The 57,671-nt window shown below is 72.0% G+C and carries 46 protein-coding genes and 1 pseudogene (1 of these 47 running past the window's edge); 21 read left to right on the forward strand and 26 right to left on the reverse strand.

Annotation, left to right across the window (positions count from 1 at the left end; translation table 11 throughout):
- On the forward strand, positions 1 to 1,507 hold the 3' portion of the coding sequence (locus ACZ4IF_RS18655) for an N-acyl-D-amino-acid deacylase family protein (protein ID WP_467564126.1). It extends 224 nt beyond the left edge of the window; the window shows 1,507 of its 1,731 coding nt (coding positions 225-1,731); its start codon lies beyond the left edge, outside the window; its stop codon occupies positions 1,505 to 1,507.
- A 53-nt stretch (positions 1,508 to 1,560) separates the two neighbouring features.
- Entirely contained in the window at positions 1,561 to 3,012 is a 1,452-nt protein-coding gene (locus tag ACZ4IF_RS18660) for an aldehyde dehydrogenase family protein (protein WP_467564128.1), read from the forward strand.
- Between the two features lie 44 nt (positions 3,013 to 3,056).
- Here ACZ4IF_RS18660 and ACZ4IF_RS18665 read toward each other — a convergent pair whose 3' ends face one another.
- Complete coding sequence (locus ACZ4IF_RS18665) at positions 3,057 to 3,452, reverse strand: nitroreductase/quinone reductase family protein (protein ID WP_467564130.1); 396 nt, start codon at positions 3,450 to 3,452, stop codon at positions 3,057 to 3,059.
- Between the two features lie 283 nt (positions 3,453 to 3,735).
- Here ACZ4IF_RS18665 and ACZ4IF_RS18670 point away from each other — a divergent pair, with 283 nt between their 5' ends.
- The 4 genes from ACZ4IF_RS18670 to ACZ4IF_RS18685 all read left to right on the forward strand — a co-directional run bounded on the left by ACZ4IF_RS18670 (position 3,736) and on the right by ACZ4IF_RS18685 (position 6,672).
- Positions 3,736 to 4,494 carry an SDR family oxidoreductase gene (locus tag ACZ4IF_RS18670; RefSeq protein WP_467564132.1) on the forward strand — a complete coding sequence of 253 codons (759 nt, stop codon included), beginning with the start codon at positions 3,736 to 3,738 and terminating at the stop codon, positions 4,492 to 4,494.
- Positions 4,495 to 4,544: 50 nt separating this feature from the next.
- Complete coding sequence (locus tag ACZ4IF_RS18675) at positions 4,545 to 5,447, forward strand: SDR family NAD(P)-dependent oxidoreductase (protein WP_467564134.1); 903 nt, start codon at positions 4,545 to 4,547, stop codon at positions 5,445 to 5,447.
- Between the two features lie 44 nt (positions 5,448 to 5,491).
- A complete protein-coding gene (locus tag ACZ4IF_RS18680) occupies positions 5,492 to 6,223 on the forward strand; it encodes a TetR/AcrR family transcriptional regulator (protein ID WP_359488449.1) in 732 nt (243 codons plus the stop codon).
- A 98-nt stretch (positions 6,224 to 6,321) separates the two neighbouring features.
- Entirely contained in the window at positions 6,322 to 6,672 is a 351-nt protein-coding gene (locus ACZ4IF_RS18685; RefSeq protein WP_467564136.1) for a hypothetical protein, read from the forward strand.
- Positions 6,673 to 6,681: 9 nt separating this feature from the next.
- Here the strand turns inward: ACZ4IF_RS18685 and ACZ4IF_RS18690 are convergent, their stop codons facing one another.
- Positions 6,682 to 8,235 carry a CehA/McbA family metallohydrolase gene (locus ACZ4IF_RS18690; RefSeq protein WP_467564297.1) on the reverse strand — a complete coding sequence of 518 codons (1,554 nt, stop codon included), beginning with the start codon at positions 8,233 to 8,235 and terminating at the stop codon, positions 6,682 to 6,684.
- Between the two features lie 213 nt (positions 8,236 to 8,448).
- Here ACZ4IF_RS18690 and ACZ4IF_RS18695 point away from each other — a divergent pair, with 213 nt between their 5' ends.
- The 3 genes from ACZ4IF_RS18695 to ACZ4IF_RS18705 all read left to right on the forward strand — a co-directional run bounded on the left by ACZ4IF_RS18695 (position 8,449) and on the right by ACZ4IF_RS18705 (position 15,019).
- A complete protein-coding gene (locus ACZ4IF_RS18695; RefSeq protein WP_467564138.1) occupies positions 8,449 to 11,067 on the forward strand; it encodes a bifunctional FO biosynthesis protein CofGH in 2,619 nt (872 codons plus the stop codon).
- Between the two features lie 142 nt (positions 11,068 to 11,209).
- Positions 11,210 to 13,624, forward strand: a complete 2,415-nt coding sequence (locus ACZ4IF_RS18700; RefSeq protein WP_467564140.1) for a tetratricopeptide repeat protein — start codon at positions 11,210 to 11,212, stop codon at positions 13,622 to 13,624.
- A 279-nt stretch (positions 13,625 to 13,903) separates the two neighbouring features.
- Positions 13,904 to 15,019 (forward strand): ADP-ribosylglycohydrolase family protein, encoded by a 1,116-nt coding sequence (locus ACZ4IF_RS18705; RefSeq protein ID WP_359488441.1) that lies wholly within the window; start codon positions 13,904 to 13,906, stop codon positions 15,017 to 15,019.
- 8 nt (positions 15,020 to 15,027) lie between these two features.
- Here ACZ4IF_RS18705 and ACZ4IF_RS18710 read toward each other — a convergent pair whose 3' ends face one another.
- Both ACZ4IF_RS18710 and ACZ4IF_RS18715 read right to left on the reverse strand, forming a co-directional pair.
- A complete protein-coding gene (locus ACZ4IF_RS18710; protein WP_467564142.1) occupies positions 15,028 to 16,602 on the reverse strand; it encodes a sodium:solute symporter family protein in 1,575 nt (524 codons plus the stop codon).
- A 346-nt stretch (positions 16,603 to 16,948) separates the two neighbouring features.
- Positions 16,949 to 17,734, reverse strand: a complete 786-nt coding sequence (locus ACZ4IF_RS18715; protein ID WP_467564144.1) for an SDR family oxidoreductase — start codon at positions 17,732 to 17,734, stop codon at positions 16,949 to 16,951.
- Positions 17,735 to 17,886: 152 nt separating this feature from the next.
- Here ACZ4IF_RS18715 and ACZ4IF_RS18720 point away from each other — a divergent pair, with 152 nt between their 5' ends.
- Positions 17,887 to 18,750 carry a hypothetical protein gene (locus ACZ4IF_RS18720; RefSeq protein ID WP_467564146.1) on the forward strand — a complete coding sequence of 288 codons (864 nt, stop codon included), beginning with the start codon at positions 17,887 to 17,889 and terminating at the stop codon, positions 18,748 to 18,750.
- Between the two features lie 151 nt (positions 18,751 to 18,901).
- Here the strand turns inward: ACZ4IF_RS18720 and ACZ4IF_RS18725 are convergent, their stop codons facing one another.
- From ACZ4IF_RS18725 to ACZ4IF_RS18735, 3 genes are all read right to left on the reverse strand, one after another.
- Positions 18,902 to 19,111, reverse strand: a complete 210-nt coding sequence (locus ACZ4IF_RS18725; RefSeq protein WP_028802749.1) for a DUF397 domain-containing protein — start codon at positions 19,109 to 19,111, stop codon at positions 18,902 to 18,904.
- A gap of 293 nt (positions 19,112 to 19,404) precedes the next feature.
- Positions 19,405 to 20,262 carry a helix-turn-helix domain-containing protein gene (locus ACZ4IF_RS18730; RefSeq protein WP_028802748.1) on the reverse strand — a complete coding sequence of 286 codons (858 nt, stop codon included), beginning with the start codon at positions 20,260 to 20,262 and terminating at the stop codon, positions 19,405 to 19,407.
- A 335-nt stretch (positions 20,263 to 20,597) separates the two neighbouring features.
- The gene (locus ACZ4IF_RS18735) at positions 20,598 to 21,353 is read right to left on the reverse strand and encodes a GOLPH3/VPS74 family protein (protein WP_095934988.1); all 756 of its coding nucleotides are present in this window, start codon (positions 21,351 to 21,353) and stop codon (positions 20,598 to 20,600) included.
- A gap of 437 nt (positions 21,354 to 21,790) precedes the next feature.
- Between ACZ4IF_RS18735 and ACZ4IF_RS18740 the strand changes: the two genes are divergently transcribed.
- Both ACZ4IF_RS18740 and ACZ4IF_RS18745 read left to right on the forward strand, forming a co-directional pair.
- Positions 21,791 to 24,397, forward strand: a complete 2,607-nt coding sequence (locus ACZ4IF_RS18740; RefSeq protein ID WP_467564149.1) for a D-alanyl-D-alanine carboxypeptidase family protein — start codon at positions 21,791 to 21,793, stop codon at positions 24,395 to 24,397.
- 221 nt (positions 24,398 to 24,618) lie between these two features.
- A complete protein-coding gene (locus ACZ4IF_RS18745) occupies positions 24,619 to 26,460 on the forward strand; it encodes an MFS transporter (protein WP_467564151.1) in 1,842 nt (613 codons plus the stop codon).
- A 36-nt stretch (positions 26,461 to 26,496) separates the two neighbouring features.
- Here ACZ4IF_RS18745 and ACZ4IF_RS18750 read toward each other — a convergent pair whose 3' ends face one another.
- From ACZ4IF_RS18750 to ACZ4IF_RS18760, 3 genes are all read right to left on the reverse strand, one after another.
- The gene (locus tag ACZ4IF_RS18750) at positions 26,497 to 27,345 is read right to left on the reverse strand and encodes a MerR family transcriptional regulator (RefSeq protein WP_467564153.1); all 849 of its coding nucleotides are present in this window, start codon (positions 27,343 to 27,345) and stop codon (positions 26,497 to 26,499) included.
- A gap of 115 nt (positions 27,346 to 27,460) precedes the next feature.
- Positions 27,461 to 27,961: a glutathione peroxidase gene (locus ACZ4IF_RS18755; protein ID WP_467564155.1), complete on the reverse strand. Its 501-nt coding sequence runs from the start codon at positions 27,959 to 27,961 to the stop codon at positions 27,461 to 27,463.
- A gap of 34 nt (positions 27,962 to 27,995) precedes the next feature.
- On the reverse strand, positions 27,996 to 28,961 hold the full coding sequence (locus ACZ4IF_RS18760) for an ArsR/SmtB family transcription factor (RefSeq protein ID WP_467564157.1): 966 nt from the start codon (positions 28,959 to 28,961) through the stop codon (positions 27,996 to 27,998).
- A gap of 322 nt (positions 28,962 to 29,283) precedes the next feature.
- On the opposite strand from ACZ4IF_RS18760, the gene ACZ4IF_RS18765 reads away from it, so the two are divergent.
- The gene (locus tag ACZ4IF_RS18765; protein WP_467564159.1) at positions 29,284 to 30,540 is read left to right on the forward strand and encodes an MFS transporter; all 1,257 of its coding nucleotides are present in this window, start codon (positions 29,284 to 29,286) and stop codon (positions 30,538 to 30,540) included.
- A 92-nt stretch (positions 30,541 to 30,632) separates the two neighbouring features.
- Complete coding sequence (locus ACZ4IF_RS18770) at positions 30,633 to 32,138, forward strand: flavin-containing monooxygenase (RefSeq protein ID WP_467564161.1); 1,506 nt, start codon at positions 30,633 to 30,635, stop codon at positions 32,136 to 32,138.
- Positions 32,139 to 32,397: 259 nt separating this feature from the next.
- Here ACZ4IF_RS18770 and ACZ4IF_RS18775 read toward each other — a convergent pair whose 3' ends face one another.
- Positions 32,398 to 35,271, reverse strand: a complete 2,874-nt coding sequence (locus ACZ4IF_RS18775) for an AfsR/SARP family transcriptional regulator (RefSeq protein ID WP_467564163.1) — start codon at positions 35,269 to 35,271, stop codon at positions 32,398 to 32,400.
- 178 nt (positions 35,272 to 35,449) lie between these two features.
- Here ACZ4IF_RS18775 and ACZ4IF_RS18780 point away from each other — a divergent pair, with 178 nt between their 5' ends.
- The 6 genes from ACZ4IF_RS18780 (at position 35,450) to ACZ4IF_RS18805 (ending at position 41,009) form a co-directional block, all read left to right on the forward strand.
- Positions 35,450 to 36,001, forward strand: a complete 552-nt coding sequence (locus ACZ4IF_RS18780; protein WP_467564165.1) for a hypothetical protein — start codon at positions 35,450 to 35,452, stop codon at positions 35,999 to 36,001.
- Between the two features lie 82 nt (positions 36,002 to 36,083).
- Positions 36,084 to 36,563: an SLATT domain-containing protein gene (locus ACZ4IF_RS18785; RefSeq protein ID WP_467564167.1), complete on the forward strand. Its 480-nt coding sequence runs from the start codon at positions 36,084 to 36,086 to the stop codon at positions 36,561 to 36,563.
- Positions 36,564 to 36,856: 293 nt separating this feature from the next.
- Entirely contained in the window at positions 36,857 to 38,743 is a 1,887-nt protein-coding gene (locus ACZ4IF_RS18790; RefSeq protein WP_467564169.1) for a multicopper oxidase family protein, read from the forward strand.
- 377 nt (positions 38,744 to 39,120) lie between these two features.
- Positions 39,121 to 39,744 (forward strand): DUF6230 family protein, encoded by a 624-nt coding sequence (locus ACZ4IF_RS18795; protein ID WP_467564171.1) that lies wholly within the window; start codon positions 39,121 to 39,123, stop codon positions 39,742 to 39,744.
- 76 nt (positions 39,745 to 39,820) lie between these two features.
- Positions 39,821 to 40,303 (forward strand): DUF6114 domain-containing protein, encoded by a 483-nt coding sequence (locus tag ACZ4IF_RS18800; RefSeq protein WP_467564173.1) that lies wholly within the window; start codon positions 39,821 to 39,823, stop codon positions 40,301 to 40,303.
- A 61-nt stretch (positions 40,304 to 40,364) separates the two neighbouring features.
- The gene (locus ACZ4IF_RS18805) at positions 40,365 to 41,009 is read left to right on the forward strand and encodes a hypothetical protein (RefSeq protein WP_467564175.1); all 645 of its coding nucleotides are present in this window, start codon (positions 40,365 to 40,367) and stop codon (positions 41,007 to 41,009) included.
- 201 nt (positions 41,010 to 41,210) lie between these two features.
- Here the strand turns inward: ACZ4IF_RS18805 and ACZ4IF_RS18810 are convergent, their stop codons facing one another.
- The 14 genes from ACZ4IF_RS18810 to ACZ4IF_RS18875 all read right to left on the reverse strand — a co-directional run bounded on the left by ACZ4IF_RS18810 (position 41,211) and on the right by ACZ4IF_RS18875 (position 55,189).
- Positions 41,211 to 41,564 carry a hypothetical protein gene (locus ACZ4IF_RS18810; protein ID WP_467564177.1) on the reverse strand — a complete coding sequence of 118 codons (354 nt, stop codon included), beginning with the start codon at positions 41,562 to 41,564 and terminating at the stop codon, positions 41,211 to 41,213.
- 364 nt (positions 41,565 to 41,928) lie between these two features.
- On the reverse strand, positions 41,929 to 42,702 hold the full coding sequence (locus ACZ4IF_RS18815) for a hypothetical protein (RefSeq protein WP_467564179.1): 774 nt from the start codon (positions 42,700 to 42,702) through the stop codon (positions 41,929 to 41,931).
- A 19-nt stretch (positions 42,703 to 42,721) separates the two neighbouring features.
- Complete coding sequence (locus ACZ4IF_RS18820; RefSeq protein WP_467564181.1) at positions 42,722 to 43,195, reverse strand: hypothetical protein; 474 nt, start codon at positions 43,193 to 43,195, stop codon at positions 42,722 to 42,724.
- A gap of 11 nt (positions 43,196 to 43,206) precedes the next feature.
- Positions 43,207 to 44,520, reverse strand: a complete 1,314-nt coding sequence (locus tag ACZ4IF_RS18825) for an MCE family protein (RefSeq protein ID WP_467564183.1) — start codon at positions 44,518 to 44,520, stop codon at positions 43,207 to 43,209.
- Positions 44,517 to 45,791: an MCE family protein gene (locus tag ACZ4IF_RS18830; protein ID WP_467564185.1), complete on the reverse strand. Its 1,275-nt coding sequence runs from the start codon at positions 45,789 to 45,791 to the stop codon at positions 44,517 to 44,519. Before ACZ4IF_RS18830 ends, ACZ4IF_RS18825 begins: the two co-directional genes overlap by 4 nt.
- Positions 45,788 to 46,897, reverse strand: a complete 1,110-nt coding sequence (locus tag ACZ4IF_RS18835; RefSeq protein ID WP_467564187.1) for an MCE family protein — start codon at positions 46,895 to 46,897, stop codon at positions 45,788 to 45,790. Before ACZ4IF_RS18835 ends, ACZ4IF_RS18830 begins: the two co-directional genes overlap by 4 nt.
- Entirely contained in the window at positions 46,894 to 48,060 is a 1,167-nt protein-coding gene (locus tag ACZ4IF_RS18840; RefSeq protein WP_467564189.1) for an MCE family protein, read from the reverse strand. Before ACZ4IF_RS18840 ends, ACZ4IF_RS18835 begins: the two co-directional genes overlap by 4 nt.
- On the reverse strand, positions 48,057 to 49,097 hold the full coding sequence (locus ACZ4IF_RS18845; protein WP_467564191.1) for an MCE family protein: 1,041 nt from the start codon (positions 49,095 to 49,097) through the stop codon (positions 48,057 to 48,059). Before ACZ4IF_RS18845 ends, ACZ4IF_RS18840 begins: the two co-directional genes overlap by 4 nt.
- On the reverse strand, positions 49,094 to 50,350 hold the full coding sequence (locus ACZ4IF_RS18850) for an MCE family protein (RefSeq protein ID WP_467564193.1): 1,257 nt from the start codon (positions 50,348 to 50,350) through the stop codon (positions 49,094 to 49,096). The genes ACZ4IF_RS18845 and ACZ4IF_RS18850 overlap by 4 nt, the downstream gene beginning before the upstream one ends.
- An 11-nt stretch (positions 50,351 to 50,361) precedes the next feature.
- Complete coding sequence (locus ACZ4IF_RS18855) at positions 50,362 to 51,186, reverse strand: MlaE family ABC transporter permease (protein ID WP_467564195.1); 825 nt, start codon at positions 51,184 to 51,186, stop codon at positions 50,362 to 50,364.
- A 3-nt stretch (positions 51,187 to 51,189) separates the two neighbouring features.
- Positions 51,190 to 51,960: an MlaE family ABC transporter permease gene (locus tag ACZ4IF_RS18860; RefSeq protein WP_467564197.1), complete on the reverse strand. Its 771-nt coding sequence runs from the start codon at positions 51,958 to 51,960 to the stop codon at positions 51,190 to 51,192.
- Positions 51,957 to 52,886 (reverse strand): ABC transporter ATP-binding protein, encoded by a 930-nt coding sequence (locus ACZ4IF_RS18865; RefSeq protein WP_467564199.1) that lies wholly within the window; start codon positions 52,884 to 52,886, stop codon positions 51,957 to 51,959. The genes ACZ4IF_RS18860 and ACZ4IF_RS18865 overlap by 4 nt, the downstream gene beginning before the upstream one ends.
- Positions 52,887 to 52,994: 108 nt before the next feature.
- On the reverse strand, positions 52,995 to 54,047 hold the full coding sequence (locus tag ACZ4IF_RS18870; protein ID WP_467564201.1) for an RNA polymerase sigma factor: 1,053 nt from the start codon (positions 54,045 to 54,047) through the stop codon (positions 52,995 to 52,997).
- 53 nt (positions 54,048 to 54,100) lie between these two features.
- Positions 54,101 to 55,189: a lytic transglycosylase domain-containing protein gene (locus ACZ4IF_RS18875; protein ID WP_467564203.1), complete on the reverse strand. Its 1,089-nt coding sequence runs from the start codon at positions 55,187 to 55,189 to the stop codon at positions 54,101 to 54,103.
- A 220-nt stretch (positions 55,190 to 55,409) separates the two neighbouring features.
- On the opposite strand from ACZ4IF_RS18875, the pseudogene ACZ4IF_RS18880 reads away from it, so the two are divergent.
- Positions 55,410 to 55,708: pseudogene (locus tag ACZ4IF_RS18880) on the forward strand (THUMP-like domain-containing protein); the annotation flags it as partial.
- On the opposite strand, the gene ACZ4IF_RS18885 reads toward ACZ4IF_RS18880, so the two are convergent.
- Positions 55,603 to 57,648, reverse strand: a complete 2,046-nt coding sequence (locus ACZ4IF_RS18885; RefSeq protein ID WP_467564299.1) for a cell wall-binding repeat-containing protein — start codon at positions 57,646 to 57,648, stop codon at positions 55,603 to 55,605. The pseudogene ACZ4IF_RS18880 and the gene ACZ4IF_RS18885 sit on opposite strands and share 106 nt — an antisense overlap.
- Positions 57,649 to 57,671: the final 23 nt, after the last annotated feature.

Consider the following 57,671-nt stretch of genomic DNA (forward strand, 5'->3'; position numbering starts at 1 on the left):
GTCCCTCAACCACGGGGTCACCACGGTCGCCGGCGGCAACTGCGGCTTCACCCTGGCACCGCTGAACCCCGCCCGCCCGGCCGACGCCGACTACACCCGCCGCATGATGTCCAAGGTCGAGGGCATGTCCCTGGTCGCCCTGGAGGAGGGCGCGCCCTGGGACTGGCACACCTTCGGCGAGTACCTGGACGCCCTGGAGGGCCGCATCGCCGTCAACGCCGGCTTCATGGTCGGGCACTGCGCGCTGCGCCGTCATGTGATGGGACCCGACGCGGTGGGCGGCCGGCCCACCCCCGGCCAGCTGGAGGACATGCTGCGCCTGCTCCACGAGGCGATGGACGCGGGCGCCTGGGGCCTTTCCACCACGCAGTCCTCCACCCACTCCGACGGCGACGGCGAACCCGTCGCCTCACGGCACGCCCGGCCCGCGGAACTGCTGGCGCTCAGCAAGGCCGTCGGCGAGCACGAGGGCACACAGATCGAGGCGATCGTGGCGGGCTGCCTCGACCAGTTCAGCGACGCCGAGATCGACCTGTTCGTGGAGATGAGCGCGGCGGCGGGCCGCCCCCTGAACTGGAACGTCCTGACGATCGACGCGGCCGTGCCCGAACGCGTCCCGCGGCAGCTGGAGGCGAGCGAACGCGCCCGCAAGGCCGGTGGCCGCGTCGTCGCGCTCACCATGCCGATCCTCACCCCGATGAACATGTCGCTCGGCAGCTTCTGCGCGCTGAACCTGATCCCCGGCTGGGGTCCGGTCCTCGCACTGCCCGTCCCGGAACGCATCGCGAAACTCCGCGACCCGGACGTCCGCGCCGAGATGCTGCGGCGGGCCGAGAGCAAGGAGGCGGGGGTGTTCCGGCGGCTCGCCGACTTCGGGCGTTATGTCATCGGGGACACGTACAGCGCGGCCAACGAGGGCCTGACCGGCCGGGTCGTCCGGGACATCGCGGCCGAGCGGGGCCAGGAGCCCTTCGCGTGCCTGGTCGAGATCTGCGCCCACGACGACCTGCGGACCGTGCTGTGGCCGATGCCCACCGACAACGACCCCGGCTCGTGGGCGCTGCGCGCGGAGACCTGGCAGCACCAGGACGTGCTGCTCGGCGGCTCCGACGCGGGCGCCCATCTGGACCGCATGTGCGGAGCCCCGTACACCACGCGCTTCCTCGGCGACTGTCTGCGCGGGCGGAAGCTGGCGACGCTGGAGCAGGCCGTACGGATGCTGACGGACGATCCGGCGCAGCTGTTCGGGCTGCGCGAGCGCGGACGCATCGAGGTGGGGTTCCATGCCGACCTGGTCCTCTTCGACCCGGAACGGATCGACGCCGGCAAGGCCACCCTGGTGCACGACCTGCCGGGTGACAGCCCGCGCCTCGACTCCAAGGCGATCGGCGTGACCGCGGTGTGGGTCAACGGCGTCGAGGCGATCCGGCAGGACACGGTGACCGGCGCCGTGCCCGGCAAGGTGCTCCGCTCCGGGCGGGACACGCGGACGGTGAACACCAGGTGACGGGCGTCCGGGCCGCCGCGCGGCGGCCCGGACCGGTTCTTCGAGGGGGTCAGGTGAGCGGCGAGCAGCGGTTGTTCATCGGCGGGGCGTGGGTGGAGCCCGAGAACGGGCACTACGAGGTGATCGACCCGGCGACCGAGGAGGCTGTCGGGCTCGCGCCCGAGGCCTCGCGGAACCAGGTGCACGCGGCCGCGGCGGCGGCCCGTGAGGCCTTCGGCGTGTGGTCGCGCACACCCGCGGAGGAACGCGCCGCGGTGCTCGGCCGGGCGGCCGGGATCATCCAGCGCAACTTCCTCCCGTACGCCGAACTCGCCCAGGCCGAGAGCGGTGCCACGACGGGCACGGCGCGCGGCATGCAGGTGGGGGTCGCGGTGGCCCGCTTCCGGCGCTACGCGAAGGTCGAGCCCGTCGAGCAGCCGCTGCCGCCGCAGATCAACGAGGCCGGCCCGTTCGGCGGGGCCGCCGTGATGGGCGCGCTGGCCGTGCGCCACCCGGTCGGGGTGGTCACGTGCATCACCTCGTACAACAATCCCTGGGCCAACCCGGCCGGCAAAGTCGCCCCCGCCCTGGCCATGGGCAACACCGTGGTGGTCAAGCCCGCACCGCAGGACCCGCTGTCGGTGTACCGGATGGCGGAGGCACTGGAGGCGGCCGGCGCCCCGCCGGGCGTGGTGAACGTGGTGTCGGGTTCGCGCCCGGAGGCCGGGGAGGCCGCGGTCGACTGCCCCGACGTCGACATGGTCAGCTTCACCGGTTCGACCGCGGTCGGGCAGCGGATCGCCGAGGTGTGCGGCCGGGGGATGAAGCGGCAGCTGATGGAGCTGGGAGGGAAGGGCGCGGCGGTCGTCTTCGACGACGCAGACCTGGACTCGGCGGTGTCGGGGATCGGCACCACGTTCTCGTTCTACAGCGGGCAGATCTGCACGGCGCCGACCCGGGTGATCGTGCAGCGCGGTGTGTACGACCGGTTGGTCGAGCGCCTGGCCGCGTACGCACGGCACTTGACGGTGGGGGACCCGAGGGCGCAGGGCACGGTGGTCGGCCCGGTCATCTCCGCGGCCCATCGCGACCGTGTCGAGGCGTACGTCGAACTGGGTCGCAAGGAGGGCGCGCGTGTCGTCGCGGGCGGCGAACGGCCCGCCGCCGAACGGGGTTTCTACGTCGCACCCACCCTGCTCGCCGACTGCACGCCCGACATGCGGGTGGTGCGTGAGGAGATCTTCGGCCCGGTCGTCGCCGTCCTCCCCTTCGACGACGAGGAGGAGGCGGTCGCCCTCGCCAACGACAGCGACTACGGCCTGATCGACTACGTCTGGTCCGGCGACGTCGCCCGCGCCTTCCGCGTCGCCCGTCGGCTGCGGGCCGGCGGAGTGGGCGTGAACACGGTCGGCCGCAACATGGAGGCCCCGTTCGGCGGCTTCAAGAAGAGCGGTGTCGGGCGGGACGTGGGGTCCTACGCGCTGCACGCGTACAGCGAGACGCAGGCCATCGTCTGGCCGGGGTGAGGCGCGGCCGGACGACTGCCTGAGGGTCCGGCCGGCCCGGGTGGTCAGTCGGTCAGGTCGACCCGGACGGTCAGCAGCTGGGTGCCGAGGGCGCGGACGGCAGCGCTGTTCATGCGCGGCAGCAGTCCGAGGCGGGCCCGCGGGTCGTCGTCGGGGAGCGGATGGGCGGTGCCGTGGTACCAGCGGCCCCGGATGCGGACCCGGACCCGCGGGTCGGCCTGGATGTTCCGTACGTACTGGGACCTGTCGCCGAACTCCGAGACGAGCCAGAACGAGTCGCCGACGCGGCGCCCGCCGACCGGGGTCCGGCGCGGCAGCCCCGAGGTGCGCCCGGTGGTCTCCAGCAGGGTCTGCCAGGGCAGCCGCTTCAGCAGCGGGTTGCCGATCCGCCGCTGGAACGTCGTGACGGCCCGGTGCTTGGCGTCGAGGTAGCGCGACATGAGGGCTTCTCCCGTTCGGTCCGGTCGACCCTACCGGGGCGCCGGGACGACCGGGCGGGCCGTTCCCCGGCCACCGCCTCACGCCACTGTGAGCCGTCGTGCCGTCGTGCCGTCGTGCCGTCGTGCCGTCGTGTCGCCGTGCCACTGTGCGCCGCCCGGCCGCCGTAGCGGCGTTCCGTAGCGATGCTACGGAACGGGGGTAGCGCTGCTACCCCACAAGTGTTAGCGTTGCTTCTGTCGAGAGCGGAACACCGCTACCACCGTCACGCCAAGGAGCAACGCCATGAGCCAGCAGTACGAGTCGGCCGCACCCTTCCCCCGCGTCGCGATCGTCACCGGCGGATCACGCGGCATCGGCCGGGAGACCGCCGAGCGGCTCGCCGCCCAGGGACACGCCGTCGTCGTGAACTACGCGAGCAACGGCACGGAGGCGGACAAGACCGTCCTCGCGATCACCGAAGCGGGCGGGCGGGCGATCGCCGTCCGCGCCGACGTGGCCGACGAGGCCGCCGTGGCCGGCCTGTTCGACGCGGCCGAACTGGCATTCGGCGGCGTCGACGTCGTCGTGCACGCCGCCGGATCGATGAGCCTGGCCCCGCTCGAGGACCTCGACCTCGACGTCCTCGACCGGATGCACCGCACCAACATCCGCGGCACGTTCGTCGTCGACCAGCAGGCCGCGCGCCGGCTGCGCGCGGGCGGCGCGCTCGTCAACATCTCCAGCTCCGTGCTGGGCCTCGCCCTGCCCGGCTACACCGCGTACGCCGCCTCCAAGGGTGCCGTCGAGGCGATGACGCTGATCCTGGCCCGCGAACTGCGCGGCCGGGACATCACCGTCAACGCCGTGGCCCCCGGGCCGACCGCCACCGAGCTGTTCCTGGACGGCAAGGACGAGGAGACCATCGCGCGGATGGCCGCCCAGCCGCCGCTGGAGCGCCTCGGCACCCCCGGGGACATCGCCTCCCTCGTCGCCTTCATCGCCTCGCCCGCCGGGCACTGGGTCAACGGCCAGGTGGTCCGCGCCAACGGCGGCATCATCTGACGCACCGCCGCCCCTGCCGCCCGCCCGTCCCCCACCCCAGGAGTTCCGACATGAGCAAGAAGACGATCCTCATCACCGGCGCCGGCAGCGGCTTCGGCGCCCTGTCCGCCCGCGCGCTCGCCCGCGCCGGGCACACGGTCTACGCCGCGATGCGCGACACGCGGGGACGCAACGCGGACCGCGTCGCCCGGGCGGCGGCCCATGCCGCGGAGCACGGCGTGGACCTGCGCACGGTCGAACTCGACGTCCTCTCCCAGGAGTCGGCCGACGCCGCCGTGGCCACCGTCCTCGCCGAGGCGGGCGGCCTCGACGTGATCGTCCACAACGCGGGCCACATGGTGACCGGTCCCGCCGAGGCCTTCACCCCCGAGGAACTGGCCGCGGTCCACGACACGAACGTCCTCGGCACCCAGCGCGTCAACCGGGCCGCGCTGCCCCACCTGCGCGCCCGGGAACACGGCCTGCTGCTGTGGGTCGGCTCCACGTCCAGCAGGGGCGGCACCCCGCCGTACCTCGCGCCGTACTTCGCCGCCAAGGCCGCGATGGACGCGCTCGCCGTGTCCTACGCGGCCGAGCTGGCCCGCTTCGGCATCGAGACGACCATCGTGGTGCCGGGCGCCTTCACCTCGGGCACCGAGCACTTCGCGACGGGTGGTCACCCCGCCGAGCGGACCGTGCTGCCGGAGTACGAGAAGCGCTACGGCGCGCTGACGGAGCAGGTCGCGCGGCGGCTCGCCGAACTCGCCCCGGCCGACGCCGACGCGTCCCTGGTCGCCGACGCCGTCGTCGAGGTCGTCGACACCCCGCACGGCGAGCGGCCGTTCCGGGTCCATGTCGACCCCGCGGACGACGGGTCGGAGGAGGTCAGCCGGGTCGCGGACCGCATCCGCGTGGAGTTCCTGACCCGGATCGGCCTGGGCGACCTGCTCGCCCCGCGGGGGACGGCGGCGTGAGCACCCGCACCGCCGCCACCGCGGCCTCGGATAGCGTCCCTGGCGTGAGTACCAAAGCACGCATCCTCGAAGTGGCGGCCGCGCTGGTCGCCGAGTCGCCGGACGGGGACGTCTCGACCCGGGCGGTCTGCGAGGCCGCCGGGGTCGGCGCCCCGGCGCTCTACCGCCACTTCGGGGACAAGGAAGGCCTGCTGTCCGCGGTCGTCGACCACGGCTGGGACCAGTACCTGGCGACCAAACGCGATCGCCGCCCCGGCACGGACCCGCTCCAGGATCTGCGCGACGGCTGGGACACCCACACGGAATTCGCCCTGCGCAATCCGAACCTCTACCGGCTCATGAACTCCCCGGTCATGCGCACGCCCCCGGCCGCGGCCCTGGAGTCCCACGAGATCCTCACGTCGGACCTGCGGCGCGCCGCCGAACAGGGCAGGCTGCGTCTCGCCCCCGAGCTCGCCGCCCAGATGATCATGTCGGCCAACGTCGGTGTCGCGCTGATGCTGGTCTCCCGCCCGGCGAGCTTCACCGACGCGTCCCTGTCCCGACGGGTCCGGGACGCCGTGCACGCCGTGGTCTTCACCCCGGACGCGGCCGAGCCCCGTACGCCGGCCGCGGACGGTGCGGAAGGGCCGCAGGTCCCCGCGACCGCCGCCCGCCTCGGCGCGCTGCTGCGCCAGTCCCCGAGCCCGGCCTTCACCCCCGCCGAGACGGGCCTGCTCGGCGAGTGGCTCGACCGGCTCTCCAACACGCCCCCGGACGACACCGGCCCGGCGTGACGACCGGCGGGCGGACGGCGGTCCTGAGCCGGAGTACCGGGGCCGACTGAGTAGGCGCACGGATGTCCGGTCCGGGCCGGGCTCCATAGCGTCGGGGCATGGATCACACGAAAGGCTCCGGCACACCGGCGGAACCCGTCACCGCGGCACGGCGCGCCCCCGCCGCATGGGCCGGACTGACCGCGCTCGCGCTGCTGGTGCTGTTCACCGGCGGCCTCGTCGGCCTGTTCGGGCCGCTGCTCGCCATCGCCTGCGACGCCTGCCAGGACGGCGTCCGCACCCCGCGCCACGGCGACGCGCTGATCGCCGTCGCGCAGGGAGCCGTACCGCTCGTCACCCTCGGCACGGTCCTCGGGATCTTCCTGCCCCGGGGCGGTGCGAAGGTGGGCGGGGCCGGGCTGGGCGTGCTGGTGCTCCTCCTGGTCGTGATGCAGGCCCTCAGCGCCTGAGGGGCCGGCTCACCCGTCCGCGGCCCCGGACGCCCCCAGGAAGATGGGGTTGGTGAACGCGGCGAGGGCCCCCGGCAGTGGACCGGCCGCCACCTCGTGCCGTACCTCGGCCCGTACGTACGCCGCGTACGCGGCCGTGGTGCGCCACTCGACCGTGCCCGAGCCGGACACCGGCAGCGGGGCGCTGGTGAACAGGACGCCCTGGTCGGTGACGAAGCGGACCGTGCAGCGGGGGACGCCGGCGGCCTCCAGGCGCACGGTGACCGGGGTCTCCCGGTCCACGTGCAGCCGTTCTCCGATGCCCGCGTGCTCGCCCCGGCCGCCGGACGCCGTGAAGGACAGTGAGACCGTCTTCGACTCGGCCACGTACGAGCGGCCCGCGCGGATACCGTCCTGCACGGCCTCGCGCGTCAGGTCGTCGGCGAGGACGACGGTCTGCGGCGTGCCGACCGGGTCGGGGTCGCGGTGCGCGTCGCTGTTGCCCATCGCGGGGATCCAGTCGCGCCCGGAGCGCACGGAGGCGACCAGCATGCCGTCCCAGTCGGCCAGGGCCACCTCGTCGTCGGGCGTGTACGGACCGTTCCACACCTCGACCGCGTCCGCCTCCCCGAAGCCGAACTTCCAGGCGCAGCCGATGCAGGTGGCGTGCGGGTGGGCGGGCACGACGAGGCCTCCGGCGCCCCGGATCTGACGTGCGTACCGGCCGAAGCGGTTGTCCCGGGCGCGGTAGCGCCAGTCGACGAAGGTGCCGGGGTCGGTGCCGAGGGCCACCACGTGGCCGTTGCGGGTGGTGACCTCCTCACCCAGCATGATCAGCAGGTCGTCGCCCGCCTGGTCCGCCCAATGGGGGTGCGCGGAGTGGGTGTTGTGGTCCGAGGTGTTGATGAAGTCGAGACCTGCGGCGCGGGCCAGCGCGGCGATCTCGGCCGGTGTGCGGCGGCCGTCCGAGTACCAGGAGTGCAGATGGCAGTCGCCGCGGTACCAGTCCCGGCCGCGGCCCTTCGCGCGCTCCGGCGGGTAGACCGGCTCGGGGGTCGGGGCCTGCTCGCCGTAGGTGAGGGTGATGGTGACCTCGTACGCCAGTCCCTGCGGGGCCACCGTGTAGGGGCCGAGCGCGATGTGCCAGGTGCCGGCGCGGACCGGGCCGGGGACGTACCCGGGGGTGGCGTCGTCGCCGCGCAGGAAGAACTCGGTGCGCGCCCCGCCCGACCAGCCGCGGAAACCCCGGCCGCCCGGTGCGGTGCCGCGCTCGTCGAAGATGCCGATGTCCAGGGCGTTGCCCGCGGTGCCGGCCGGCACGGACGGCCTCTCGTAGGTGTACGCGACCCTGATCTCCCGCACACCGCGCGGCACTTCGACCGGCAGGTACACGAAGTCGGGCGAACCGGTGGGCAGAGTGCCGCGCACCGTGCGGGTCTCCGAACCGCCTGCCGGGGTCCCGGAGCCGTCGGCCGCGTCGGCGCCGCTCGCGAAGGTCACGCTTCCCAACGTAAGCGCCGCGGCGGCGCCCGTCACGAACAGGGCGCGTCTGCCCATCCCGTTTCCGTGGTCGTCCTCGCACATGCTGCTGCTCCCAGGGGTGTCGAGCATGACAGTGGCATGACATTGACTGCCATGGTGTGGCGCGGGGGTGGCAGGGGCAACCCTGCTGCCCGGCCGTGAACGCCGTTGCACGGGAAGGGGATCGGCGGTTTGCGCGCAGGCGACGCCCCCGGACGGACCGGGATTGCGCGCGGGCCCTGCTGGGCCTGATCACCGCGATCGTATGCTCGAAGGATGACGACTTCCGAGACTCCCGGAACCGGGCCCACGACTCCCGCGACATCCGGGACCGGGCCGACGGCGAACTCCATGCGGCGGGCGCTCAGGCGCGCCCGCGACGGCGTCGCGCTCGACGTCGGTGAGGCGGCGGTTCTCCTCCAGGCGCGCGGAGCCGACCTCGACGACCTGACCGCGTCCGCCGCGCGTGTGCGCGACGCGGGCCTTCAGGCGGCGGGCCGCCCGGGCGTCATCACGTACTCGAAGAGCGTCTTCATCCCGCTGACCCGCCTGTGCCGGGACAAATGCCACTACTGCACCTTCGTCACGGTCCCCGGCAAGCTGCGCCGCGCGGGCCACGGGATGTTCATGTCCCCCGACGAAGTCCTCGACGTCGCCCGCCGCGGCGCCGAACTCGGCTGCAAGGAAGCCCTGATCACCCTCGGCGACAAGCCCGAGGACCGCTGGCCCGAGGCCCGGGAATGGCTGGACGCCCACGGGTACGACGACACGATCGCCTACGTGCGGGCCATCTCCATCCGCATCCTGGAGGAGACCGGCCTGCTCCCGCACCTCAACCCGGGAGTGATGTCCTGGACGGACTTCCAGCGGCTCAAGCCGGTGGCCCCGTCGATGGGCATGATGCTGGAGACCACAGCGACCCGGCTGTGGAGCGAGCCCGGCGGCCCGCACCACGGCTCCCCCGACAAGGAACCCGCCGTCAGACTGCGCGTCCTGGAGGACGCCGGCCGCTCCTCCGTCCCCTTCACCAGCGGACTGCTCATCGGCATCGGCGAGACGTACGAGGAGCGCGCCGAGTCGCTGTTCGCGCTGCGCCGGGTGTCGAGGTCGTACCACGGCATCCAGGAGCTGATCATCCAGAACTTCCGCGCCAAGCCGGACACCGCGATGCGCGGCATGCCGGACGCGGAACTCGACGAACTGGTCGCCGCGGTCGCCGTGGCCCGGCACATCATGGGCCCGTCGGCCTGTCTCCAGGCCCCGCCGAACCTCGTCGACAGCGAGTACGGACGGCTCATCGGCGCGGGCATCGACGACTGGGGCGGCGTCTCGCCGCTGACCATCGACCACGTCAACCCGGAACGGCCCTGGCCGCGGATCGAGGAACTCGCCGCCCGCTCGGCCACCGAGGGCTTCGAACTGCGCGAACGCCTCTGCGTCTACCCGGAGTTCGTGCGCCGCGGCGAGCCCTGGCTGGACCCGCGGCTGCTGCCGCACGTCCGGGCGCTCGCCGACCCGGAGACCGGCCTCGCCCGCCCCGACGCGGTCGTCGAGGGCCACCCCTGGCAGGAGCCCGAGGAGGCCTTCGTCTCCTCCGGACGCACCGACCTGCACCACACCATCGACACCGAGGGCCGCACCGGCGACCGGCGCGACGACTTCGACGAGGTCTACGGCGACTGGGAGGCGCTGCGCGAGGCCGCCGCGCCCGGCATGGCCCCCGAGCGCATCGACACCGACGTACGGCAGGCGCTGGCCACCGCCGCCGACGACCCCACGAAACTCACCGACGCCGAGGCGCTCGCCCTGCTGCACGCCGACGGCGCCGCGCTCGACGCGCTCTGCCGGGTCGCCGACGACGTCCGCCGGTCCGCCGTCGGCGACGACGTCACCTACATCGTCACGCGGAACATCAACTTCACGAACGTCTGCTACACCGGCTGCCGCTTCTGCGCCTTCGCCCAGCGCCGCACGGACGCCGACGCGTACACCCTGTCGCTGGAACAGGTCGCGGACCGCGCCGCGCAGGCCTGGGACGTCGGCGCTGTCGAGGTCTGCATGCAGGGCGGCATCCACCCCGACCTGCCCGGCACCGCCTACTTCGACATCGCGAAGGCGGTCAAGGAACGGGTCCCCGGCATGCACGTCCACGCCTTCTCGCCGATGGAGGTGGTCAACGGCGCCACCCGCACCGGTCTGTCCGTCCGGGAGTGGCTCACGGCCGCCAAGGAGGCGGGCCTCGACTCGATCCCGGGCACCGCCGCGGAGATCCTCGACGACGAGGTCCGCTGGGTGCTGACGAAGGGCAAACTGCCGACGGCGACATGGATCGAGGTCGTCACGACGGCGCACGAGCTGGGTATCCGGTCGTCGTCGACGATGATGTACGGCCATGTCGACCAGCCCCGCCACTGGCTCGGCCACTTCCGCACGCTCGCCCGCATCCAGCAGGAGACCGGCGGCTTCACGGAGTTCGTGACGCTGCCCTTCATCCACACCAACGCCCCCGTCTACCTGGCCGGCATCGCCCGCCCCGGCCCGACCACCCGCGACAACCGGGCCGTGGTGGCGATGGCCCGTCTCCTGCTCCACCCGCACATCCCCAACATCCAGACCAGCTGGGTGAAACTCGGCGCCGAGGGAGCCGCGGAAATGCTGCGCTCCGGCGCCAACGACCTCGGCGGCACCCTCATGGAGGAGACCATCTCCCGCATGGCCGGGTCGTCCTACGGCTCGTACAAGTCGGTCAAGGACCTGATCGCGGTGGCGGACGCGGCGGGACGCCCGGCCAGGCCCCGGACGACGCTGTACGGCGAGGTGCCGGAGGAACGGCAGCGGGCCGCCGCCGCGTCGGACGGGCATCTGCCGGAGTTGTTGCCGGTGCTGGAACAGTGAGGGGGAAACACCCCACGGCGCCGGAACTCCGGTTCCGGCGGGCTCCCCTGCCCGGCCCACCGCCGGGCGCCCGCAGCTGAGTTGGGCCAGACTGGGGGCGGGGCCGGGGCGTGGTGCGCCGGGGGAGTCGGGAGGACGACGGATGCCTGGGGCGCGTTCGGTGCCGTCGATGCAGGAGCTGATCGAGGCGCGCAGACGGCTCGCGTTCGTGGGCCGCGGTGCCGAACGCGCGGCGTTCCTCGCGAACTTCGACGTGCCGCTGCGGGACCCGGGCCGTCGCTTCCTGTTCCATGTGCACGGCAACGCGGGAGTCGGGAAGACCTTTCTCGTCAGGGAGCTGCAGCAGCTCGCCCAGGAGGCTGGGGCGCTGACCGCGTACGTCGACGAGAGCACCGGCAGCGTGCCCGAGGCGCTGGAGACGATCTGCGCCCAGTTCGCCCGCCAAGGGCGCCGGTTCAAGGATCTGGAGCGGTTGCTCGTCCGGCACCGCGAGCGGCGTCACGAGGCCGACTCGGTGCTGCAGGGGTCCCCGCCGGCAGAGCTCTCCGCCGCCGGGACGACGCTGGCGCGGGCGGGTCTCGTGGGGATCGGCATGGTGCCCGGTGTCGGTCCCTTGGCCGGAGCCGTCGACCCGGCCCTCCTCGCGTCCGCGGCCGACCAGGTGCGGGCCGGACTCAGCGCGCACTTCCGCGGCCGGGACGACGTACGGCTCCTGCTGTCGCCCGAGGACGTGCTCACTCCGGTCCTGCTGGAGGAACTGACCAGGACTGCCGCCCGCACCCCGCGCCAGGTGCTGTTCTTCGACACCTACGAGCGGACCGGCCCGTTCCTCGACGCCTGGCTGCACGCGGCCATGGTCCTGGGGCACCACGGTGCGATGCCCGCGAACGTGGTGGTCGTGACCGCGGGACGCAACCCGCTGGACGCCGGGCGCTGGGGAGGCTGCGGCGGCTCCGTGGCCGAGATGCCGTTGTTGCCGTTCACGGAGCAGGAAGCGCGGGAAGTGCTCGCGGGCAGGGGCGTGGTGGCGGAGCCGGTCGTCGAGGAGATCCTCCGCGTCACCGGCCGGCTGCCGGTCCTCGTCTCGACCCTCGCCGAGACGCGCCCCGCCGAACCGGACGACGTGGGCGACCCGAGCGCGACGGCCGTGGACCGCTTCCTGAAGTGGGAACACGACCCGGTGCACCGGGCCGTCGCCCTGGACTGCGCGTTCCCCCGACGGCTGGACGCCGATGTCTTCCGCGCGGCGGCGGACTGCCCGGACGAGGAGGCCGACGGCCTGTTCGACTGGCTGCGCGGGCTGCCCTTCGTCACCGAACGCGGCGGCGGGATCCAGTACCACGACGTCGTACGGGCGCCGATGCTCCGCTCGCAGCGCCTGCGTGCGCCGCGCGGCTGGACCGAACGCCACAGCCGCCTCGCGGAGACCTTCGGCCGGTGGCGGCAGGAGGCCGAGGCGGGAGAGGACAGGGACCGGTTGTGGGCGCACGACGGGTGGCGGGAGCTGCGGCTCGCCGAGTCCTACCACCTGCTGTGCGCGAGTCCGCGGACCGCGCTCGCGGCGGTGCTCCGCGAGGTCGTGCACGCGTGCAACGAAGGCGACGTTCCTGCCCGGCAGTGGGCGCGGGTGCTGGCGGAGGCGGGACGTGACGCCGGTGCGGAGGAGCCGTCCCGCCTCGGGAGCGACCTGCTCCGGGCGCTGGACGAGGGCGGACCGGCCGCCGCCCTGGAACTGCTGCTGAACCGAGCCGGGTTCGACGCGCCCACCGAGGCGTTCGCGCGGGCGGTGCGCGGCAGCGTCCTGCGGCACGGCGGGGCGTACGAGCGGGCGATGACGGAGTTCGACCGGGCGATCGCCCTCGATCCCGAACTGGTGCGGGCCCATCGCAGCCGGGCCATGACCCGTGCCGAGTCGGGCGACTACGTGGCCGCGATCGCCGATCTGGACCGGGCGCTGGCCCTGTCGCCCGACGACGGACGGTCGTTCGCCGTCCGGGGCGAGTACCACCGGGTTCTCGGCGACTGGGACGCGGCGCTCGACGACCTGGACCGCGGGATCGCCCTCGATCCCACCCGGGACTTCGCCTGGGCCTCCCGGGGAGCCACCCGGCTGAGCCGCGGCGAACTCGACGAGGCCCTCGCAGATCTGGGACGGGCGCTCGAACTCAAACCGGACTACGGGTGGGCCCTGGCCCGCCGCGCCCGGGTGTGGCGCGCCCTCGGCGAGGAAGTCCGGCAGATGGCGGACCTCGACCGGGCCGTCGCCGTGCAACCCGACTGGGCGTGGGGCGTCTGCGAGCGGGGGGACGCCCTCCGCGTCGCGGGCAGGCACGCCGAGGCGCTGGCCGACTACGACCGCGCCGTGGAGCTCGACCCCGGGTACGCGTCGGCGTACGCGAGCCGGGCCGTCTCCCGCAGCGAACTGGGCCGCCACGAGGAGGCGCTCGCGGACCTGGACCGGGCGCTCGGCCTCAGGCCCGACTACGCGTGGGCGCAGAGCCACCGGGCGGAGATCCTTGCGCGCGCCTCGCGTGCACGGGAGGGCGGCACGGCGTAGCGCGGCCCGGGCGGCTGCACGGGCCGGCCGGTACAGGCGGCGCGGGCGGACGCGCGTGCGTCGGTGACCCGCTATCGCCGACGGGGACGGGGACGGGGAGGGGGACGGGGACGGGGACGGCGGAGCATCACGGGACATGCCCCCGAACGACGCCCATACTCGACCACTTGAGGTCACTCGGAGCACATCCCGTATATGGATCCGGAACCTCAACCGACCGTTCGCGTTCGATTACAGTGCTGAGCTGTCGGACGTGCGGACGGTGCCTGGGAGGTCTCGGTGGGTGCGACAGCCGGTGCCGTCTGGGGCCGTACCGAGCAGCAGGACTTTCGCAGCAGGGTGCGCGGCACGCTGCTGGGGGCGGCCGTGGGCGACGCGCTGGGCGCACCGCTCGACGGTCTCGGCCTGGAGGAGATCCGCGAGGCGTACGGCGCGGAGGGCCTCACCGATCTGGCGTCGGCGTACGGCAGGCGTGGCGCCGTCACCCACCTCACGCAGCTCACGCTGTTCGGCGTCGACGGGCTGATCCGCGCCCAGGTGCGGCGCGACACGGGCGCCTGGCATCCGCCCACGGACCTGCACCGGGCCTACCGACGGTGGGCCGCCACCCAGAGCGACTGGGGGCCCGACGAGCGCCGCAAGGACGACGGCTGGCTGGCCCGCGAGGAATGGCTGTACGCGCGCCGTGACCCGGCCAGGTCCTGCCTGCTCGGCTTCGGCGACGACATCATGGGCACGCTCGACGCGCCGAAGAACCCCGGTGAGGCCGGCCCTGAGGCCGCGGCCCGCTCGGCGCCCTTCGGGCTGCTCGTCGGCTGGGAGCCGCAGCTGGTGATGCAGCTGGCCGTGGAGTGCGCCGCGCAGACGCACGGGCATCCGGCGGCCTATCTGGCGGCGGGTGCGTACGCCGTGATCGTGCACGCGCTGGCCCGCGGCGAGAGCCTGGACGCCGGTGTGCAGCGGGCCCTCGGGCTGCTCGGCGCGCGGCCGGGACAGCAGCCCGTCACGGACGCGCTCCAGCACGCGCTGGGTGCCGTCCGGCAGGGGATGCCGACTCCGGGGCGGGTGGAGGAACTCGCCGGGAACGCCACCGCGGAGGGGCTGCTCGCGGTCGCCGTGTACTGCGCGCTGGTCGGCGAGGACATCCGCCACGGGCTGCGTCTCGCGGTCAACCACGGGGGCCCGTCCGGTGTCGCCGGGGCGCTCACCGGCGGGCTGCTCGGCGCCCTGCACGGCGAGACGGCCCTCCCCCCGGCCTGGCTGGCCGAGCTGGAGGGCCGTCCCACCGTGCTGGTCCTCGCGGACGACTTCGCGATGGAGATGACCCAGGGGCCCGCGCTGCACGGGCCGGGCGGGTCGTCCCCCGGGTGGCTCGCCCGCTATCCCCGGGGCTGAGCCGCCGCCTAGTCCTTCGTCGGGGTTCCCACCACGCCGTCGGCAGCCCCGGCGGGCGCCGGGATGGCCGCCGCCGCGCCGCCGGTGTCGTCGTCCGTGTTGATCTTCTCGATGATCGCGTCCCGCTCCGGGGTGTCCTCGGGCCTCAGGTGGCCGATGAGGATGTACAGGACCAGGGAGATGACCATCGGGACGGCGACCTGGTACTCCAGCTTCACATCCGTGCGCTGGGAGAAGTCCAGGTTGTAGTTGACGAAGAAGAACGCGAGCAGACCGCAGGCCCAGCTGGTCAGCGCCGCCGTCGGCCCGGACTTACGGAACGGGCGGAGCAGTCCGAGGATGAACGGGATCGCGATCGGACCCATCAGGCCGGCCACCCACTTGATGACGACCGTGATGATGTCCTTGAAGGTGGGGGAGTTGACCTGGGTGGCCACCGCCATCGAGAGGCCGAGGAAGGCGACGGTGGTGACGCGGCCCGCGATCAGCCCGGCCCGGGTGTCCCAGGCCCGCGCGGCCTTCGACAGCACCGGGACGACGTCCCGGGTGAACACGGCGGCGATCGCGTTGGCGTCCGAGGAGCACATGGCCATCGTGTGCGAGAAGAAGCCGACGACGACCAGGCCCAGCAGGCCGTGGGGCAGCAGCTGTTCGGTCATCAGGCCGTACGCGTCGGAGCCGTCGGGCTTCTTCGCGGTGACGAGCAGCGGCGACAGCCACATGGGGATGAACAGGATGACCGGCCACACGAACCACAGTCCGGCGGACAGGAACGCCGAGCGCGTGGCCTGCTTGGCGCTGCCGGTGGCCATGTAGCGCTGGGCCTGGTTCCACATGCCGCCGTTGTACTCGAACAGCTTGATGAACAGGTACGCGATGAAGAACACGGTGAGGTACGGGCCCGCGAAGCCGTCCGCGTGGCCGTCCAGCTTCGGCGAGTCCAGCGCCTTGGACAGGCCGCCCTGGTCGGAGATCTTGTTCAGCGCGATGACCAGCATGGCGAGGCCGGCCAGCAACTGGATGACGAACTGGCCGAGTTCGGTGAGCGCGTCGGCCCACAGGCCGCCGATCGTGCAGTACACCGCCGTGATGCCGCCGGTGATGATGATGCCCTGGGTGAGCGTGACGCCGGTGAAGACGCTGAGGAGGGTCGCGATGGCGGCCCACTTCGCACCGACGTCGACGATCTTCAGCAGGATGCCGGACCAGGCGAGTGCCTGCTGCGTCGGCACGTTGTAGCGGTCCTTGAGGTATTCGAGGGGCGAGGCGACGTGCAGGCGCGAGCGCAGCCGGTTGAGCCGGGGTGCGAAGGCCTTGGCGCCGATGGCGACGCCGATGGCGATGGGCAGGGCCCAGGTGACGTACGACGTGATGCCGTACGTGTACGCGATGCCGGCGTAACCGGTGAACATCACCGCGCTGTAGCCCGACATGTGGTGCGAGATGCCCGACAGCCACCACGGCATCTTGCCGCCCGCGGTGAAGAAGTCGCTGACATCGTCCACACGTTTGTGGGACCAGACGCCGATCGCTGTCATCACGCCGAAGTACGCGACCAGGACGGCCCAGTCGAGACCGTTCATGTGCCCCCTCCAGGGGTCCGCCTTGTGAACCTGCTGATACCGGACGGCACTTCGCCAGTACGCGCTGGGGCGGCGCCCCCGTGCGGGAGCGGGGACTTCGGGGATTGAACCGCTGGTCCGACCGGCCGGTCAAGACCTTTCGCGGTCACAAATATGAACGCAGATCAGAAAGCAGAACGATTTTACTTCTACTTTACCCGTCGGGCTGTTGTCGTGCTCGTGACGTGGACCACACGATGAGCGGGCACTTCGCCAGACCGGCAGACCCACGACGAAGGACGACCGGACGACAGCCGTACGGGATGCGGGTCCCGTACGCCTGGGAAGGGAGGGTCGACAGCAGTGACTACCGCATGAGTTCGCCGGCGTTCACGAGCAGCGACTGCCCCGTGATCGCCCGCGCCCGGCCGGACGCCAGGAACACCGCGGCGTCCGCCACGTCCCCGTCCGTGGCCAGCTCGGGCAGGGCCATCCGCTCGGTGAGCCGCCGCAGCACGTCCGCCTCGGGCACGCCCTCGGTGTGCGACGTGAACTGCACGTACGCCTCCACGGGCGGCCCCCACATCCAGCCGGGCAGCACGGTGTTGACCCGGATCCGGTGCGGTCCGAGCTCCCGCGCCAGCGAGTACATCGCACTCGTCAGCGCGCCCTTCGACGCCGCGTAGGCCGCCTGGCGCACCTGGCTCGGCGCGGCCACCGACGACTGCGTGCCGATGATGACGACCGAGCCGCCCCGCGCCTTCAGTGCGGGCAGACAGGCCCGGGTCATCCGCAGGGTGCCCAGCAGGTTCACGTCGATGACCGACTGCCAGGTCGCGAAGTCGGCGTCCTCCAGGCCGCCGAAGTAGCTGTCCCAGGCGGCGACATGGACGACCGCGTCGATCCTTCCGAACCGTTCCGTCGCCAGTGCGGCCAGTGCCTCGCACTGCCCCTCGTCCGTGATGTCCGTCGCCCGGTACGCCGTGTGCGAGCCGTCCGGGTCGAGCTCCGCCGCCGACTTGGCGAGGTTCGCCTCCGTGCGCGCCCCGAGCACCGCGTGGCCCCCGTCGCGCACCACCGCCGCCGCGACCTGATGGCCGAGTCCGGCCCCGACGCCCGACACGACGACGGTCCTGCCCGCGAGCAGTGACATCGCTGCCTCCCCTTCGTTCGGCTCGGTTCGCCTCCGGGGCGCCTGGGCCTGCGCCCGTTCGGCTCACTCGCCGTCGGGTGCCGTACCTCTGGCGCATTGTCTGACGGGGCGTCAGAGTATGTGCGTCCGGCGGAAGAAGGAAGGGGATCGTCGTGTCGGAGGAGACTCGCAGCGAGACGTACGCCGAACTGGCCGCCCTCGGCCCGTACGGCGTCCGTCCGGGCCATGCCCTGATCACCATGGTCGAACCGCACCCGGGCCACGAGTACGCGTACAACCGCTGGTACGAGGACGACCACTACTACGCCGGCGCGATGGCGATGCCCTGGATGTACGCGGGCCGCCGCTGGGTCGCCACCCGCGACCTCCAACTGCTGCGCTACCCGGAGAAGTCGGCGGTCGCCCGGCCGGTCACCGCGGGCTGCTACCTCTCCACGTACTGGGTCACCGAGGGCCGTTACGACGACCACATGAAGTGGACCGTCGGCATCAACAAGCGGCTCAACCGCGACGGCCGCGTCTACCAGGACCGCACGCACGTCTTCACGGCCTTCCAGGACCACGAGGCCACCGTGTACCGCGACGGTGCCGCGGGACCCCGCGACCATCACGCCCTGGACCACCCGTACGCGGGGCTGGTGCTGGAGGTCGTCGACGCGGAGTCCGCCGAGCGGCGCGCCGAACTGCTGGAGTGGCTGCGCTCCCGGCACCTGCCCAAGCGCCTCGCGGGCTCACCGGCCGCCATGGTCACCGTCTTCAGCCCGACCCCGCTGCCCGGCGACCGGATGACGTACGTCAAGCAGGTCGAGGGTGTGGACACACGGCTGACGCTGCTGTGGTTCCTGGAGGTGGACCCACGGGACTGCTGGGAGGAGTACTTCACCGGGCTCGACGCGGAGGTGGTCGCCACGTCCGCCGACGGCCCGGACTCGAGGGCGCTGGGCAGGGTGGAGCTGGTCGCGCCCTTCGTCCCCACGGTGCCGGGAACGGACAGATACGTGGACCGGCTGCGCTAGCCGACGGGCGGGGTCACCCCACCCGGCGCGGGTGCGGGAGAAAAGAGCCGAGCCCCCTCGGCCAGGACGGCGGGCCGGTCGAGAGGGCTCTGTCGGTGGATCGTATGAAGTTGTGTCGGGTCATGTGTCGGACGGGGCGTGGGGTCGCGCCTCAGACGAGGCCGGCGGCCCCACGGCTCACCTCGGCCACGAAGACGTTCCAGGCGTCCGCGGGAAAGGCCAGGGTGGGGCCTGCGGGGACCTTGGAGTCCCGTACCGCCATCGCCGCGGGGACCGGGGACTTGACCTCGACGCAGGCGCCGTTCCCGGTGGAGTAGGAAGACTTGGTCCACGTGTCGGTGGCGCCCTGCTGAATTGCCATGTTCGCTCCAGTAAGCCAGTCGTTCATCTGTGAGTACCCCCGACGACGCGGTCGACGCGGTGGCACCGCGCCACGGGTCCGCTCGGAACCCGCAGTGCGGTTTGCGCCAACGTTGTTGTTCGGTGGCGTGATCGACGCTACTCGCCAACATCGGCTGACGAAGCGACTATTCACTCGACTGGATGGCATATTCCAGTGGGGTCTTCCGCCCCGGCCCGGCGAAGGTGTATCGTCCGGCACCTTCCGTCAGGACCCCTCCGTGAGGGCGTGCCCGACGTCCGGAGCCCCCCGCCTCAGCGTGCGTGCTCCTTGGCGATGTCCGCGATGAACTGGCGTGACTGCTCCACGTTCAGGGCCTGGGCCCGCAGGTGCTCGTACATCACGCTGTACTTCTGGACGTCGTTCGCCTTCTCCAGGTACAGGTCGCTCGTCACGCCCTCGATGTACACCACGCTGGAGTCCGCCGCGTCGGGGAACTCCAGGATCGCGTACTGGCCGTTCAGCCCGGGGTGCGCTCCCATGTCGAAGGGGATCACCTGCACCGTGACATGCGGCAGTTGGGACTGCTCGACGAGGTGCTCCAGCTGGTCGCGCATGAGGGAACGGTTGCCGACGGTACGGCGCAGGGCGGCCTCGTCGAGGACCGTCCACAGGCGCAACGGGTTGTCCGGCGCGGAGATTCGTTCCTGCCGTTTCATCCGTACCTGGACCCGCTTGTCGATGTCGCCGGGCGCCGTCTCCGGCAGCGCGCCCGCGATCAGGGCCTCGGCGTACGACCGGGTCTGCAGCAGGCCGGGGACGACCTGCGGGTCGTACACGCGCAGCGAGGCCGCGTCCGTCTCCAGGCCGATGTAGACGCTGTACGGGATGTCACCGAAGGAGTGCCACCAGCCCTGCTGGCGCGAGTCCTTGGCCATCTGCATCAGCGAGTCGACGATCCGGTGGTCCTCGACCTCGTACACGCCGCACAGGTCGCGGACGTCCCGCTGGCTGATGCTGCGGCGTCCGTTCTCCAGCCGGCTGATCTTCGACTGCGAGACCAGCAGCCGCTCGGCGACCTCTTCGGCCGTCATGCCCTTCAGTTCGCGGAGCCGGCGCAGTTCCTGACCCAGCCGGCGCCGCCGGACGGTGGGATTGACATTGGACGCCACGGGACGTGCACCTCCGGCTGCAGGCCTGTACTTTGCGTATCTGCTGTTGAGCAGATTGCCACCAAGGTGCTTTCTACCGCTGGGAAACAGCGGATATGCGCTGGGTGCGCGCCAGTTCGGCGATCCGCCGCGCGGCGGCGTGCCTCCACGGCCCCGGATGCGGCCGCGCGGGGCGCTGGGGCCGTGTCGTCGTCCGGACGTACGGCCTCATCGCCCCGCGCGAGCCAGCGGCTCCCGAACCGGGTCGTGGGGACTGCGGTGCGGCGCTGAGGTTCTGGCGGTGCTGGTGGTTCCGGCGGTGCTGGTCCTGCTGTGGGGTGCCGTGGGACTGCGGCTCAGTGCACCACGGCGCGCGCCATGGAACCGCGGCGCGGTTGCATCGGAACACCGCGGGCGGGTTCCGGCGCGGACCTGACCCCGGCGGTGGCCGGGCGGCCTGCCGGTGCCGGGTTGCGGCGAGGCTGAGCGGCCACGCCGTTCTGGACGTCCATGACCGCGTGGGCCACGAGACCGCCCATGGGGTCATGCCTGATCAGATCCCGCAGCCGGGAGCGGGACGAGCGTCCCTCGTTCCCCGGGTACAGGTGCTTGCCGAGTCCGACCGCGTGGGCCAGCGCGGCGAGCGCCGCGGTCCGCGGGTCCGGCGGTACGCCGGTGCGGATCGCACTGTCCAGCCGGGACCTGATCTCCCGGCTGATCGCCGTGTCCGTCGCCTGGTAGCGAGTCGTCGGCAGCACCCCGCACATCTGGCCGGCCACGGCATGGACCATGCCGCACCTCTCCAGATGCGAGAGGTAGGTCTGGCGCAGCCCCAGCCGGGGTCCGCCAATCCAGTTGACCGCGCGTACGGGTGCTCCGCGGCGGCGAAGCAACTCCAACGCACAGTCCAGTGTTGGATCTCCAGTCGGCCGTGGCGCCACCACGGCGATACGATCCCCGTCTGGGGCTATCCGTCCGGCCAGCGCCAGCTCCACTAGCTGTGCTCCGGCCAGACCGAGGTCGAGCGACTGCGGCTGTGCGGTGGTACCCGTCGTCGGGTCCAACGCCAGCAGCAGAAGCTCCTCCGGAAGTGTTCTGCGGCTCCTGCCCATCCATGCCTCCCCGCGTGGATGAATGACAGGGTGACCCCTCTCACATCGGTCTGTCGAGGGTGCGTGACCGGAATGCAGTGGAACCAGTAGGTATGTCGTTCTCGTCTACCACAGGGGCCAAGCCCTCACACAGGACACTGGTACATGGTTCGGACAGCGGTGTTCGGGCGGCGGTTCAACGGGCAACGGTTGGGTTGGACGCACGGGGCGTGCGTCGCATGGAGGAGGCATCGGTGGCGGGCGAGTCCCCCGACAGGTCGAAGCAGCACGAATCGTCGGCGCCGTCGGCAGAACCGACGCCGGTGACCCCGGCTGCGGTTCCGGGTCCGGCGCGCGGGGCCGCGTCGAGTCCGTCCACGGCTCCGGCTTCGGCCGACCCCCGCGTGGCGATGGCCCGCGAGAGGGCGGCCACGGTACGGGTGGATCAGGCGACGGCGGTGTTCTCCACGAAGGCGGTCACGGCGGAACGGGCGGTGACGGAGGCCGAGTCGGCTGCCGCGCCGGCTCCTGCGTCGCCGGGCACCGTGGACTCCACGGACGCCGCCGACGAGGCCGCCGGGTCCGGCGAGGCCGGGTCCGCGGGTGACGCCCGGCTGCGCGCGGCCGTGGCCGCGTGGGTGGCCCGCACGGACGAGGAGGCGCCGGCGGGAGCGGGTGGGCCCGCCGGGGCCAGGGCATCGGCCGGGGCGGGGGAGGCGGGGCGAGACGCCGGCGGTGCCGCCGACGACGCCGACGACGCTGTGAACGATGGCGTCGACGCGGGCTCCGACGACGCTGCCGACGCCGGCATCGACGCGGACGCGGACTCGGGCTCCAGCTCCGGCTCCGAGGCCGACTCCGTGGACGCTGACGAAGCGTCAGCGACGGGTGCCGACGCCGACGAGGAGGTCGCGGACACGGCTGCCGACACGGACACCGGCACCGCCACCGACACGTCCGGGGACGAGCCCCGGGACGACGTGGTGTCCGGCACGGCCGCCGACGACGAGACGACCGCCGACGACACGGCCGAGTCCGAGTCCGGGGCGGACGCCGCCCGCCCGGACGGGACCGGCGCCCCCGGGCGCCCGATGAGCGCGCCTGAGGACTCGCCGGAGGACTCCGCGGTCGCGGAGGTCCCTGCGGACGCGAAGCCTGCCGTGGACGCGGAGGCCCCGGAGGACGCCAACTCTCCGGAGGACGCCACGTCCCCGGCCGACGCCGACGCTCCCGCCGACTCCACCGAGGAGAAGTCTCCCGCCGAGGCCGCGGCCTCCACCGGCAGTGACGCCGCCGCCGACGCCAGGTCCTCGGACGGCTCCGAGCCGTCGGCGGACGCCGAGGCTCCCGCCGACGCGGGCTCCGGCGCCGACGCCAAGTCACCGGCCGATGCCAAGGCCCCCGCAGAGCCCCCCGTCGACCAGCCCACCGCCATCTTCAAGGCGCCGCGGCCGCCCGCCGTGGACCAGCCCACGACGATGCTCAAGCTGGGCGGCGGCACCAAGCCGGGTGCCGGCAGGACCCCCGCGAAGCCCGGGGACGAGCCCGCCGACAAGGCCCCCGCGAAGCCTGCCGACAAGCCGGCCGCGAAGCCCGAGCCCGCCGCCGAGCGCACCAGCAGGTTCGTCGCGCTCAAGCCCCTCGACGAGCCTGCCGAGGCGAAGCCGGGGCGCGCCGAGCCCGCGCCCGGCACCGCCAACAGGCCCGCCGCGGACGCGACCGCCGCCCTTCCGCAGGTCGGCCCCGAGCGCACCACCCAGCAACCGCTGCCGCCCAAGCCGCCGCTGGACCTCCTGGCGGAGCTGACGAACACGCCGCCGCCCCCGCAGACTCCGGTCCGCACGATCGTGCGGCGGGTCAAGATCTGGACCCCGCTGGTCCTGCTGCTCGCCGTGATCTTTGCAGTCGCGCAGGCCGTGCGTCCGCTCCCGGCGGCGTCGCTCGCGCTGACCGCCGACGAGACGTACACCTTCGACGGAGGCTCCCTCGACCTGCCGTGGCCCGGCCAGGGGCAGTCGGCGATCGAGGTGGAGGGAGTCGGCAGCCTCGGCACCGACGGCAAGCAGACGCCCGCGCCCATCGCGAGCGTCGCCAAGATCATGACGGCGTACGTGATCCTCCAGGAGCACCCCCTCAAGGGGGACGAGAGCGGCGAGAAGATCACGGTCGACCAGCAGGCCGAGGACGAGTCGAAGCTGCCGGACGAGTCGACCGCGGCGATGTCGAAGGGCCAGCAGTTCACCGAGCGTCAGATGCTCCAGATGCTGATGATCCCGTCGGGCAACAACGCGGCACGGCTGCTGGCCCGCTGGGACTCGGACAACAAGAGCTTCGTCGCCAAGATGAACGCCGCGGCCGACGAGCTGGGCATGACGAACACCACGTACACCGACCCGAGCGGTCTGCAGAAGACGACGGTGAGCACGGCCACCGACCAGCTCAAGCTGGCCAAGGAGGTCATGCAGGACGACGTGTTCCGCGGCATCGTCGGGATGGCCAGCGCGAAGATCCCCGGCCTCGACAAGCCCATCTACAACAACAACGACCTGCTGGTGCAGCAGGTCGGGGTGATCGGCCTGAAGACCGGCTCGTCCACGCCCGCGGGCGGCAACCTGGTGTGGGCCGCGACCAAGACGGTGAACGGCAAGACCCAGACCGTCTACGGCGCGGTCATGAACCAGAACGCCGGAACCGGCAAGGTCTGGGACAGCCTCCACCTGGCGCTCGTCAACAGCCAGAAGCTGATCGACAAGGTCCAGAAGAGCCTCACCAGCGCCAAGGTGGTCAAGAAGGGGCAGGTCGTCGGCTACGTGGACGACCAGCTCGGCGGCCGGACCCCGGTCGTCGCCACCAAGGACATGACGGCGGTCGGCTGGCCGGGCCTGAAGACGAAGCTGTCGATCGGCGAGGGCAAGGAAGCGGTCCCGCACTCCGGCAAGGCCGGCACGGTCGTCGGTGACCTGACGGTCGGCGACGGGTCCAGCCAGGCCGTGAAGATCCCCGTGGCACTCCAGTCGGACCTCGCGGAACCCGGCTTCGGCGCGAAGCTGACGCGCGTCGGCTGAGCCGCCCCCGTCGCCCGGACGGACGTACGCACCGATGACGTACCCGCGTACGTGTCGGTGACGTATTCCGGATACGAGCACACGCCCCGCACCCCGCCTACGGCGCCCCACCCGGGCGCCACCCGGCGGGGTGCGTGCTAGCGTCGCGAAGTCGGGGCTGCTCGCCGCGGGCCGCGGGTCCCGGACGAGAACGGAAAACGGGACACGGGGAGTGCCTTGCAGTGGCGACAGCGGAGCCGACACACGCCGACGACGCCGATCCGGGCCCGGGCACGGGTCCGCGAATATCGCTGCGCGCCCGCACAGCCGAGGAGGCCGGTGACGACCCCGGCGCCCGGGAGCAGGAGCACGGCACCCGGCTGAGCCGCTTCCTGCGGCACCCCGTCACCCTGGCCACCGTCCTCTCGGGTGTGCTCCATCTCGTCTGGTTCTTCACGTTCGCGAACAGCGGTGGGGATCTGGCGGCGCAGGACGCCTGGGCGGAGTTCGTCGGGCGTCACCCGGACTCCGCGTACAACCTCGCCTGGTACGGCGGGATGCACCCGGTGTCGTACAGCGTGGTGTCGCCGTACCTGATGTCCGTCCTCGGCGTCCGCACGACCATGATGATCGCGGGGACGATATCCGCCGGCCTGCTGATGCTGATCCTGATCCGCAGCCGTGCGGTGCGCAATCCGCTGTGGCCGGCCCTCGCCGGGATCTTCGCGCTGCTGTGCAACGCCATCTCGGGTCGTGTGACCTACGGCCTCGGCATGGTGTTCGCGCTCGCCGCTACGGCCGTCGTGTTCTGCTGGCCCTACCGCTGGCGCTACAAACGCTGGGCGAAGGCGCTGTGCGCGGCGCCGCTCGCCGCGCTCGCCACCGCCGCGTCCCCGGTGGCCGGACTGTTCGTGGGCCTGGTCGCGGTCGCACTCTTCCTCCAGAAGCGCCGCCCCGGCGCCTACGCCCTGGGGATCGCCCCGACGATCGTGGTGGCGGTGTCGGCCTGGCTGTTCCCCTTCTCCGGCACCCAGCCGATGACCATCTACTCGGTCATCCTGCCGTTCCTGTACGCCGGGTTCGTCTTCTTCCTCGTCCCCAAGGAGTGGACGACGGTCCGCATCACGGCGGCCGTGTACGGCACCGCCGTCGTCCTCGTCTGGCTGATCAGCTCGCAGATCGGCTCCAACATCACCCGCCTGGCCATGCTCTTCGGGGGCGTCGCCCTGCTGGCGGCACTGCCCTTCACCGTGCCGCGCTCCCGCAAGTGGTACGTGATCGTCGTCGCCTTCGTCGGGTTCACCACCTGGATCGGCGTCAAGTCGGTCGACGACATCATCCACACCACCCCGGCCGCGTCCTGGGCCCGCGAGCTCGCCCCCCTCGTCAACCAGCTCCAGGTGGTGGGCGCCGAGAAGGGCCGCGTCGAGGTCGTCCCCGCCCGGTCCCACCGCGAGGCCTCCGCCCTCGCCCCCTACGTGAACCTCGCCCGCGGCTGGAACCGCCAGGCCGACATGGAGCGCAACCCGCTCTTCTACGACGACACCCTCAACTCGGCGAACTACCACGAGTGGCTCCAGCGCTGGGCCGTCCACTACGTCGTGCTGCCCAAGGACGAGCCCGACGGCGACGGCGGGGAACGCGAACGCCAGCTCGTCCAGCGGGGCATGCCCTACCTGCGGCAGATCTGGGGCGACGCGAACTGGCAGCTGTTCGCCGTCACCGACCCCGTCCAGCTCGCCGAGCCCGACGCCGTCGTCGAGCGCGCCGAACAGGGCGAGATGACGATCGACGTGAAGAAGGCGGGCCGCATCCTGATCCGCGTCCCCTACTCGCCGTGGCTGAGCATCGTCGACGACAAGGGCAAGAGCGTGCAGCCCCCGCAGGAGACCGACGAGTCGAAGCACCGTGAGGACAGCACACCCAGGACGTACGACAACCTCAACGGCTGCCTGATGCCGACCGAGGAGACCCCGGCGGGCGACAAGTGGACGGAACTGCTGGCCCCGAAGCCGGGCACCTACCACCTGGCCGCGCCGTACCAGCTGCCCCGCGGCACGCCCTGCCCGGAGGAGATGCGCTGACCCGGCGGGGCCCACGCCCCGCCGGCCCGCGCCGCCTCACTTCACGGGGAACGCCACGTCGCACACCGGGTCCTCGGGCCCGGCGGCGTCCCAGTCGGCGAAGTACACCTCCCGGCAAGGGCCGTCGTACGACAGTCCGCGTTCGGCGATCCACGCCTCGACGGCCTCGAAGGCCACGTGGATCTGCGGATGGGCGACCTGTGCCTTGGGGATCCGGGCGTAGGCCAGACGCTGCGCGGGCTCGACACGGACCTTGATCTCCCTGGCCCGCCCCCGCGCCCGGACCCACGCCCGCGCGGCGTCGGCGTCCGCGACCGGCACGCAGGCCTCCACGGGCCCGTCGCTCTCCGTGCTGACCTCCGCGTAGTAGACGACGAAGGGCGGCCCGTCGAACCCACCGCAGGCGCGGGCGCCCTCCTCCAGCCGCCCCAGCGAGGCGGGGATCCACACCGGCAGCTCGGTGGCCAGGACATGCCGGGTCTCCGTCAGCACCACCCGCTCGGGCACCTCGACGGTCTCGACCACGAACTTCTCGTACATCTGCGAACTCCTCCCGGACAGCCGTCCACGGAGGTACGCGGCGAGCGCCCGCTGCGAGGCGAAGCGTTCCTCGGCGTCGTCCCAGTACGTGCCGAGGAGCGAGGCGGCGGCGGAGCCCTCCGCCTCCACCACCTCGGCGATCCGGGCGAGCGGCATGTCGAGCCGGCGCAGCAGCACGACGAGCCGGGCCCGCTCGACCTGACCGACGCGGTAGTAGCGGTAGCCGCTGACCTCGTCGACGTGCGCCGGGGCCAGCAGCCCCAGCCGGTCGTACAGCCTGAGCGCCTTCGCGGACAGCCGGGCCCGAGCGGCGAACGCGCCGATGGTGAGCAGGTCATCGTCCACGGCGGCACCCCTTCTCCCTGGGCGCGGTCCGCCCCCCTCGTCACCTCCGTCACCGGGCGTCTTCCGCCCGGTGACGAGGACGCTCCCCCCTGCCCCAGGGGCAAGGTCAACGACGTCAGGCGGCGAGCTGCTTCTCCACCGCCGCCACGACCTCCGCCGACTCCGGCTCGGTCTGCGGCGAGAAACGGCCGACGACCGTGCCGTCGCGCCCGATCAGGAACTTCTCGAAGTTCCAGCGGATGTCACCGCTGTGGCCCTCGGCGTCCGCGGTGCCCACCAGACGCTCGTAGAGGCCGTGCCGCCCGTCGCCGTTCACCTCGACCTTCTCGGTCATCGGGAACGTCACGCCGTACGTCGCCGAGCAGAACTCGGCGATCTCCTCGGAGGTGCCGGGCTCCTGGCCCATGAACTGGTTGCAGGGCACGCCGAGCACGGTGAAGCCCTGGTCCGCGTAGCGCTCCTGGAGGCGCTCCAGGCCCGCGTACTGCGGGGTCAGCCCGCACTTGGAGGCGACGTTCACGATGAGCACGGCCTTGCCGCGGTACTGCTCGAGGTCGGCGGAGCCGCCCTGGAGGGCTCCGATCTCGATGTCGAGCACAGAATGGTCAGTAGTCATGAGCGGATGCTAACTCCGCCCGGTGACAGGACCCTCAGTCGCGCTGGGCCGTGACGAGCACCTCACCGGCCGCCGTCCGCGAATACAGCACCGACCGCCCCGCCCGCCGCCGCTCGACGAGCCGGGCGTCCAGCAGCACCTTCAGATGACGTCCGACCGAACCCAGCCCCTGCCCGGTCACCGCGACCAGCTGGCTCGTCGACATGGGGGAGTCCAGGAGCACGAGCACCCCGGCGCGCGCCGTCCCGAGGAGCGCGCCGAGGCTCTCCGGCACGGCCTCGGCGCGTCCGTCCGCGAGGACGCCCGTGCACGGGTAGACGACGGCGTACCGGTGCGGATCCTCCCAGGACACCCACCCGGCCCTCGGGGTGACGGGCACGAACAGCAGCTGGGCACCGGAGATCTCCCGCGGCGGATACTCGTGGAGGTTCACCTGGAGCCGGTTGTCGCCGAGCCACCGCGTCCCCGGCCGCAGAGCGTCCAGCGCCGCGGCCCAGCCGCCCTGGCTCAGGTGCGCGGTCCGTGCCACCACGTCCGCCTCCAGGACGCGCCGCCGCCGCTCCCAGTCCGGGCGTACGCACTCCTCCCACACGTGCGTGAGGAGATCGGCGGCGCGCCCGGGCAGGTCGTCGCGGCCCGCCAGCGCCGCGGGCAGCGGGCCGCCGAGCGAGACGGCGAGATGCGCGCGCGCCGCCTGCGGCGGGGTCTGCCGCATCCTGGCGATCTCCACCTCGAAGGGCTCGTCGCCGTACGGGGTCGGGGTCAGGAAGTCGGCGATCCACTCCCGCCCGAGCCCGGAGCGGATCAGTACGGCGGTGAGCGGGTCGGCGGCCAGCCGCCGCCGGTAGGCGGGCAGATGGGTCCGCAGCCACCGCAGCTCCCCGGGATGGGAGGCGGTCCCCGACTCCAGCGTCTTCAGGCTCGCGAAGGTCTCGGCGAGCGGGGACAGCACGAAACGGCTGCCGGCGAGGGTGTCGGCGTTGACCTGCCACCAGCCCATGCGCACCCTCCGTCCGTGCTCCGGGGCCCGACCTTGTTCCGGGGCCCGTCCGTGTTCCGGGGACCGCCCGTCGTGACGCTTGTCTGCCGCGCGGTCCGGTCCGTGTCCGTCGTGGTGCCTGTCCGTCGGCGGGGCCGGTCCGCGACCGTCCCGCGGGCCCGTCCCTCGTCGGGGCCGGTCCGCGACCGTCCCGCGGGGGCCGTCCGCCGTCGGATACGGACCGTGCCCGGCGCGGGGCCGTCCGCCGTCCGGTCCGTGACCGTTGTTTCGCCCCCGCGCGAAACAATATCGACCGTCCCGCGGCCCGCCCCAGACTCCGCCCATGCGCAGCTACTCGGACCTCTTCCGCACCCGGGAGTTCACCCCTCTCTTCCTCTCCTCCGCCCTCCACGCGGCGGCCTCGACGATCGGCGGCCTGGCCATCGGCACGCTGGTGTACAGGGCGACGGAATCGCCCCTGCTGTCGGCCGTGAGCATGTTCGGCCCGCAGCTGGCCCAGGTGGCCGGCGCGACCACCCTGCTGTCCGCGGCCGACCGGCTGGCGCCGCGCGCCACCCTGACCGGCATCGCGCTGTCGTTCGCCGTCGGCACGGCCGTGATGGCGACGCCCGGCCTGCCCGTCTGGACGGTCTTCGCCCTCATCGCCGTCCTCGGCCTCGTCTCCTCGCTCGGCGGCGGGGTCCGCTGGGGCCTGCTCAACGAGATCCTCCCCAAGGAGGGCTACCTGCTGGGCCGTTCGGTGTTCAACATGGTCAACGGCCTCATGCAGATCACCGGCTACATGACGGGCGCCGCCCTGGTCACGCTGCTCTCCGCGCAGGTGACCCTGGCGACCGCGGCGGTCCTGTACCTCGGGTCGGCCCTGACCGTCCGCCTCGGCATGGCCCGCCGGGCACCGCGGGCCACCGGCCGCCCCTCGGTCGCGCGGACCTGGCGCACGAACGCGCTCCTGTGGTCCTCGCCCCCGCGCCGGACGACCTTTCTGCTCCTGTGGATCCCCAACGGCCTGGTCGTCGGCTGCGAGTCCCTGTTCGTGTCGTACGCCCCCGACCGGGCCGGCGTGCTGTTCGCGTCCGCGGCGTTCGGCATGTTCGTGGGCGACGTGACGATCGGCCGCTTCGTCCCGCCGGCGGTCCGCCGCCGCCTCGGCATCCCCTGCCTGCTGCTCCTGGCGGCCCCGTACCTGCTGTTCGCGCTGCGGCCGGGCACGGCCGTCGCGGCGGTCGGCGTCGCCGTCGCCTCGGTCGGCTTCGGCGCCAGTCTCATCCAGCAGGAGCAGCTGATGTCGCTGACCCCGGACGAGCTGAGCGGCCACGCCCTGGGCCTGCACTCCTCGGGCATGCTCACCCTCCAGGGCGTCAGCGCGGCGGTGGCGGGAGCGGTCGCCCAGCTGACCTCGCCCGGCGCGGCGATGACGGTGATGGCGCTCGCGTCGCTGGCGACGACGCTGACACTGGCCGTACGCCGTCGGCCCGCGCGCCCGGGCCCGGACCCGGCCCCGGAGTCGGGCCCGGTACGTGAGCCTTCTCGCGGGCCGGCCTCGGCGCGGGAGCCGGAGCAGGCACCGGAATCGGCGTAGGCACCAGGCCGGCAGGCCGGGCCCGGGCCGCCGGGGTCCCCCGGGCCCGCGGCCGTCTGTCGCCCGGCGCGCGGGCGGGCTAGCTTGGCCGCGTGGACGACGGACGCGAGCGTGACGGGCGCAGGCCGAGGGTGATCGTCGTGGGCGCGGGCTTCGGCGGCATCGCCGTCGCCGCCGAGCTCCTGCGCCACGGTCTGGACGACGTCACCCTGCTGGAGGCGGCGCCCGCGCCCGGCGGCACCTGGCACCACAACCGCTACCCGGGCGCCGCCTGCGACGTACCGAGTCACCTGTACTCGTACTCCTTCGCCCAACGCCCCGACTGGACCCACCTGTTCTCGCACCAGCCGGAGATCCTCGCCTACCTGAGGCGGACGGCGGACTCCCTCGGCATCACCCCGCGCATCGTCACCGGCACCGAGGTCACCGCCTGCACCTGGGACGACCGCACCTGCACCTGGACGGTCCGCAGCCGCCGTACGGACACGACCGGGCCGTACGAGGAGCGGGTGGCCGACGCGCTGGTGCTGGCGACCGGGCAGCTGGACAAGCCGTCCTTCCCCGCCGTCGAGGGGCTGTCCCGCTTCGCCGGCCGCAGCTTCCACTCCGCGCGCTGGGACGACACGTACGACCTGCGGGGAAAGCGCGTGGCGGTGATCGGGACCGGCGCGAGCGCCGCCCAGTTCGTCCCCGAGATCGCCCCGCAGGCCGCCCGGCTGACGGTCTTCCAGCGGACGGGCAACTGGTTCCTGCCGCGCAGCGACCGCCCCACCCCCGCCCTCCTGGCCCGCGTACTGCGCCGCCTGCCCGTGGCGCGCCGGGCCTGGCGCGGGCTGCTCCACCACGGCATCGAGCTGATCACCCTGTGCGTCCGCCACCCCCGCACCGTGGGCCGGATCGGCGCCGCTCTCTCCGCCGCCCACATGCGCCGGCAGCTCCCGGACCCGGAACTGCGCCGCAAGGCATGGCCCGACCACCCCTTCGGCTGCAAGAGGGTCCTGCTCAGCTCGGACTTCCTGCCGGCCCTGCGGCGCCCGAACACGGAACTGGTGACGGACCGGATCGTGCGGATGGAACCGGAGGGCCCCGTCACCGCCGACGGCCGCCGCCATGACGTCGACTGCGTGATCTACGCGACCGGCTTCGCCACCAACACCTTCATGCTGCCGATGCGGGTCACGGGCCGCGGCGGCCGCACGGTCGAGGAGGCCTGGTCCGACGGAGCCCAGGCCCACCTGGGCATCACCGTCTCCGGCTTCCCGTCGATGTTCCTGATGTACGGCCCCAACACCAACACCTCGGGCGGCTCCATCCTGTTCTTCCTGGAGGCGCAGGCCGCCTACGTCCGCAAGGCTCTGCAACTGACCCTGCGGACCGGAGCGGCGGCCCTCGACGTGCGTGCCGAGGCCCAGGCGCGCGGACTGGCGCGGCTGCGGGCCCGGTTCGCGGGCACCGCATGGACCGCCTGCACCTCCTGGTACCGCACGGCCGACGGCCGCAACGTCGCCAACTGGCCCGGATACATGGGCGAGTACGCGGAACGGACCCGCCGTGTGGACCCGTCGGAGTACCACCTGATCCGCGTGCCACGCCCCTGACACACCCCGACCGGCCACTCTCCGGACGGGCGTTGACGCTCTCCGTGTCCGCCAGCCGACGACTTCCCCATCTCCTGGCGCGGCGACCAACTCCCCACCGAAGTGGCGGAGGTGCGCGAGTCGACCCCGGTGCGCCGGGTGCGGACCATCGCCGGGGACGAGGCCTGAACTGGGACCGGGACATCGCGTACATGACCGACCGCCAGGGTGCGCGGTCCCCGGCCGGCGTGCGGTGTCGCCTCCGTCGGCCCGCCGGGCTTCAGACGCCGCCCGCGCGCCCGGCTCCGTGCGCGTGGGCGGCGTGCACGGCCAGCACGTGCTCGAACTGCTGCCCCGCCTCGTGGACGCGACCCGTCGCCAGATAGGCATGGCCCAGGCGGGACCGGATGTCCATCTCCAGCCAGTCGTAGCTGGGTTCCGTCAGGGGAGACAGCAACGCGTGCTGACGCAGGGCCTGGTGGTGGAGGGCGACGGCCGCGTCCGGGTCGCCTTCGGCCAGCTCCGCCGTGCCCAGCCGGGTCAGGCTCCGTGCGCACAGGAAGACGTCCCCGGCCTGCTCGACCAGGCCGACCGCCCGGCGCAGCATGCGCTTGGCCTCACCGTGGTCGCCGAGCCGCAGGTGGACGTCCGCGGCGCAGCTCAGGGGCCTGCCGAGCATGCGCGGTCTGCCGTCCCGCTCCGCGTGGGTCCGGGCGCCGGCGAAGCAGGCCAGCGCCTCCTCGTCGCGTCGGCCGAAGTAGTGGGCGAGGCCGAGGATGACGAGCGCCATCGAGGCGACCCAGTCGCTGCCCAGCCGCTCGGCCAGCTCCGCCCCGGCCGCGGCATGGCGGACAGCGCCGTCACCGTCCCCCAGACTCAGGTCGAGAGCCCCCAGCCCGGTGAGGGAACGGGCCTTCTCGTACGGGTCGGGGTCGCGCCGGCCGATCTCCAGCGCCTCCATGAAGCAGGCGCGGGCCTGTGCGTACCGGCGCTCGTGGACACAGGTGTAGCCCAGGCAGTTCCGCAGGGCCTGGGACATGCGCGGATCGCCGGCCTCGTCGACCTGCGCGAGCGCGATCTCCAGCGCCGTCCGGCCCTCCTGGTAGCGGCCCTGTCGCACGAAGTAGTCGCACAATGCCTCCGCGATCCAGCAGGCGAGGTCCGCCTCGCCGTGGGCCGCGGCATGCGCGACGACGTCGGGCAGCTCCCCGCCGGCCGCGTCCAGCCAGGCCTCCGCGTCCTGCCAGGTGCCGAACGGCGCGCCGGAGGGCTGCGGCCCGGTGGGGAAACCGGTACGGCCCCAGTCGCTGGTGATCCGGGCCGCGTCGAGGAAGAGCCGGTACGCGGCCCTGCGCGCAGCGGCGGCCTCGTCGGGCACGGCCTCCGCGACCCGCCGCGCGTGCACGCGCACCAGGTCGTGCAACCGGTAGCGGCCCGGCCGCGGCTCCTGCAACAGGCTCGTGTCGACCAGGCTCTCCAGGACCCGCTCGGTGTCGCGGGGCGGCGCGTCGAGCACGGCCGCCACCGTCAGCACGTCGAACTCGACCGTCGGCGCCGCACCCAGGGCGCGGAAACCGTGCTGCTGCCCTGGCGTGAGCTGGTCGTACGACAGGCGGAAGGCCGCCTCCACACTGCGGTCCCCGACGCTCAGTTCACCGAGCCGGTGCTCGTCGCCCGCCATGCGGCCCACCAGGTACTCCACCGTCCAGGAGCGGCGGTTCTGCAGCCGCGACCCCGCGATGCGCAGCGCCAGCGGCAGCCCGTCGCACAGCCCGACCAGCTGCCGCGTCGCCTCCGGCTCCCCACTCGCGCGCTCCGCTCCGATGAGGTGGGTGAGCAGCGACACCGCGTCCCCGCTCTCCAGGGGCTCCAGGGTGACCCGGCGGTCGGCGTCCAGTTCCGCGAGCCGCCGCCGGCCGGCCACCAGCACCCTGCTGCCCGCCCCTGCGGGCAGCAGCGGCCGTACCTGGTCGGCGTCGAGGGCGTCGTCCAGTACGAGGAGCAGCCGCAGCGGGCTGGTCGCCGCGCGCCAGGCGGCGGTGAGTTCATCGAGGTCGCCCGGCAGTTCTCCGCTCGCCGCGCCGAGGCTGCGCAGCATCCGCTGCAGGGCCCGCTCCGGCGCCTGCCGCCGCTGCGCGCTGTGCGCGTGCAGGTCCACGAACAGGCAGCCGTCCGGGTGGCGGCCGCTGAGCTCACGGGCCGCGCGCACGACGAGCGCGGTCTTGCCGACCCCGGCCGTACCGTCCACCGTGACGACCGACACCGAACCGGGCGCGCCAGGCGCGATCAGCTGCGCCAGCTCCCTGTCCCGGCCGATCAGCCGGCCCGAGTCGCCCGGCAGGTCGTTGACCGTGCGGCGGGGCGAGGAGACCTGCTGTGCGGCGCCGGGTACGTCGGTGGTGCGGGCCGCGGCTCGGCCGAGGAGGCGTTCGTCGTCCCGGCGCAGCACCGCTTCGTGCACACGGCGTAGCTCGTCACCGGGGTCGACGCCGAGCTCCTCGCGCAACCGCCCGCGCATGTCCTGGTAGACGCCCAGCGCCTCCGCCTGACGTTCGCTGCCGTACAGGGCACGCATGCGCAGCGCCACCAGCGACTCGTCGGCCGGTTCGGTCGCGGACAGGGCGGCGAGCTCGTCCAGGGCGTCGGCGAACCTGCCCGTCAGGACGAGGCATTCGAGCCGTTCCAGCCGAACCGTGCGCAGCCGCGCCAGCAGCCGCCGCCGCTCGGCATCGGCGTACGGTCCCGGCAGTCCGGCGAGCGGCTCGCCGTCGAACAGGGCGAGGGCCGACGACAGCCGGTCCGCCGCCGTCGCCGGGTCGCCGGACGCCTTCGCCCGCTGGGCCTCGTCGACCCGCTCGGCCAGCTCCGCCACATCGAGCCGGACCCCGTCGACGACGAGGCGGTACCCGCCCCGCTCCCCGCGGATCAGCGAGTCGGCCGGTGCGGTGCCGTTCTCGTCGAGCGTCTGCCGCAGCCCGTAGACGTAGCTGGGCAGTACCTTGCGGCCGGACTGCGGCGGACTCTCCCCCCAGACCCCGTCGAGCAACTGCTCGCGGCTCACCAGGAGTCCCGGACGCAGCGCCAGCGCGGCCAGCACGGCCTGCTGCCGGACGGGCCCGAGGGCCAGCTGTCCGCCGTCGCGCCAGGCCCGCATCGGCCCGAGCACCGCGAGTCGTAACCGTCGACGGGATTCCGAGCCCACCCCGAAGCCTCCGCTCCGCGCATCATCAGAATTTCACCGGCATTGCAGCGTCTTCCGCGAGGGTGTGCAAGTGCGGCGGCCGTGGACCGGGGGAACGGCCGCCGCCTCCCGACCAGGAAGGAACACGAACGTGACCGTCATCGACCGGTCCCTCACGGGTCAGCTGAAGCGGCGGAGGCTGTTCCTCACGCAGGAGCGGAGCGACGTCGCGGAGATCGTGTACGTCTGCGTGGACGACGGGCTCCCGGGAGGGTTCCCGGTCGGCTACGTCATCCCGTCCCGCGCGGGGGCCTGGTCCGCGTACGCCCGGGTCCGCCCCGGTGTCCGCGTCTTCGCCACCGACGAGGTGGGCACGGGCCTGCCGGACGTGGTCGAGGCCGTGCGCGCCGTACTCGACCACGCCCGTTATGGGGACGTCCTGTTCGCCCTGGAGCAGGAGACCGATCGCGACGGCACGTACACCGCGAAGGTGCGCCGGGAGCACGCCGCCTGGTTCGCCGCGCTCGACGCGCCCGCGGGCATCACGCAGCTCGGCGACGGCAGGATCCGCCTCACCGCCCCCGCCGTCGCCTATCTCCGCGGCCTTCCGGCACGCCTGGGCTGCCACGTGGACGGCGACGACCGGATCCGACTCGCGGGGGAGTCGTACGTGCTGACCCGGGAGCCCCGGCGCGTGCGGTGACGGTGCCCTCATCGCGGGGTTCCCGCCGGGTGAGGGCACGGGGGGTGTTTCCCGTGGGGCGGCACGAGGACACCATGTACCCATGCGCCGACAGCCGCCAGACGCCATCGCCTGGTCCGAAGCTCCCGATCCGGTACTCGCCCTGGCTCAGGGCGAGTTGGCCTTCTACGAGCGGGTCCGCGACTCGGCGCGCCTGTGGTACCGCGTGTCCGAACTGGGAGCCCTGGCGACGTCCTCGGCGACGGTGGTCGCGGCGGGCCTGCACGCCCCGGCCTGGCTGACGGCGATCATCGCGGGCGGCGCCCTGTTCTTCACCGGTTTCCGCCAGGTCTTCGCACACGGCCCCCGCTACGTCCTCGCGGCACAGTCCCGCGAGACCCTCCGCCGGGCCGTCAACCGCTACCGGCTCCTGCCGGAGGCCGACCGTGACGGGACGGCCCGCCGCGAGCTGCTCGCCGCGATCGAGCAGGTGGGCGACGAGGAACTCCGCCAGTGGGTCGAACAGCGCAGCCGCACGACTCCGGGCGGCACGGACCCGACGGGCGGCCCGGCACTGCCCTGACCCGCGGGCGGGTGACGGGCGACCGCCGGCCGATCGGCAGCCGGCTCCGCCGACAGAAGAAGAAAAATATCCACAGGCTCACACGAAACGCAGATAAATCCGATGAGGGCTGTCGATAATCATCAGGTTCCCATCCCAAAATGATCGGTTTCCAATGTCGATGTATATGGAATTGGGGCCGAGATCGGCTCAATGAGTGGCTTTTCCCGGACCGGTCCGGTGCGCTTCGGTGGCGTTTCGAACCAGCCCTGTATCCCTTGACCGTCACATGAGGCGAGGGAGAGCTGGAGACGATGATCGAGCGAAGGAAATTCCTCATGGGCGGTGCCATGGGGGCCGCGGCCATGCTTCCACGGGGTGTCCTGGGGGCACGGGCGTACGCGACGTCGGCTCACCCGCCGGCAGGGTGTGACGACCAGGCGACCAACACCCCTACGCTGACGAAGTTCGTCGACCCGCTGCCCAGACCGGCGACGGCCGTCCCGGATCATTCCGCCTATCCGGGCGCCGACTACTACGAGTTCACGATGCGGCAGGGGTCGTGGCGCTTCCACCGGGATCTCGATCCGTCACCCGTGTGGGGTTACTGGGCCACGGATCCGCACCGTCCCCTCGAGCCGATCGGCATGGGCTATCTCGGGCCGACCTTCGAGACGATCAGGGACCGCCCGACGGTCGTCAAGTACCGCAACGAGCTGCCGACCACCCACATGTTCCAGACCGTGATCGACATGATTCGCGACAAGAAGCCCGTCGTCGCCCCGATCCCTCCGCCTCCCTACGAGTACATGCCGCAGTTCCCCGACGACATCAACGTGTGGAACGTCGTGCACCAGCACGGCGGTTACACGGCACCGCAGTCCGACGGCCTGCCGGAGCAGTCGTTCAGCCCGAAGGGCTTTCACGCCGAGGGCTACACCACTCTGGAGCCGGGCCGGGTCGAGCCCAACGAAGCGATGTACGCCTACACCAACCACGACCATTCGTGCATGCTCTGGTATCACGATCACGCCATGGGGATGAGCGCTCTCAACGTCTATGCGGGACTTGCCGGTCTCTACTTCATCCGTGATCCCGCCGACGAGCGGCTCGGGCTGCCGCGCGGTGAGTTCGAGGTCCCCCTCATCCTGCAGGACCGGACCTTCAACGCGAACGGCTCGCTCGCCTACACCATGGTCGACAGGGAGGGCGAGGACACTCCGATCGTCAACGGGAAGGCGTACCCCTACCTGGACGTCGAGCCGCGACGCTACCGGTTGCGCATCCTCAACGCTTCGAACGAGCGATTCTGGCGGCTGAGGTTCGACACTCCCCGAGGTGTACTTCCCCAGCCGCAACTGCCGTTCTGGCTGATCGGCACGGACGGTGGCCTCCGGGCTCCGTTGCACATGCTGGACTTCCTGATCAGTCCGGCCGAGCGGTACGACCTGATCGTCGACTTCAGTCAGATTCCCCCGGGCAAGGACGTCACGTTGACGAACTACCCGGGAACGCAGGTCCACTTCCCCGGCATCACCGGCTGCGGACCGGAGATCGCGGACATCATGCGATTCCGGGTCCGCAAGCCACTGTCCGGGGGCCGGGACGACTCGACGCCGCCCGAGAAGCTCAAGCTGCGGTCGGTCCCGGCCATCAAGCCGAAACCGCACACGCGTCGGCGGCAATGGGTCGTGTACCAGAAGGAGCTCTTCAGGACGATGACGTTCAACGCGGTGCCCTACATGGAGCCGTCGCAGGACTTCATCAAGGAGGGCTCGACCGAGATCTGGGAGTACATCAATCCAAATCACGACGCCCACCCGATGCATGTCCACCTCGTCAACTTCCAGGTGCTGGACAGGCAGCCGTTCGACGCGGCCGCCTACCAGAAGGACTACGACAAGTGGATCGACGGCGGCCGCAAGGCGGAGGACCACCCGGCCGTGGCCGACTACTTCACCGGCCCGCCGATCCCCCCGGACCCGGACGAAGCGCTGTCCTACAAGGACACGGTCAAGGCCCCCGCGCAGATGGTGACCAGAATCATCATCCAGGAATTCGTCCCGCCGACGGAGGAGATCGCGTCGATCCCGGGAAGCGGCGCCGAGCTCCCGGCGACGTACATCCACCACTGCCACCTCCTCGAGCACGAGGACGACGACCTGATGCGCCCCTGGACGATCGTCCCGGCCGGCGACTGACGCAATCGACACCGCGAGGGTGATCAGGGCCCGTGTGGACTCCACCGCCACGCGGGCCGCACCTCGGACACGGCGAAGGGCCGGCCCGGGAGGAGACCGCCGGACGCTCCCCATGAAGCGCTCCGGCCGTCAGCGACCGGCCGGTCGCTCGGCCGTGACCGGCTGTCCGCTCGGCCGCGGCCGGCAGACCGGAGACGCCGTCGGCGTCACCGCGCCGCGGGTCATCCGGATGGTGCAACAGAAGGCGACTCACCCGTCCGGCCGACCTGACGTACCGTCGGCTGCCCTGCCCGGAAGCCTAGGATCCGCCACTAGAGAGAGACGTCGACCACCCCTGTCCGGCATCGGCGAGCCCACATGTGAGCGGAGGAGACGGGATGCTGCGCAGTGCAGGCAGGACCTCCTGGAAGCGCTTCGCCTGCATTCTCGTCCCGAGTGCCGTGACCGCCGCGGCACTCGGCATCGCCATGGCCCAGGGAGCGCTGGCCGTGTCGTTCCTCATCTCCGGCCAGAAGTTCCAGGTGTCCCTGGACACTCTGGACGTCCGGGGTCTGGCCATCTACGGCACGGTGGACGTGACCAAGAAGGGCACCCTCGTGCCGGTCGTCGTCACCGGCGCCAGCCATGCGGAGATCAGCGGGCTGTGCCAGTCCGTGGTGGTCACGATCCCGGTCCTGGGCCCGTACACGCTGAAGATCACCGGTGGCGATCAACGCCGGGTCGAAGCGAGGAACCTGTTCCTCGACGCGACAGCCCTGTCGAGCAGTCAGGCGAATTTCGACGACCTCGACATCGGCGTGGCGACAGGAGCGGTCAGCAAGGGCCCGATCAGCCGAGGGGACCGGAACTCCCGGTTCTTCGACCCCAACGGCTTTGCCCAGCAGGCGGATTCGGTCTCCCTGACCGACGTGCACTTCACCACGGTCGCCGTCTCGGCCGCCACGTTCAACGTCCCGGACCTCGATGTGCAACTCAGGCAAGGCCGCCACGAGTGCTTCTGATCCGCCGGCACGAAGCACGCGCCTTCCGGCCCCGCTCGCCGCGCACTCCCTCCCGCCGAACATCAGGGAAGCTCACGTGTTCTTCCAGCGAATCGGCAGACGCGAGAACGTGCGCGTCGTCGCCGCCGACGCCCGACGCAGATTCAGGACCTGGCGAGGAGAACGGCCTTTCTGGGCAGGCCTGTTCACCTTTGCGGCGGGTCTGCCCATCATCTACTTTCCCTACGCCCGCCTGGACTTCGGCGCCGTCCCCCTGGCACTGTCGACCTCGGCCGGCGCGGGGTCGCTGATCATCGGGGTTCTCCTCGTCACCCTCGCCGTCTCCCTGTGGTTCCACCGGCAGTCGCGTGTGTTCGCAGGGATCACGGTCATCCTGCTCGCCCTCATCTCCTTCCCCGTCGCCAATCTCGGGGGCCTCCTCATCGGGCTGCTCTCCGGCCTGATCGGCGGATCCCTGGCCTGCGCCTGGATTCCTCCGACGGGCGCCACCGACGCGCAGCCCGCGGCCGACCGTGCGTCGCCCCCCGTCCCCGCGGGTCAGGACCACGGTGGCAAGTGACGCCCTGACCGGCTGTACGGCAAGCGGGCCGGGGTGCGATCCCTGCCGTCCGAGCAGTGCGGTGAAGCGCCGCCCGGCCGGCCGGCTGCTGCGGCCCCTCGTCTGTGCGTCGGCAGTGGCCGCCCTCTCCCTGGCCCTGCAGCTCGCCATGCCCACGGCCTCGAAGGCGTTGCTCGCCCCCGGCGGCATCCGCACGTCCGAGCCACCGGCGGCCGGCGCCGCGCCGGCCGCCCGCCCACCGGACCGTGCGGCGGACGTCCCCTGGGTGTTGCGTGCCGACAGACTCGTGCTCCACGGCGGTGCCTTCCGCGGCGTGGCCGTCCTCAGGACCGCGGCCGGGTCCCAGCGAGTACTCAAGTTCACCGCACGGTCGCTGGACCTCGGCGACCTCGATCTGACGGCGGGCCGCGGCCGCTCGGCGGTGCGACTGAGAGCCGGGCCCGCGACCACGTCCACGGTCAAGGGCGAGGACGTGGTGACTCTGTACGTCCAGAAGCTGAGCGGCACACTCGTCGGCCTGGGAGGCGCTCCGCTCCCGGCGGACCGCAGCGTCACCGTCACGCCCGACGCGCTGCCCCCTTGGCTCTCCCGCTCCACCGCGCCCACCCGCACCATCACTTTCGAGAACGTGACCGTCTCACAGGCCGCCCGGCTCAGCGGCGACCTGTCCATCGCCGGCCCGAACCTCGGCGTCGTGGCGGGGTGACAGCGCACGCCCGCCACCTGCGGAACACGCACGCGCGGCGGGACGAGGGCCGGCGCGTACGACAGGCGGACGTGGCCGGAGGGCCGAAGACCGCAAAGAACGGTCTTCGGCCCTCCGGTTGGGTGCGGCGGCCGTGCCGGCTACGACGACGGGTGGCAGAGGGTGCGGGCCCCCGCGTCGCGGCACAGCCTCCAGGGCGGTCTAGCGGTGGCCGTGGTGCCAGCCGCGGTCACGGTCCCAGCCGTGGTGCCGGTCCCGGTCACGGCCGTGGTGCCAGCCGCGGTCGCGGTCCCAGCCGTGGTGCCGGTCGCGGTCCCAGCGGTCGTCCCGGTCCCGGTCCCAGCCACGGTGCTCGCCCCGGTCCCGGTCCCAGCCCCGGTCGCCGAAGCGACCGTCGTCGTGGCGGTCGCTTCCGTGGCTGTGCGAGTAGCCCCTCCCGTTGTCGCGGTCATGGCCGGCTCCGGCGGCCAGAGCCGGCATGGCGGCCGCGCCGACGAGTGCGCCCGTAGCCACGAAGGTGGCGATCAGGCGGACCGTCGTACGAGAAACAGACATGAATCTGTCACCTCACGTTCGTGCACGCCGACCCTGGTCTGAGCCGGGCGTGCTGTCCGAAATTCCCGGCTAGGTGCCGAGGACCCCACACTGTGGTCCTTTGCGGAGACACCAGAGCTAGGACAGGATTCGCGTTACAAAGCGCAGATATACCGGTAACTGTCCCTTGTATGCGCCATTGATGCCGGGGAGGGGCCCGGGTGTCGGCCCTGCCTCCGGCTCGGAATCATGCCGAGAGCAGGAGAAACGGGAGCTGACGGTGAGTGAGATTCCTGGCCGTCTCGCTGCCTGAACTCCTCCGAACGGCCCAAGGGCTTCCGTAACAACGGGGGGCCTCCGTTCGGGTGACCCTTCGCGGGCCCGGTCAGAGGGCGTCGACGCCGCTCACCTTCCAGCCGCCGGAGGTGCGGGTGAGCGTCATACGCACCCGGTTCAGGTCCAGCCGGGGCCCCGGGGCCTGGGTGCTCCGGGTGACCTGGTTGACGAAGAGCAGAACGACGGCCCGGTCCGGTGCGGCCGACACCACGGAGACCGCCGGGGCGCCGCCGGCGGCGGGTGTGGCCACGGTCGCCTTCACCACGCCGTGGTACTTCGTCGCGGTCGGCGCGACCACTGCCTTCGTGGTCTTGCCGTACTGGTCGCGGAAGTGTCCGGTCAGCAGGGCGCGGGCTCGGGAGAAGTCCCGGTCCAGGTGCCGGTAGTCGTACGACAGCACGACCGGCGCCGCCTTCCTCGCGGACGCGAGGGCCTCGCCGCGGGCCTGCTCCGCCTGTCGCCCCTGCCGGTACTGCCACCCGACGACGCCGGCCGCGACCAGGGCCGCCACGAGGATGACGCCCAGCACCGCGGTGAGCACCCTCCGCCCGGTCTCGCGCGGGGGCGCGTCGTCCTCCGGCTCCTCCTCGAACGACTCGGGTGACTCGGGCTCCGGCGGGTCCTCCCAGCCGTTCTTCGGGGGCTCGACGAGCAGGGTGCGCCCGGGCGGAGTCTGCTCTTCCTGGCGGGCGTCGCGCTCGGGGCGTGCGGGCCGCCCGGCGCGCTTGGCTGCCGCGCGGGCGGCCGCCGTCATGGTGCGGCGGGCGGGTGAGCCTGCGCCGCGGGTGCGGGAGGTCGGGTTCGCCACGGTGTCTCTTCTCATCGATGTCCTCACGGGTGGGTCAGCCCACGAACGCGACGTCGGAGGTCAGCCAACGGCCGCCCACCCGCGCGAGGTCGAGCTGGAGCCGGTAGGTGCGCGCCTGGCCCTCGGGCGCGGCGGTGTTGGTCACCTTGCTGTCGGCCACGACCAGGACCCGGGCCGAGCGTGCGTCGGACCGCACGATGCCCGCTTCCAGGACCTGCCCCTCGGACACCGACTTGTTCTGCGCAACCAGCTTCGTCAGTTGTGCGGTCTGTGCGGCGAACTCCTTCTTGAACTCGCCGGTGGCGCCCTTCAGCACAGAGGCGCCGTCCCGGTCGTAGTGCCGGTAGTCGAGTGAGGTGAAGCTCAGTGCCGACTGGCGAGCCGCCGCCAGGATGTCCTGACGGCGCTGTTCCGCCGCGTGCTGGTCGGACAGCTTGTGGCCCAGCCAGACACACAGCACGGTCGTCAGCACGGTCGCCGCGACGAGCCCCGCCGACAGCAGCCTCATGCTGTTGCCTCTCACACCATCGGTCCCACGAGCAGCCATTGCCACGACTCCTTTCCGAACACGGTCTGTTCCCCGCCCGTCGAGCCGATCTCGAAGGGCGTTCCGTCCGGGCCGATGGGGGTCCCTCCCTGCTCGAGCGCAGCCGAGAGCCTGGGGAAGGTGCCGGTCTCCGGGTCGTAGGGGGCCACGAACGCGGCCTGGCCGGCGCCGTACCGACCGGCCGTCGCGCCGGGCGCGTTCTGCGCTCCGCGCACGGAGGTCTTGCTGCCGCGCGGTAGCGTGCAGCGCGCGTCGGTGTTCGCCGGGCGCGTGCCGGTGTCGGCGGGGTCGCGCCGCTGGGTGCCGTAGCCCTGGGTGCACGCGGGAGGGTCGTCGGCGTTCACGGTCAGCCCGAAATGGGTGGTGCCGTCGCCGGGGATGACCGTGTAGCTGCCCGCGACATTGAGCGGGAGCGTGACCAGGGCCTGTTCGACGCCGGGCAGCCGGGCGACGGTGATCTGGCCGCCGCTGATGAGGTTGGTCAGCAGGACCGGCACGTGCGGCCGAGTGGATTTCAGCAGGGAGTCGATCTCCTGCGCGGCGGGCGCAGTGGTGCCGATCAGTCGGCGCAGATCACCGTCGCTCGACTTCAACTGGTCGGTGAGCGCGGCAAGATCGCGGGAGAACGACTTGATGGCCGAGCCCTGGTCGGCCTGCGTCTTGAGTACCTTCCGCGAGTCCTCGATCAACGAGACCGTCTGGGGGAGCGACTCGGATGCCGACTCCACCAGCGCGTCGCCGGAGTCCACCAGTCGGCTCAGGTTCGGTCCGGTGCCGGCGAACGCCTTGCCCAGCTCGTCGACGGTGATCCGCAGATCGTCCTTGCCGACCGAGTCGACCAGGCGGTCGAGGCTGAGGACCAGGTCGGTGACCGGCAGCGGTGTCCTGGTGCGGCTGCGCGGGATCGGGCTGCCGTGCGTGAGGTACGGCCCGTCCGACCGCCGTGGCTGGAGGTCGACGTACTGCTCGCCCACCGCCGAGCGGTTCGCGATCACCGCGAGCGTGTCGGCCGGAATCCTCGGAGCGCCGTCCTCGATCTTCAGCGCCACCGAGACCCCGGCCTTGGTCAGTTGCAGCTCGCCCACGCGGCCCACCGGCACCCCCCGGTAGGTGACCTCGGCGCCGGGGAAGACGCCCCCGGACTCGGCGAAGTCGGCGCGCACGGTGTATCCGCGGTGCAGGACGTCGTCCACCAGGCCCGTGTAGCGGGCGCCGACGTACGACACCCCGAGGGCGGTGACGGTCGCGAAGGCGAGCAGCTGGGCCTTGACCGTACGTGTGATCACGGCAGTATCCCCTTCAGCATCAGCTCGGCGAGGCCGGGATCGACCCCCGGCGGGAGGCGACGCGAGCCGTCCCCGGTGCCGTAAGCGGCGGTGCACACCGGCGGGCACAGCAGGGTGCTGCCGTCGGAGGGCGTCGAGGGCACGGCGGGCGCGGAGGGCACGGAGGGGGTGTCCGGCAGGGACGGAGCGGAGGGGAGAGGGGTGGGCGTGGGGACGTCGGGAAGACGCGGTGTCCCGGGGGCCGGGGACTTCCCGCCCTTGCCGGGCTTGTCGGGGACGTTGGCGTAGAGCTCCGCCAGGTCGAGGTCGGCGGTGATCTTCAGGTTGACGTAGTCGCCCTTGACCGCGTCCGTCGCGTTGCGGGGGAACGGATAAGTGGTGAGGAGTTCGAGGGAGTTGGGCAGGTCGTCGCCCGCCTTGTTCAGCTCCTGCAGGATGGGCCGGAGTCTCTTCAGGTTGGCGACGGCGTCGTCGTGGGAGGCGTTCACCACCTTGGTGCCGGTCTTGCCCAGCCTGGACAGAGCGGTGAGCATCTTCGTCAGGTCCTTGCGCTCGTCGGCGACGGCCTTCAGAGCGGGCGGCATGGTGTCGACGGCCAGGGCGATCGTCTTCTTCTCCTTCTTCAGCCGCTTCGCGAGCCGGTCGACGCCCTTCAACGCGCGCACGATCTCCGCCCGTTGGTCGTCGAGGCCGCCGAGGAAGGTGTCGAGCTGCTTCAGCAGGGACCTGACCCGGTCCTCGCGACCGCCGAGGGCCTTGTTCAACTCCACGGTGATCGTCTTCAGTTGGGCCACCCCTCCGCCGTTGAGCAGCGCGGACAGGGCCGACAGCACCTCCTCGACCTCCGGGTTGCGGCCGCTGCGGGACAGCGGGACGCGGTCGCCGTCGCGGAGCCGTCCGACGGGCCGCGTGCCGGCCGGCGCGGACAGGGCGACGTACTTCTCGCCGAGCATGCTGGTCTGCCTCAGATCGGCGACCGCATTGCCGGGCAGCTTCACCGAGTCGGCGATCCTGAGCCGCACGCGGGCGTGCCAGCCGTCCAGTTCCACCTTCTCGACCGCGCCGACGGTGACGTTGTTGACCTTGACCGCCGACTGCGGCACCAGGTCCAGGACGTCCCGGAACTCGACGGTGACGTGGTAGGCGTGACCGTCCGAGGCGGCGCCGCCGGGGAGCGGGACGTCGTACCAGCCGTTGAACTCGCAGCCGGTCAGCAGCAGCGAGCCGACCGCCGTCCAGGCGGCCACCCGCCCCTTGCGCCGCATGCTCATGCCGGTGCCCCCAGGATTCCGCCGAGGGTCTTGTCGACCGTGCCCGTCGACGCCGGGGCCGACGGAACCTTGGGCAGGGAGTCGAAGAGCTTCTTCAACCCGGCACAGTGGTCGTGGTCGTCGCCGGTCGTCTTCAGGACCGAGCAGAGAAGGGATGACGGATCCTGCGGGGCCCCCGCGTTGTTGCGGGTGTCGAGGGTGCCGGCGGCGGGGTTGTAGGCGTTCTGCAGGTTCGACAGGCCCGTGGGAGCGACGGTCAACAGCTCTTCCAGAGCGTCCCGTTGGGTGACGAGGACCTTGGTGACCTTGGCCAGGTCCTTCACGTCCGAGGTCAGCGCCTTCTTGTTGCCCTTCACGAAGCCGGACACGTCGCCGAGTGCGGTGGCCAGGTACTTCAGTGCGGCCGCGAGATCCTTGCGCTCCCCGGCGAGCTGGCCGGCCACGTCGGCGAGGTCGGTGTTGAACGACCGCACGCTGGTGTCGTCCGCCGCCAGCGCGGCCGTGAACACCTGAAGGTTCCGCACGGTCCCGAACAGGTCGCCGCGCCCGTCGGACAGCGTGGTGACCGCCTGGGACAGGTCCTCCACCGTTCGGTTGAGGTTCTCGCCCTGCCCCTGGAGGTTGTCCGCGCTCACTCCGAGCAGCCGGGACAGCGAGCCCTTCTTGTCGGCGCCGTTCGGGCCGAGCGCCTCGGCGGTGGTGTGCAGGCTGTCGAAGACCCGGTCCAGCTCGACGGGGACGGCCGTACGGGACTCGGGGATGACGTCTCCGTCCCGCAGCACCGCGCCCTTGTGGTACACCGGCAGGAGCTGTACGTAACGGTCGCTGACCACCGAGGAGTTGATGATGGCGGCCTGTGCGTCGGCGGGGAGCTTGTGGCCCCGGTCGTATTCCAGGTCCACCCGTACCCGGTCGCCCTCCGGCGTGATCCTTCTGACCTCGCCGATGCGGACGCCGAGGACGCGGACGTCGGAACCGGGATAGATGCCGACGGTGCGCGGGAAGTACGCCGTGACGCGGACGGGGCCGGGGCCCGGCCACAGGACGACGGCGAGGCCGACGACGATCGCGAGTGCGGTGAACAGGCCCAGGAGTCTGCGGGTCATCGGGTGCCTCCCGTTCGTGGCGTGACCGGGGCGGCGACCAGGTTCTGGATGTAGGAGTCGAACCAGCGGCCGTTGCCGAGGGTGTTGGTGAAGAGCCGTACGTAGGGGGCGAGGAGCCGGACGCTGCGATCGAGGCTGGCCTGGTTGCGTTCGAGCATCGTCACGAAGGTGTTGAGGTTCTTCAGTGCGGGCCCGATCTCCTTGCTGTTGTCGTCGACCAGGCCGGACAGCTCGATGCCCAGCAGCGCGGAGCTCTTGAGCAGCTTGTGGATCGCCGTGCGGCGCTTGCCGATCTCCTTGAACAGGGCGTCACCGTCCTTCACCAGCGCCGAGAAGTCCTTCGTGTGACCGGCCAGCACCTCGGTGACTCCGTCGGCATGGTCGAGGAGCCCGCGCAGCGCCTTGTCACGGGCGGCGACGGTCCGGGAGATCCGCGACAGCCCCTTGATCGACGCCCGCACCTCCTCGGGGGAGTCCTGGAAGGTGACGGAGATCGTGTCCAGTGCCTTCGCGAGTCGGTCCGTGTCGACCTCCTCGGTGGTGGTCGTCAGGTCGCTGAAGGCCTGGACGACGTCGTACGCCGACACGGTCCGCCGGAGCGGGATCTCGCTGCCCGGCTTCAACTGGCCGGGCCCCTTCGGGTACAGGGCCAGGTACTTCGCGCCGAGGATCGTCTTGACACGGATCGACGCACCCGTGTCGGTACCGAACGCCGGGTGACCCTTCACTTTGAAGGTGACCTTGACGTGGTCGCCGGCAAGGTCGACGCCCTCGACCTTGCCGACCTTGACCCCGGCGATCCGTACCTCGTCGCCCGGCTTGAGCCCGCCGGCCTCGGAGAAGGCCGCGCTGTAGGTGTCGCCGCCGCCGATCAGCGGCAGGCTGTCGGCGTTGAAGGCGGCAACGGTGAGCAGCGCCAAGACGGTGAGGCCGACGGCGCCGACGACGACCGCGTTGCGCTCACGGAAGGGCTTCAGCCGCGGGCGCTCGAGCCGGATCCTGGGCAGCTTGGGCGGCAGGACGCGGACCTTCACCAGTGGTTCGGGTCGGGGTCTGCGCTTCGGCAGCAGCCTGGGGAGTCTCGGCAGCTTGGGCGGCAGGACGCGGACCTTCACCAGTGGTTCGGGTCGGCGGACAGTGCGCCGTCTGATGCGCATGCTCATCCGCCACACCTCGCCCGTGCCACGTGCAGCTCCGGAGTGATCACCCGCTTGGTCTTCGGCAGCACGATCCGGCCGTCGAAGTCGCAGAGGTAGAAGTTGAACCACGAGCCGTACGAGGCGGTCCCCGTCAGCTTCTCCAGCTTGTTCGGCAGCCGCTTCAGGACGCCCTCCACGGTGTTCTCGTTCTTGTTCAGCGTTCCGGTGAGATCGCGGAGCCCGGCGATGTCGTCCTTCAGCGGTGGACGAGCGTCCTTCAGCAGCCCCGACGTGACGTCCGTGAGGTCGCCGATGCTCACCAGCGACTCCCCGATGGGCCTGCGGTCGGCGGACAGCCCCGAGACCACCCGGCGCAGCTGCGTGAGCAGCCCGGAGAAGCGGGAGCCGCGCTTGTCGAGCGTCTCCAGGACGGTGTTGAGGTTGTCGATCACCGATCCGATCAGCTTGTCGCGGTCGGCGAGTGAGCTGGTGAGCGAGGCCGTGTGCGCGAGCAGGCTGTTCACCGTGCCGCCCTCGCCCTGGAGGGTCCGGACGATCTCGGTGGCGAGCTGGTTGACGTCGCCCGGGCTGAGCGCGGCGAACAGCGGCTTGAAGCCGTTCAGCAGGACGGTGAGGTCCAGCGCCGGCCGGGTCCGGGACAGCGGGATGGTGCCGCCCGGCCGCAGCCGGGCGGTCACGTCGCCTCTGCCCTCGGTGAGCGCGATGTACCGCTGCCCCACCAGGTTGCGGTAGCGGACGACCGCGTGGGTCCCGGCGAGCAGCGGCCGGTCCGCGCTGACGGTGAACGTGACCTCCGCCAGGGTCCGGTCCTTGATCCGGATGCCCTCGACCTCTCCTACCCGCACTCCGGCGACCCGGATGTCGTCGCCGGTCTCCAGCCCGGTGACGTCGGTGAACACCGCGTGATAGGTGTCCTTGGGGGTGAAGGAGACGTTGACGACGGTGGCGGCGAGCAGGGCCGTCGCCGCGATCGTGACCAGCGCGAAGAGGCTGAACTTGATCAGCGGGGCGGCGATCTGCCGGGATCCTGAGCTGCTCATGCGACACTCACCGCCGTCCCGCGCGCGAGCGGTCCGAACAGGAGCGTCGCCACGGGCGGCACCTGGTCCGCGGGAACGCCCATGACGGGGGCCACGAGCGAGCCGACGGCCCGCTGCTCGGCCCGGGTGGCGGACACGTCGACACCTCCGGGGAGCGCGCCGCCGGAACCTCCGGCCGACGTGCCGTCATTGAGGTGGGGCTTCGGCCCGGGCACCAGCGGATGCGGCAGGCCACGGCAGTTCGGGCCGGACCGCTCGCCGTACACCGGCTCCTCACCGGGCCGGTAAGCCCCCTGCGGCCGGACGATCTCAAGGGTGATCCGCATCTCGCCGCCTCGGAACGCGTCCTCCGAGGCCTTCTCCTGTCGGACCAGGCCCTGGAACAGGCACGGGTACTCGGGGGAGTAGCGGGCGAACAGCTCCAGCGTGGGGCGGGAGACCCGGCCCAGGGTGATCAGCCGGTCGCCGTTCTCGGACAGGACGTCGTTCGCCGTGTCCGCCACGGAGGCGGTCGCGCGCAGAGCCGAGGCCAACCGGTCCCTCTTCTCGACGATCGTTCGGCTGGTGGTGACCGTGTTGCGCAGGATCCGCATCAGGTCGGGCGCGGCGTCGCCGTACACCTCGGCGACGTCAGCGAATCGAGTGATGTCCTTCTTGAGGGAGGGCATGTGCGGGTTGATGCGGCGTAGATAGCCCTCGACGCGCACGAGGTTGTCGCCGATCCGGTCACCGCGGCCCTCCAGAGCGGTGGCGAACGCCGAGAGCGTGGCGTTGAGTTCACCCGGCCGGACCGTGCGCAGCAGCGGCAGCAGGTCGTTCATCAACTGCTGCACCTCGATGCCGGCCTTCGTGCGGTCCTGGGTGATGACGTCGCCCGCGCGGATGGGCCGAGCCGACGCGTGCGCCGCTCCGGCGGGAGCGACGAGGTCGACGTACTTCTCGCCGAACAGCGTCTTGGGCAGCAGCCGCGCGTGCACGTCCGAGGGGATGTCCGCGACGTACTCCGGCTTGAGCGCGATGTCGAGCGTGGCCTTCGTCCCGTCCGCGTGCACCCCCCGGACCTCGCCGACCAGCAGCCCGCGCAGCTTGACGTCGGCGCGTGGATCGAGCTGGTTGCCGAGGGTGTCCGCCTGCAGCGTGATGCGCACGACCGGCGTGAACGCCTGCTTGTAGACGGCCACGGCCAGCGACAGCAACAGCGCGAGCACGGCGAGGAACGCGATGCCGTACAGCCTGAGTCTCGTTCTGTGCATGCTCACCCCACTCACCCCGCTATCCGTACGGTCGTGTTGGCGCCCCAGATCGCGAGGCTCAGGAAGAAGTCCAGGACGTTGATGGCGACGATCGAGGTCCGCACCGCCCGGCCCACCGCGACACCGACACCGGCCGGGCCGCCGCTCGCGTGGTAGCCGTAGTAGCAGTGCACCAGGATGATCAGCAGAGCGAAGACGGTCACCTTGCCGAAGGACCAGAACACGTCGACGGGCGGCAGGTACTGGTGGAAGTAGTGGTCGTACGTGCCGGTCGACTGTCCGTAGTAGCCGGTGGTGATGGTGCGGGCGGCCAGGTACGAGGACAGCAGCCCGATCACGTACAGCGGGATCACCGCGACGAAGCCGGCGATCATTCGCGTCGTCACCAGGAACGGCAACGACGGGACGCCCATCACCTCCAGCGCGTCGGTCTCCTCGCTGATGCGCATCGCACCGAGCTGCGCGGTGAACCCGGCGCCGACCGTCGCGGACAGAGCGAGTCCGGCCACCAGCGGGGCGATCTCCCGGGTGTTGAAGTACGCCGACAGGAACGCCACGAAGTTGGAGGTGCCGAGCTGGTTGAGGGCCGCGTAGCCCTGGAGGCCGACCTCGGTGCCGGTGAAGAAGGACAGGAACGCGATCACGCCGACCGTGCCGCCGACGACGGCGAGCGCGCCGCGCCCGAAGCTCACCTCGGCGAGCAGCCGCAGGATCTCCTTCTTGTAGCGGCGTAGGGTACGGCCCGTCCAAGCCAAGGAGCGGCCGTAGAAGGACAGTTGGGAGCCCAGCTCTTCGAGAGAGCGCAAGGGGCGATCGAGGAGGTCTCGCGGTCTCATCGGCTACCCCCTCTGCGGGACGACCTGGAAGTACACGGCGGTCATCACGAAATTGGTCACGAACAGCAACATGAAGGTGATCACCACGGACTGGTTGACGGCATCGCCCACGCCCTTCGGACCGCCCTGCGCCGTCAGCCCCTTGTACGAGGCGACGATCGCCGCGATGGCCCCGAACACCAGCGCCTTGATCTCCGCCGCCCACAGGTCGGACAGCTGGGCGAGGGTGGTGAAGGACGCCAGGTAGGCGCCGGGCGTGCCGTGCTGGAGGACGACGTTGAAGAAGTAGCCGCCCGCGACACCGACCACCGAGACCAGGCCGTTGAGCAGCACGGCCACGACCATCGACGCCAGCACGCGCGGTACGACGAGCCGGTGGATCGGGTCGATGCCGAGCACCTGCATCGCGTCGATCTCGTCCCGGATCTTGCGCGCCCCGAGGTCGGCGCAGATCGCCGTGCCACCCGCGCCCGCGATCAGCAGCGCGGTGACGATCGGCGAGGCCTCCCGCAGCACGGCGAGCACGGACGCGGCACCGGAGAAGGACTGCGCGCCCAACTGTCTGGTCAGACTGCCGATCTGCAGCGCGATGACCGCCCCGAAGGGGATCGAGACCAAGGCCGTCGGCAGGATCGTGACGCTCGCGACGAACCACGCCTGCTGGATGAACTCCTGCGCCTGGAAGGGACGTCGAGGGAGGGTCCGGACGACGTCCAGAGCCATCGCGAAGAGGTTGCCCGAGTGCCGGAGCGCACCCGTCGGGGAGAGCCTCATGCACCCGTCACCCCCGTCCCGTGCAGCTCCGCCTCGCGTCTCGCGATCGCCTCCCAGCGGGGCGGGCGGACGATGCCGGGGCCGGGAAGCAGGCGGGGAGTCGGCGCATCGGCCGTGCCGCCCTCGTCGATCTGGGCCAACTCCTGCTCGACCTGGGCCGCGTCCTTCTCCTCCGCCATGCCGATCGGCCCCTGCATCCGGCCGTTCAGGAACTGCCGTACGACGGGCTCGTCACTGGCCAGCAGCTCCTCGCGGGGCCCGAACATCACCAGCTCGCGCCGGAACAGCAGCCCGATGTTGTCCGGCACCTGGCGGGCCGAGGCGATGTCGTGGGTGACGATCAGGAAGGTCGCGTCGATCTGTGCGTTGAGGTCGACTATGAGCTGATTGAGGTAGGCCACGCGGACCGGGTCCAGGCCCGAGTCCGGCTCGTCGAACAGGATGATCTCCGGGTCGAGGACCAGGGCACGGGCGAGCCCGGCCCGCTTGCGCATACCACCGGAGATCTCGCCGGGCAGCTTCCCCTCGGCGCCGATCAGCCCGACCATGTCCATCTTTTCGAGGACGATCCGCTTGATCTCGCTCTCGGACCTGCGGGTGTGCTCGCGCAGCGGGAAGGCGATGTTGTCGTAAAGGTTCATCGAGCCGAACAGCGCGCCGTCCTGGAACAGCACGCCGAACAGCTTCCGCACCTCGTAGAGGTCGTGCTCGCGCAGGCGGGTGATGTCCCGGCCCGCGACCTTCACCGAGCCCCGCTCCGGCTTCAGCAGCCCCACGAGCGTCTTGAGGAACACCGACTTGCCCGTCCCCGAGGGGCCGAGCATCACCGAGACCTCCCCGGCGGGCAGCGTCAGCGAGACGTCCTGCCAGATGACCTGGTGGCCGAAGGACTTGGTGAGCCCTTCCACACAGATCTCGACACCCATCCGGTTCCACCCTTCGCCTGTGGAGCAGCTCCTACATCTGCTCTACGGGGAGGGGAGGGGCGTCCGTCGCGGCGGACGAAGATTTTTTGCGGACGCGGGTACGGGGCGCTACGGCAGCGTCGGCGACGGCGTGCCCGAAAGCGTCCTCGGGGCGGGGACGGAGAGCGGAGCGGCCGGCACGGCCGAGGCCGGGGGCAGCGACGGGACCGACGAGGCGACCGACGTCGTCGGCAGGCCCGGCACCTTCGGCACCTCGGGCATCTGCGGGATCTGCGGCGCGGACAGCTCCGGGAGCGGGGACGCGGACACGTCCGGCAAGGAGGGCACGTGCACCGGCAGGGACGGCACGTGCACCGGCAGGGGCGTGCTCCCGGCGGGTGAGGGTGTCCGGCCCAAGGCCCCGGGCGCCGAGGGCGCGGCGGTGGGCGTTGCGGGGGCGCGCCCCCGGCCCGTGGCCTCGCCGCCCAGGGCCTGCGCGTCGCTGGACACGGCCGGCCGCGGCGCCGGACCGTTCCCGCCCGCGTCGAGCGCGTACGGGAGTACGAACCCCGCCACCGCCAGGGTCACCGCCGTCGAGGTGGCCACGACCGCCTGGGCATTGCCGCCCCCGCGCAGCCGCCCGCGCCCGACCAGGAACAGCACCAGCCCGAGCGTCCCGGCCAGCGAGGCGCGCAGCGTCCGCCGGGCCCGGGCGAGCAGCGACTCGACGGTCCGGTAGCTGAGCCCCATCCGCACCGCGACCTGGCTCACGTCCAGGTCCTCGGACCTCAGCCGAAGCGCCTCCGCCTGCCGGGCGGGCAGCTCACCGCTGCGCACGGCGAGCCACTTCGCCTCGGCCCGGTCGCACACCGCCTCCTCGACGGGTACCGGGCCCGGCGCGACGAGTGTGGGGCGGCTGCCCACCTCGGCCTCGCGGTTGACCTGCCGGTGCCGGTCGACGCACAGCCGCATCGTCACCGTCGTCAGCCAGGCGCCGAGCCGCTCGTCGTCGAGGTCCGGGCGCTCCGCGGCCCGCAGCATCGCCTCGTGAACGGCGTCCTCGGCGTCCTCCCGGCTCATGGATCGCCGCCGGGCCACCTTGAGCAGCTGCTCGCGATGGCTCCACATGCGCTGCCAACGCTCCTCGGAGGCCGCCGTGTCCGCAGGCATGTCCGTCGCCATGAGGGCCCCTTCGCGCTCACTCGCCGGTCCTGTGCTTCCGGCGGGTGGCGACATTACCGCCGGGTAGTGGCAGTTGTGGAGGGGGAGACGCCCATCGTGTTCCAGCCGTTGCCGGTGGTCAGTGGCCCGGCGTCGGGCAGCACACTTCCGCTGGGCGGCGTGAGGGGCGGTTCGGGGACGGGAACCAGCGGCGTCTCGGACTCCTTCGGGACGCCGGCCTCGGGGGACGGACTGGGGGACGGTGAGGTGGGCGGCGCCGACGACGTGCGCGAAGGACCGGGGCCCGGCTTCCGGTCGTCCGACGGCTTCGGCGACGAGGACTTCGGCCTCTTCGGGCGGGACGGCTTCGGCCGGTCCGAACGGGATCCGTCGGCCGCGTCCGGCACCACGCGATGTCCGGTCAGGTAGTACGCGTACCACGCCTTGACGGTGCGCAGATAGGCGTCCGAGTGGTTGTAGCCCAGGATCGCCCGGTCCAGGTCGGCGGGGTCCGACAGGTCCCGGCCGCCCGCGCACAGGTAGCGGCCGGCGGCGAGCGCCGCGTCGTGGACGTTGTTCGGGTCCGTGCGTCCGTCGTCGTTGCCGTCCGCTCCCCAGCGGGCCCAGGTGGACGGGATGAACTGCATCGGGCCGACCGCGCGGTCGTACGCCGCGTCCCCGTCGTACGCGCCGCCGTCGGTGTCCTCCACGACGGCGAAGGCCCCGCCCGCCAGCCGCGGGCCGAGGATGGGCGTCACGGTCGTACCGTCCCGGCTCACCCGGCCGCTCCGTGCCTGCCCGGACTCCACCTGGCCGATCGCGGCCAGCAGCTGCCAGCGCAGCCGGCAGCGTGGCGCGCTGCGCGCCAGCTCCTCCTCGGCGTGCCGGTACGCGGCGAACACACTGGCGGGCAGGGCGCCGTCGACAGCCACCCCCTGTGCCGAGCCGTTCTTCCGTGTCCGCAGCGGGGGAAGACCGGTGCGGTACGGGGTGTCGCCGGACACGCCGAGGCCGTGGTCGGCGGGTGCCGCCCTCCGCGCGGCCTCCGCGGCCTCGGCCGCCCTCGGCGCCTGCGACGCGGTCAGCACGGCCATCGCCGCCGCCGCGACCGCCGTACCCCTGGCACCCCTCAGTGCCGCCCCCTTGAGTGCACGCGCTCTCACTGTGCAGTCCCCTCCGTGGGTGAATCCGTCGTCTGCTCTACGCGGCCGGAGGGCGGGTCCGTCGCACGGAATCGGGGTGATGGGCCGGCGCCTCGTCCGGAGACCGGCGTCGGTCGGGCGGGGCACGCCTGTGGTACGACGCCTGAAACGCCGAAGGGCCGGCCCTGCCTGATGCGCCGGCTCGGCGGCGCGGTCGCGTGCAGGCTTCGAGGCCGGCTGCAACGTCAGGAAGTCGAAGGCACTGCTGCGCGAGCGCGGGATCGGGACGCCGACCGTCAAGAAGCGCGGCTCGGCGGTGGAGCCGGAGGAACTCCGCAAGAAGGCCAAGCCGTCCGGCCCCAAGCGGCGACGGTTTTCCTGACCCGTATGGCGGGGGCGCCGACCATGCTGATCGGCGCCCCCGCCCAGCCGCACTACTGGTGCTGGACCGTCTTGAGCGAGTCCAGGTGGGGGTCCGCGCCCGTCGGGCCGGTGCGGGCGACCGTGGCGGGCTGGCCGCCGTTGGTGCGGGCCGCGTAGGTGCTCTGCTGGGAGGCCGTCGTGACGACGCCGTCGTAGTACGGGTGGTACACGAACTGGCTCGCGCTCGCGCTGATCGCGGCGCCCGCGCTGTCCAGCGCGGCCTTGGCGACCGAACCGGTGCCGCCGAACGCGAACACCGAGTTCGCGCTCGCCGACTCGCGCAGCAGGTAGCTCTTGACCTCGCTGGAGAGGCTGTCCTTGGCGGTCCACAGGACGGGGCCGAAGACGTTCATGGCCGCGCCCGCGGAGACCCCGCCGCGCCAGGAGTTGGTGTAGGCGAGCGCCGCCGTGCTCGGCGCGGTCCACCAGAACTTGGCGACCGCGACCGAGGTGGCCTCGTTCGTCGAGCCCGTGATCGGGTAGTACGTGTACGTCGACGGCCAGTTGGAGAAGTGCGTGTGCGTCAGCGAGTACTTCGCCGAGGAACCCACCGTGATGATCATGGTGTTGTTCGGGTTCAGGCTGTTCAGGTACGACTTCACCGACGAGGACAGCGAGTTGCCGTTGTTGAGTACGACGCTGCCCGCGCTGCTCGTGCCGTCGGCGCCGGCCGCGGAGGCGGCCGCGAGCGCCGAGTGGTAGTCGGTGCCGGTGGCCAGGAAGACGTACTTCGGGCTGCTCGTCACCGACTTGGCGACGGCGACCGAGGTGGCGTAGCGGTCGGTGCCGGACAGCCGCTTCGGAGTGAAGCCGAGGGACGTGACCTGCGAGGAGACCGTGCTGGTCAGGATGGACGTGCCACCGATGAGGTAGACGTTCGAACCCGGCTTCAGGGTGCGCTTCAGCTCGTTCTTCACCGCGGTCGTCAGGCCGCTCCTGGTGGTGCCGAGGACCGGGCCGTGCTTCTTGCCGGCCAGGGCGGGCGCGGTGAGCGAGTACGCCGAGTCGTCCCGGTTGATCAGGACGGCGGCCTTGGCGTCCATCAGGCCCGGGACCTTGGTGCCGCCGTAGGTGTTCCACGTCCAGCGCGAGGAGGCGATGTTGCTGGCGTAGACGTCGGAACCCCAGACGCGGCCGGCGGAGTTCTTGCGCAGCGGCTGCCAGCTCGGGTTGCTGCCCTGCGGCGTGCCGGGGACCGCGGTCGTCGCGCCGGTGGCCACGTCGACGTACTCCGTGGTGTGCACGTCGGAGCTGTCGCCGGAGGTGTGGACGTCGGCGATGATCCGGGTGCCGGTCGGCGACCAGGACGGGTTCGCGTAGCCGCGGCCGTCGACGGTGATCTGCTTGACGTCGGTGCCGTCGGCGTTCGCGGTGAAGAGCCGGCTGAGCCCGCCGCCGACGTTGCGGACGAAGGCGAGCCTGGTGCCGTCCGGGGAGAACGCGGGCTGCGCGGCGTCGGTGAGGACGCGCTTGACCGTGCTCGCGGACGAGTCGTAGACCCAGACGCCGTCGTTGTCGTAGCAGCCGTAGTTGATGCGGCGGGAGAAGGCCATCAGGCCGTTCGGGCCGACCGTCGGGTCCTCGTCGCAGACGGTGGACGGCTCCTGGGCGGCCGACAGCAGGGGCTTGGGGGCCCACGAGGCGTCGGAGGGGCCGTAGACGAGCTGGCCGCCGGTGGAGTAGACGACGTATCGGCCGCCCCACCAGAAGGTGATGTCCTTCTGCTCGGCGCTGGAGCGCACGCCCGTCGCCCAGGGCAGGCTGAAACGCGAGCTGCCGTCGGGCCGTTCGCTGGCGAGCTGGCCCCATTCGGAGACGATCCGGCTGCCGTCCGGGGCCCAGGTCGCGTAACTCCCCATGTGGGTGCCCACCTGGGTGGCGGTTCCGGTGGCCGGATCGACCAGCGTCGGGCCGTCGGTGAGGATCTTGCCCTCGGTGCCCGGCCAGGGCCCGGCGTCGTCCGCGGCGGCGCCCGGAGCGCTCGCCAGGGTGCCCACCGCGGCGAGCGCCGCCGCGGTCGCGAGCGCCGCGGCACGGCGGCGCGTGAACAGTCTCAAGTTGTCGACCCCCCATGGATCAC

The sequence above is a fragment of the Streptomyces sp. NPDC025784 genome (genome assembly GCF_055558435.1).

Bases quoted from the DNA above. Each gene is read 5' to 3' on its own strand.
- ACZ4IF_RS18665 (WP_467564130.1), bottom strand. From the start codon at position 3,452: ATGTCGCGCTACCTCGACGCCAAGCACCGGGCCGTCACGACGTTCCAG.
- ACZ4IF_RS18670 (WP_467564132.1), top strand. From the start codon at position 3,736: ATGAGCCAGCAGTACGAGTCGGCCGCACCCTTCCCCCGCGTCGCGATC.
- ACZ4IF_RS18675 (WP_467564134.1), top strand. From the start codon at position 4,545: ATGAGCAAGAAGACGATCCTCATCACCGGCGCCGGCAGCGGCTTCGGC.
- ACZ4IF_RS18685 (WP_467564136.1), top strand. From the start codon at position 6,322: ATGGATCACACGAAAGGCTCCGGCACACCGGCGGAACCCGTCACCGCG.
- ACZ4IF_RS18690 (WP_467564297.1), bottom strand. From the start codon at position 8,235: ATGTGCGAGGACGACCACGGAAACGGGATGGGCAGACGCGCCCTGTTC.
- ACZ4IF_RS18695 (WP_467564138.1), top strand. From the start codon at position 8,449: ATGACGACTTCCGAGACTCCCGGAACCGGGCCCACGACTCCCGCGACA.
- ACZ4IF_RS18700 (WP_467564140.1), top strand. From the start codon at position 11,210: ATGCCTGGGGCGCGTTCGGTGCCGTCGATGCAGGAGCTGATCGAGGCG.
- ACZ4IF_RS18710 (WP_467564142.1), bottom strand. From the start codon at position 16,602: ATGAACGGTCTCGACTGGGCCGTCCTGGTCGCGTACTTCGGCGTGATG.
- ACZ4IF_RS18715 (WP_467564144.1), bottom strand. From the start codon at position 17,734: ATGTCACTGCTCGCGGGCAGGACCGTCGTCGTGTCGGGCGTCGGGGCC.
- ACZ4IF_RS18725 (WP_028802749.1), bottom strand. From the start codon at position 19,111: ATGGCAATTCAGCAGGGCGCCACCGACACGTGGACCAAGTCTTCCTAC.
- ACZ4IF_RS18735 (WP_095934988.1), bottom strand. From the start codon at position 21,353: ATGGGCAGGAGCCGCAGAACACTTCCGGAGGAGCTTCTGCTGCTGGCG.
- ACZ4IF_RS18755 (WP_467564155.1), bottom strand. From the start codon at position 27,961: ATGACTACTGACCATTCTGTGCTCGACATCGAGATCGGAGCCCTCCAG.
- ACZ4IF_RS18760 (WP_467564157.1), bottom strand. From the start codon at position 28,961: ATGGGCTGGTGGCAGGTCAACGCCGACACCCTCGCCGGCAGCCGTTTC.
- ACZ4IF_RS18765 (WP_467564159.1), top strand. From the start codon at position 29,284: ATGCGCAGCTACTCGGACCTCTTCCGCACCCGGGAGTTCACCCCTCTC.
- ACZ4IF_RS18775 (WP_467564163.1), bottom strand. From the start codon at position 35,271: ATGCGGGCCTGGCGCGACGGCGGACAGCTGGCCCTCGGGCCCGTCCGG.
- ACZ4IF_RS18785 (WP_467564167.1), top strand. From the start codon at position 36,084: ATGCGCCGACAGCCGCCAGACGCCATCGCCTGGTCCGAAGCTCCCGAT.
- ACZ4IF_RS18790 (WP_467564169.1), top strand. From the start codon at position 36,857: ATGATCGAGCGAAGGAAATTCCTCATGGGCGGTGCCATGGGGGCCGCG.
- ACZ4IF_RS18795 (WP_467564171.1), top strand. From the start codon at position 39,121: ATGCTGCGCAGTGCAGGCAGGACCTCCTGGAAGCGCTTCGCCTGCATT.
- ACZ4IF_RS18810 (WP_467564177.1), bottom strand. From the start codon at position 41,564: ATGTCTGTTTCTCGTACGACGGTCCGCCTGATCGCCACCTTCGTGGCT.
- ACZ4IF_RS18815 (WP_467564179.1), bottom strand. From the start codon at position 42,702: ATGAGAAGAGACACCGTGGCGAACCCGACCTCCCGCACCCGCGGCGCA.
- ACZ4IF_RS18820 (WP_467564181.1), bottom strand. From the start codon at position 43,195: ATGAGGCTGCTGTCGGCGGGGCTCGTCGCGGCGACCGTGCTGACGACC.
- ACZ4IF_RS18830 (WP_467564185.1), bottom strand. From the start codon at position 45,791: ATGAGCATGCGGCGCAAGGGGCGGGTGGCCGCCTGGACGGCGGTCGGC.
- ACZ4IF_RS18835 (WP_467564187.1), bottom strand. From the start codon at position 46,897: ATGACCCGCAGACTCCTGGGCCTGTTCACCGCACTCGCGATCGTCGTC.
- ACZ4IF_RS18840 (WP_467564189.1), bottom strand. From the start codon at position 48,060: ATGAGCATGCGCATCAGACGGCGCACTGTCCGCCGACCCGAACCACTG.
- ACZ4IF_RS18845 (WP_467564191.1), bottom strand. From the start codon at position 49,097: ATGAGCAGCTCAGGATCCCGGCAGATCGCCGCCCCGCTGATCAAGTTC.
- ACZ4IF_RS18850 (WP_467564193.1), bottom strand. From the start codon at position 50,350: ATGCACAGAACGAGACTCAGGCTGTACGGCATCGCGTTCCTCGCCGTG.
- ACZ4IF_RS18855 (WP_467564195.1), bottom strand. From the start codon at position 51,186: ATGAGACCGCGAGACCTCCTCGATCGCCCCTTGCGCTCTCTCGAAGAG.
- ACZ4IF_RS18860 (WP_467564197.1), bottom strand. From the start codon at position 51,960: ATGAGGCTCTCCCCGACGGGTGCGCTCCGGCACTCGGGCAACCTCTTC.
- ACZ4IF_RS18865 (WP_467564199.1), bottom strand. From the start codon at position 52,886: ATGGGTGTCGAGATCTGTGTGGAAGGGCTCACCAAGTCCTTCGGCCAC.
- ACZ4IF_RS18870 (WP_467564201.1), bottom strand. From the start codon at position 54,047: ATGGCGACGGACATGCCTGCGGACACGGCGGCCTCCGAGGAGCGTTGG.